The 56883-nt window shown below is 65.1% G+C and carries 53 protein-coding genes (2 of these 53 cut by a window edge); 13 read left to right on the forward strand and 40 right to left on the reverse strand.

The features are described from left to right. Positions 1-750, forward strand: the 3' end of a protein-coding gene (gene ptsP / locus ABKS89_RS23615; protein WP_348587273.1) for a phosphoenolpyruvate--protein phosphotransferase. It extends 1764 nt beyond the left edge of the window; only the last 750 of its 2514 coding nucleotides appear in the window; its start codon lies beyond the left edge, outside the window; its stop codon occupies positions 748-750. A 131-nt stretch (positions 751-881) separates the two neighbouring features. After that, positions 882-2540 (forward strand): N-acetylglucosamine-specific PTS transporter subunit IIBC, encoded by a 1659-nt coding sequence (nagE, locus tag ABKS89_RS23620; protein WP_518301057.1) that lies wholly within the window; start codon positions 882-884, stop codon positions 2538-2540. Positions 2541-2582: 42 nt separating this feature from the next. Here nagE and ABKS89_RS23625 read toward each other — a convergent pair whose 3' ends face one another. From ABKS89_RS23625 to purL, 3 genes are all read right to left on the reverse strand, one after another. Then, on the reverse strand, positions 2583-2900 hold the full coding sequence (locus tag ABKS89_RS23625; protein WP_138215413.1) for a YqfO family protein: 318 nt from the start codon (positions 2898-2900) through the stop codon (positions 2583-2585). Between the two features lie 183 nt (positions 2901-3083). Next, a complete protein-coding gene (locus ABKS89_RS23630; RefSeq protein WP_138215414.1) occupies positions 3084-3344 on the reverse strand; it encodes a CDGSH iron-sulfur domain-containing protein in 261 nt (86 codons plus the stop codon). Between the two features lie 80 nt (positions 3345-3424). After that, the gene (gene purL, locus ABKS89_RS23635; RefSeq protein ID WP_348587275.1) at positions 3425-7321 is read right to left on the reverse strand and encodes a phosphoribosylformylglycinamidine synthase; all 3897 of its coding nucleotides are present in this window, start codon (positions 7319-7321) and stop codon (positions 3425-3427) included. Positions 7322-7611: 290 nt separating this feature from the next. Between purL and mltF the strand changes: the two genes are divergently transcribed. Then, positions 7612-9090: a membrane-bound lytic murein transglycosylase MltF gene (gene mltF / locus ABKS89_RS23640; RefSeq protein WP_348587277.1), complete on the forward strand. Its 1479-nt coding sequence runs from the start codon at positions 7612-7614 to the stop codon at positions 9088-9090. Between the two features lie 570 nt (positions 9091-9660). Here the strand turns inward: mltF and tadA are convergent. The 4 genes from tadA to guaB form a co-directional block, all read right to left on the reverse strand. After that, on the reverse strand, positions 9661-10179 hold the full coding sequence (tadA, locus tag ABKS89_RS23645) for a tRNA adenosine(34) deaminase TadA (protein ID WP_518300963.1): 519 nt from the start codon (positions 10177-10179) through the stop codon (positions 9661-9663). Further along, positions 10167-11570: a multicopper oxidase family protein gene (locus ABKS89_RS23650; RefSeq protein ID WP_192224011.1), complete on the reverse strand. Its 1404-nt coding sequence runs from the start codon at positions 11568-11570 to the stop codon at positions 10167-10169. Before ABKS89_RS23650 ends, tadA begins: the two co-directional genes overlap by 13 nt. A 242-nt stretch (positions 11571-11812) precedes the next feature. Further along, positions 11813-13390 carry a glutamine-hydrolyzing GMP synthase gene (gene guaA, locus ABKS89_RS23655; RefSeq protein ID WP_348587279.1) on the reverse strand — a complete coding sequence of 526 codons (1578 nt, stop codon included), beginning with the start codon at positions 13388-13390 and terminating at the stop codon, positions 11813-11815. Between the two features lie 82 nt (positions 13391-13472). After that, a complete protein-coding gene (gene guaB, locus ABKS89_RS23660; RefSeq protein WP_138215421.1) occupies positions 13473-14942 on the reverse strand; it encodes an IMP dehydrogenase in 1470 nt (489 codons plus the stop codon). Between the two features lie 148 nt (positions 14943-15090). Here guaB and xseA point away from each other — a divergent pair, with 148 nt between their 5' ends. From xseA to ABKS89_RS23680, 4 genes are all read left to right on the forward strand, one after another. Then, entirely contained in the window at positions 15091-16470 is a 1380-nt protein-coding gene (gene xseA, locus ABKS89_RS23665) for an exodeoxyribonuclease VII large subunit (RefSeq protein ID WP_348587281.1), read from the forward strand. Between the two features lie 6 nt (positions 16471-16476). Then, entirely contained in the window at positions 16477-17232 is a 756-nt protein-coding gene (locus tag ABKS89_RS23670) for a M15 family metallopeptidase (protein ID WP_348587282.1), read from the forward strand. Positions 17233-17449: 217 nt separating this feature from the next. Continuing rightward, positions 17450-18286 (forward strand): M23 family metallopeptidase, encoded by an 837-nt coding sequence (locus ABKS89_RS23675; RefSeq protein ID WP_348587283.1) that lies wholly within the window; start codon positions 17450-17452, stop codon positions 18284-18286. Further along, positions 18286-18675 carry a ribosomal maturation YjgA family protein gene (locus ABKS89_RS23680; protein ID WP_138215425.1) on the forward strand — a complete coding sequence of 130 codons (390 nt, stop codon included), beginning with the start codon at positions 18286-18288 and terminating at the stop codon, positions 18673-18675. The genes ABKS89_RS23675 and ABKS89_RS23680 overlap by 1 nt, the downstream gene beginning before the upstream one ends. Here the strand turns inward: ABKS89_RS23680 and ABKS89_RS23685 are convergent. From ABKS89_RS23685 to ABKS89_RS23705, 5 genes are all read right to left on the reverse strand, one after another. Then, a complete protein-coding gene (locus tag ABKS89_RS23685) occupies positions 18656-19198 on the reverse strand; it encodes a GNAT family N-acetyltransferase (RefSeq protein WP_138215426.1) in 543 nt (180 codons plus the stop codon). The genes ABKS89_RS23680 and ABKS89_RS23685 overlap by 20 nt on opposite strands. Continuing rightward, positions 19198-19686 (reverse strand): copper chaperone PCu(A)C, encoded by a 489-nt coding sequence (locus ABKS89_RS23690; RefSeq protein WP_138215427.1) that lies wholly within the window; start codon positions 19684-19686, stop codon positions 19198-19200. The genes ABKS89_RS23685 and ABKS89_RS23690 overlap by 1 nt, the downstream gene beginning before the upstream one ends. 129 nt (positions 19687-19815) lie before the next feature. After that, a complete protein-coding gene (locus ABKS89_RS23695; RefSeq protein WP_348587284.1) occupies positions 19816-21186 on the reverse strand; it encodes a PepSY-associated TM helix domain-containing protein in 1371 nt (456 codons plus the stop codon). A gap of 52 nt (positions 21187-21238) precedes the next feature. Further along, on the reverse strand, positions 21239-23350 hold the full coding sequence (locus tag ABKS89_RS23700; RefSeq protein WP_348587286.1) for a TonB-dependent copper receptor: 2112 nt from the start codon (positions 23348-23350) through the stop codon (positions 21239-21241). Positions 23351-23455: 105 nt separating this feature from the next. Next, positions 23456-23920, reverse strand: coding sequence for a DUF2946 domain-containing protein (locus ABKS89_RS23705; protein WP_348587288.1), 465 nt, complete (start codon positions 23918-23920; stop codon positions 23456-23458). 400 nt (positions 23921-24320) lie between these two features. On the opposite strand from ABKS89_RS23705, the gene leuA reads away from it, so the two are divergent. From leuA to ABKS89_RS23725, 4 genes are all read left to right on the forward strand, one after another. Then, complete coding sequence (leuA, locus tag ABKS89_RS23710) at positions 24321-25991, forward strand: 2-isopropylmalate synthase (protein ID WP_348587289.1); 1671 nt, start codon at positions 24321-24323, stop codon at positions 25989-25991. Between the two features lie 83 nt (positions 25992-26074). Further along, positions 26075-26557: a hypothetical protein gene (locus tag ABKS89_RS23715; RefSeq protein ID WP_348587290.1), complete on the forward strand. Its 483-nt coding sequence runs from the start codon at positions 26075-26077 to the stop codon at positions 26555-26557. 260 nt (positions 26558-26817) lie between these two features. Next, a complete protein-coding gene (locus tag ABKS89_RS23720) occupies positions 26818-28194 on the forward strand; it encodes a spinster family MFS transporter (RefSeq protein WP_348587292.1) in 1377 nt (458 codons plus the stop codon). Positions 28195-28274: 80 nt separating this feature from the next. Next, positions 28275-29513: an OprD family porin gene (locus tag ABKS89_RS23725; protein WP_348587293.1), complete on the forward strand. Its 1239-nt coding sequence runs from the start codon at positions 28275-28277 to the stop codon at positions 29511-29513. A gap of 53 nt (positions 29514-29566) precedes the next feature. On the opposite strand, the gene ABKS89_RS23730 is transcribed toward ABKS89_RS23725, so the two are convergent. Next, complete coding sequence (locus ABKS89_RS23730) at positions 29567-29899, reverse strand: DUF5629 family protein (RefSeq protein WP_138215436.1); 333 nt, start codon at positions 29897-29899, stop codon at positions 29567-29569. Positions 29900-30032: 133 nt separating this feature from the next. Between ABKS89_RS23730 and ABKS89_RS23735 the strand changes: the two genes are divergently transcribed. Next, a complete protein-coding gene (locus ABKS89_RS23735; RefSeq protein ID WP_348587295.1) occupies positions 30033-30986 on the forward strand; it encodes an aldo/keto reductase in 954 nt (317 codons plus the stop codon). Positions 30987-31202: 216 nt separating this feature from the next. On the opposite strand, the gene ABKS89_RS23740 is transcribed toward ABKS89_RS23735, so the two are convergent. The 21 genes from ABKS89_RS23740 to trmJ form a co-directional block, all read right to left on the reverse strand. Beyond that, the gene (locus ABKS89_RS23740) at positions 31203-31997 is read right to left on the reverse strand and encodes an amidohydrolase (RefSeq protein WP_138215438.1); all 795 of its coding nucleotides are present in this window, start codon (positions 31995-31997) and stop codon (positions 31203-31205) included. Next, positions 31985-33133 carry a pyridoxal phosphate-dependent aminotransferase gene (locus tag ABKS89_RS23745; protein ID WP_348587296.1) on the reverse strand — a complete coding sequence of 383 codons (1149 nt, stop codon included), beginning with the start codon at positions 33131-33133 and terminating at the stop codon, positions 31985-31987. Before ABKS89_RS23745 ends, ABKS89_RS23740 begins: the two co-directional genes overlap by 13 nt. An 81-nt stretch (positions 33134-33214) precedes the next feature. Then, on the reverse strand, positions 33215-34702 hold the full coding sequence (gene der, locus ABKS89_RS23750) for a ribosome biogenesis GTPase Der (RefSeq protein WP_081515961.1): 1488 nt from the start codon (positions 34700-34702) through the stop codon (positions 33215-33217). Positions 34703-34785: 83 nt separating this feature from the next. Further along, complete coding sequence (gene bamB / locus ABKS89_RS23755) at positions 34786-35928, reverse strand: outer membrane protein assembly factor BamB (protein ID WP_081515963.1); 1143 nt, start codon at positions 35926-35928, stop codon at positions 34786-34788. A 1-nt stretch (position 35929) separates the two neighbouring features. Continuing rightward, entirely contained in the window at positions 35930-36574 is a 645-nt protein-coding gene (locus ABKS89_RS23760; protein ID WP_138215440.1) for a YfgM family protein, read from the reverse strand. 23 nt (positions 36575-36597) lie between these two features. Beyond that, the gene (gene hisS / locus ABKS89_RS23765) at positions 36598-37887 is read right to left on the reverse strand and encodes a histidine--tRNA ligase (RefSeq protein WP_081515967.1); all 1290 of its coding nucleotides are present in this window, start codon (positions 37885-37887) and stop codon (positions 36598-36600) included. 18 nt (positions 37888-37905) lie between these two features. Next, entirely contained in the window at positions 37906-39018 is a 1113-nt protein-coding gene (gene ispG / locus ABKS89_RS23770) for a flavodoxin-dependent (E)-4-hydroxy-3-methylbut-2-enyl-diphosphate synthase (protein ID WP_017522283.1), read from the reverse strand. Position 39019: 1 nt separating this feature from the next. After that, positions 39020-40057, reverse strand: a complete 1038-nt coding sequence (locus tag ABKS89_RS23775; RefSeq protein WP_348587297.1) for a RodZ domain-containing protein — start codon at positions 40055-40057, stop codon at positions 39020-39022. Then, positions 40054-40812, reverse strand: coding sequence for a type IV pilus biogenesis/stability protein PilW (gene pilW / locus ABKS89_RS23780; protein WP_138215442.1), 759 nt, complete (start codon positions 40810-40812; stop codon positions 40054-40056). Before pilW ends, ABKS89_RS23775 begins: the two co-directional genes overlap by 4 nt. Positions 40813-40828: 16 nt before the next feature. Then, positions 40829-41977 carry a dual-specificity RNA methyltransferase RlmN gene (gene rlmN, locus ABKS89_RS23785; RefSeq protein ID WP_138215443.1) on the reverse strand — a complete coding sequence of 383 codons (1149 nt, stop codon included), beginning with the start codon at positions 41975-41977 and terminating at the stop codon, positions 40829-40831. Between the two features lie 27 nt (positions 41978-42004). Continuing rightward, positions 42005-42436, reverse strand: coding sequence for a nucleoside-diphosphate kinase (gene ndk / locus ABKS89_RS23790; protein ID WP_024762960.1), 432 nt, complete (start codon positions 42434-42436; stop codon positions 42005-42007). 250 nt (positions 42437-42686) lie between these two features. Then, entirely contained in the window at positions 42687-42887 is a 201-nt protein-coding gene (gene iscX, locus ABKS89_RS23795; RefSeq protein WP_348587299.1) for a Fe-S cluster assembly protein IscX, read from the reverse strand. Positions 42888-42901: 14 nt separating this feature from the next. Beyond that, positions 42902-43240: an ISC system 2Fe-2S type ferredoxin gene (gene fdx, locus ABKS89_RS23800; protein WP_081515975.1), complete on the reverse strand. Its 339-nt coding sequence runs from the start codon at positions 43238-43240 to the stop codon at positions 42902-42904. 6 nt (positions 43241-43246) lie between these two features. After that, positions 43247-45106, reverse strand: coding sequence for a Fe-S protein assembly chaperone HscA (hscA, locus tag ABKS89_RS23805; protein ID WP_138215444.1), 1860 nt, complete (start codon positions 45104-45106; stop codon positions 43247-43249). A gap of 44 nt (positions 45107-45150) precedes the next feature. Continuing rightward, positions 45151-45672 carry a co-chaperone HscB gene (hscB, locus tag ABKS89_RS23810; protein WP_138215445.1) on the reverse strand — a complete coding sequence of 174 codons (522 nt, stop codon included), beginning with the start codon at positions 45670-45672 and terminating at the stop codon, positions 45151-45153. 8 nt (positions 45673-45680) lie between these two features. Next, positions 45681-46004 carry an iron-sulfur cluster assembly protein IscA gene (iscA, locus tag ABKS89_RS23815; RefSeq protein ID WP_017522292.1) on the reverse strand — a complete coding sequence of 108 codons (324 nt, stop codon included), beginning with the start codon at positions 46002-46004 and terminating at the stop codon, positions 45681-45683. 26 nt (positions 46005-46030) lie between these two features. Further along, the gene (iscU, locus tag ABKS89_RS23820) at positions 46031-46417 is read right to left on the reverse strand and encodes a Fe-S cluster assembly scaffold IscU (protein ID WP_015478505.1); all 387 of its coding nucleotides are present in this window, start codon (positions 46415-46417) and stop codon (positions 46031-46033) included. A 27-nt stretch (positions 46418-46444) separates the two neighbouring features. Then, the gene (locus ABKS89_RS23825) at positions 46445-47659 is read right to left on the reverse strand and encodes an IscS subfamily cysteine desulfurase (protein WP_045210541.1); all 1215 of its coding nucleotides are present in this window, start codon (positions 47657-47659) and stop codon (positions 46445-46447) included. Between the two features lie 28 nt (positions 47660-47687). Next, complete coding sequence (iscR, locus tag ABKS89_RS23830) at positions 47688-48182, reverse strand: Fe-S cluster assembly transcriptional regulator IscR (RefSeq protein ID WP_017522294.1); 495 nt, start codon at positions 48180-48182, stop codon at positions 47688-47690. Between the two features lie 143 nt (positions 48183-48325). Continuing rightward, positions 48326-49102 carry a serine O-acetyltransferase gene (cysE, locus tag ABKS89_RS23835; protein WP_348587301.1) on the reverse strand — a complete coding sequence of 259 codons (777 nt, stop codon included), beginning with the start codon at positions 49100-49102 and terminating at the stop codon, positions 48326-48328. Continuing rightward, entirely contained in the window at positions 49095-49874 is a 780-nt protein-coding gene (trmJ, locus tag ABKS89_RS23840) for a tRNA (cytosine(32)/uridine(32)-2'-O)-methyltransferase TrmJ (protein ID WP_017522296.1), read from the reverse strand. The genes cysE and trmJ overlap by 8 nt, the downstream gene beginning before the upstream one ends. A 146-nt stretch (positions 49875-50020) precedes the next feature. Here trmJ and suhB point away from each other — a divergent pair, with 146 nt between their 5' ends. Further along, complete coding sequence (gene suhB, locus ABKS89_RS23845) at positions 50021-50836, forward strand: type III secretion system regulator SuhB (protein ID WP_348587303.1); 816 nt, start codon at positions 50021-50023, stop codon at positions 50834-50836. A gap of 217 nt (positions 50837-51053) precedes the next feature. Here the strand turns inward: suhB and ABKS89_RS23850 are convergent, their stop codons facing one another. The 6 genes from ABKS89_RS23850 to queA form a co-directional block, all read right to left on the reverse strand. Further along, positions 51054-51590, reverse strand: a complete 537-nt coding sequence (locus ABKS89_RS23850) for a glycine zipper 2TM domain-containing protein (protein WP_138215449.1) — start codon at positions 51588-51590, stop codon at positions 51054-51056. Between the two features lie 159 nt (positions 51591-51749). Beyond that, on the reverse strand, positions 51750-52667 hold the full coding sequence (gene secF, locus ABKS89_RS23855) for a protein translocase subunit SecF (protein WP_138215450.1): 918 nt from the start codon (positions 52665-52667) through the stop codon (positions 51750-51752). Positions 52668-52677: 10 nt separating this feature from the next. Beyond that, positions 52678-54540: a protein translocase subunit SecD gene (gene secD, locus ABKS89_RS23860; protein ID WP_138215451.1), complete on the reverse strand. Its 1863-nt coding sequence runs from the start codon at positions 54538-54540 to the stop codon at positions 52678-52680. A gap of 64 nt (positions 54541-54604) precedes the next feature. Next, positions 54605-54946 (reverse strand): preprotein translocase subunit YajC, encoded by a 342-nt coding sequence (gene yajC / locus ABKS89_RS23865; RefSeq protein WP_017522301.1) that lies wholly within the window; start codon positions 54944-54946, stop codon positions 54605-54607. Between the two features lie 38 nt (positions 54947-54984). Beyond that, positions 54985-56103, reverse strand: coding sequence for a tRNA guanosine(34) transglycosylase Tgt (tgt, locus tag ABKS89_RS23870; protein ID WP_138215487.1), 1119 nt, complete (start codon positions 56101-56103; stop codon positions 54985-54987). Between the two features lie 12 nt (positions 56104-56115). Beyond that, positions 56116-56883: the 3' portion of a tRNA preQ1(34) S-adenosylmethionine ribosyltransferase-isomerase QueA gene (queA, locus tag ABKS89_RS23875; protein ID WP_348587305.1), read on the reverse strand. 276 nt of this gene lie beyond the right edge of the window; 768 of the gene's 1044 nt are visible here — the last part of the coding sequence; its start codon lies off the right edge, out of view — the gene reads right to left on this strand; its stop codon occupies positions 56116-56118.

A 56883-nucleotide genomic window follows, 5' to 3' on the forward strand; every position in this document is an offset into this window, starting at 1 on the left:
GACGTACTGGACGCCATGGGCCAGCGCCGAGTGATCATCCGCACCATCGACGTTGGCGGCGACAAACACCTCGCCTACCTGCCGCTGCCCGCCGAGGAAAACCCGGCACTGGGCCTGCGCGGCATCCGCCTCGGCCAGGCGCTGCCGCAGCTGCTCGACCAGCAATTGCGCGCACTGCTGCAGGTCTCTCCGCTACACCGCTGCCGCGTGCTGCTACCCATGGTCAGCGAAGTGAACGAGCTGATCGCCATCCGCCAGCGCCTGGACCAGTTGGCGCAGGAACTGGGCATCGAGCAACGCCCCGAACTGGGCGTGATGATCGAGGTGCCGTCCGCCGCCCTGCTGGCCGACCAACTGGCCGAGCATGCCGACTTCCTCTCCATCGGCACCAACGACCTTTCGCAATACGCCCTGGCCATGGACCGCTGCCACGCCGGGCTCGCCGCGCGCATCGACGCGCTGCACCCGGCGCTGCTGCGGCTGATCGCCCAGACCTGCGCCGGAGCCGCCCGCCATGGCCGCTGGGTCGGCGTCTGTGGCGCCCTGGCTTCCGAGGCGCTGGCCACGCCGGTACTGATCGGCCTGGGCGTGCAGGAACTCTCGGTCAGCCCTGGACTGGTCGGCGAGATCAAGGCGCGGGTCCGTGAACTCGATGCCGAGGACTGCCGCCAACGCAGCCAGGAACTGCTGGCCCTGGGCAGCGCCCGCGCCGTGCGGGAAGCCTGCTCGCGCCTGTGGCCGCAACCCTGACGCCCCAGAACAAGAATCGGAGTCCCGCCATGACCACTGAGCTGATCCAGACCGCACAAGGCCCGCGCCAACTACTCGCGCAATTGTACAGCGCCTTCATCGAAACCCTGCAGCGCCTGGGCCGCGCCCTGATGTTGCCGATCGCCATCCTGCCGATCGCCGGCCTGCTGCTGCGCCTGGGCGACAAGGACCTGCTGAACATCCTGCTGATACACGATGCCGGCAACGCGATCTTCGCCAACCTGGCGCTTATCTTCGCCATCGGCATCTCCGTCGGCTTCGCCCGCGACAACAACGGCACCGCAGGCCTGGCGGGCGCCGTGGGTTACCTGGTGATGATGTCGACGCTCAACGCCATCGACCCCGGCATCAACATGGGTGTGCTCTCGGGCATCATCAGCGGCCTGGTGGCCGGCGCGCTGTACAACCGCTTCAAGGACATCGCGCTGCCGCAGTACCTGGCGTTCTTCGGCGGTCGGCGCTTCGTGCCCATCGTCACCGGCCTCGCCGCGCTGGGCCTGGGTGTGCTGTTCGGGCTGGTCTGGCCGCCCATCCAGCATGTCATCGACGACCTGGGCAACCTGCTGGTGGGCAGCGGCAGCTTTGGCGCCTTCGCCTTCGGCGTGCTCAACCGCCTGCTGATCGTCACCGGCCTGCATCACATCCTCAACAACCTGATGTGGTTCGTCTTCGGCGCCTTCACCGATCCGGAAACCGGCCGGCAGATCACCGGCGACCTCGCCCGCTACTTCGCCGGCGACCCGAAGGGTGGCCAGTTCATGGCCGGCATGTTCCCGGTGATGATGTTCGGCCTGCCCGCCGCGTGCCTGGCGATGTACCGCAACGCCCGCCCGGAACGGCGCAAGCTGGTCGGCGGCCTGCTGCTGTCGATGGCGTTGACCGCCTTCCTCACCGGCGTGACCGAACCCATCGAGTTCGCCTTCATGTTCCTGGCGCCGCTGCTGTACCTGCTGCACGCGCTGCTGACCGGGTTGTCGATGGCCATCACCGACCTGCTGAACATCCGCCTGGGCTTCACCTTCTCCGGCGGCGCCATCGACCTGGCGCTGGGCTGGGGCAAGTCCACCAACGGCTGGATGCTCTGGCCGCTGGGCCTGTGCTACGCCGCCGCCTACTACTTCGTCTTCGATTTCTGCATCCGCCGCTTCCAGCTGAAGACGCCCGGCCGCGAGGAGATCGACGAAAGCACCGACAGCGAACCGACCGCCAGCTCCTCCGAGCAGCGCGCACCGGCCTTCATCAAGGCGCTGGGCGGCGCCGCCAACCTGGAAGTGGTGGACGCCTGCACCACCCGCCTGCGCCTGAAGCTGACCGACCGCAGCAAGGCCTCGGACACGCAGCTCAAGGCGCTGGGCGCGATGGCCGTGGTCCGCCCCGGCAAGGCCGGAAGCCTGCAGGTGGTGGTCGGCCCGGAAGCCGACAGCATCGCCGACGAGATCCGCCGCGTGCTGCCGGCGGGCATCCTGCAGGAGAGTGCAGTCCAACCCGTCAGCGAGGATTCGGAGCTACCGCCCGCGGAACTCGTCTCGTCGCAGGAAGCCGGTGAATGGCTGCAGGCGCTGGGCGGCCAGGGCAACCTGCGCAGCGTGGAGACCGTCGCGCTGACACGCTTGCGGGTGGCCGTGAAGAACGGTGAGCAGTTGCAGCGGAGCCGCCTCGCCGAACTGGGTTGCGAGGGCGTCGGCCAGGTCGCCGAAGGCGTCTATCACCTGCTCGTCGGGACGCGCGCGGGGGCGCTGGGACAAGCCTTCGGCAGCTTGCGCGGCTGACAGCGGAGCATGAAAAAGGCGCCTGCGGGCGCCTTTTTTGGGTCAGAACACCATGTCTGACAGCCGCCAGACCTCGAAGGCCGGCGTCTCGTACGGGTGGGCCTGCTTGAGGGCCTTGACCGAGTCATGGATCAACTCGTCGGCCACCACCATCTCCACCTTCCATTCGGCGACCTGCTCGACACTGCCGGCCTGGCCGATGTAGGGGTTGCTGCCCTGCAAGGGGCGGAACTGTCCCTGTCCGAGTGCCTGCCAGCAACAGCTGTCATAGGCACCGATGCGTCCTGCACCGGCGGCGAACACCGCTTTCTTGACCGGTTCCAGATGGCTTTCCGGAACGTAGAAACTCAGTTTGTACATCGGAGGCTCCGATCGAAACAGGGACACAGCCGTGACAAAGAGCGCCACGGGTGACAAATCCTGCCACAAATAGTGGCACTTTGCCTCTTATGACTTGCAGGTCATCGTGGAAGTTCGACCGTCCGGTTCCGGGCTTGTTCGCCTGCGGAGGACTTTGTACGAAATCTGTGACGGACTTCGATCTCACCGACCGGCGAAGCGACGCCACCGCTCTTTCAGACCTGGCGCCGCCGGGGCGTGGGAACCGTCGCAGAACGGCAACTTCGCCGACAGTCCGCAACGGCACAGCAGCAGATGTCGCTCGCGCCCGATCGTCAGCTCCAGCGAGTCGGTACAGCTCACCGCGGCATCCGGCAGGCTGGCGCACTGCCCGCAGCGGCACAGGCGCAGAACCTGTCCCGGCTCGACTGCGCGAACCTCCGGCAGCCTCTCGTCATCAGCCAAGGTGCCCCTCCTCGATGGCCGGACAAAGAAAAAGGGGAAAGCCGAAGCTTTCCCCTTTCCCGTGTCGCATCAGACCGGACTCAGCCGACCCAGACGCGGGCGTTGCGGAACATGCGCATCCAGCCGCCGTCCTCTTCCCACTCGTCAGGACGCCAGGAGTTCTGCACGGCGCGGAACACGCGCTCCGGGTGCGGCATCATGATGGTGACGCGGCCGTCGCGGCTGGTCAGGCCGGTGATGCCACGCGGCGAGCCGTTCGGGTTGGCCGGGTAGCTTTCGGTGACCTTGCCCAGGTTGTCGACGAAACGCAGGGCCACGGTGCCGGACAGATCGGACTCCAGCAGCGCTTCCTCGCTCTCGAACTCCGCATGGCCTTCGCCGTGGGCGATGGCGATCGGCATGCGCGAACCGGCCATGCCCTGCAGGAAGATCGACTGCGATTCCTGTACCTGGACCATCGCCACGCGCGCTTCGAACTGCTCGGAACGGTTGCGCACGAAGTGCGGCCAGAACTCGGTGCCAGGGATCAGCTCGTGCAGGTTGGACATCATCTGGCAACCGTTGCACACGCCGAGGGCGAAGCTGTCCTTGCGCTCGAAGAAGGCCTGGAAGCCATCACGGGCACGGGCGTTGAACAGGATCGACTTGGCCCAGCCTTCGCCGGCGCCCAGTACGTCGCCGTAGGAGAAGCCGCCGCAGGCCACCAGGCCCTTGAACTGCTCCAGGCTGACGCGGCCGGAGAGGATGTCGCTCATGTGCACGTCGACGGCGGCGAAGCCGGCGCGGTCGAAGGCCGCAGCCATTTCCACCTGACCGTTGACGCCCTGCTCACGCAGGATGGCGATCTGCGGGCGCACACCCTTCTTGATGTAGGGCGCGGCGATGTTGTCGTTGACGTCGAAGCTCAGTTTCACCGACAGGCCGGGGTTGTCTTCTTCCAGCAGGCCGTCGAATTCCTGGTCGGCGCAGTCGGCGTTGTCGCGCATGCGCTGGATGCGGTAGCTGGTCTCGCTCCAGATGCGCTGCAGGTTGCGACGCTGGGCACTGAAGACGCGCTCGCCATTGAAGGACAGCTCGATGTCGGCGCCACTGGCCGGCTGGCCGATGACCGCCACACAGTCTTCCAGGCCGGCGGCGCTGAACTGCGCCAGCACTTCCGGGGTAGCCGCAGAGCGAACCTGAATCACGGCGCCCAGTTCTTCGTTGAACAGGGCGGCGGTCAGCTCGTCACGGCTATCGGCCAGCGCGTCGAGGTTCAGGTCCAGGCCGCAATGACCGGCAAAGGCCATTTCCACCACGGTGGCCATCAGGCCGCCGTCGGAACGGTCGTGGTAGGCCAGCAGGTGGCCGTCGGCGTTCAGGCCCTGGATCACGGCGAAGAAGGCTTTCAGGTCTTCGGCGTCGTCGACGTCCGGAGCGGCGCGGCCGATCTGGCCGTTGACCTGGGCGAGGATCGAGCCGCCCATGCGGTTCTTGCCACGACCGAGGTCGATGACGATCAGGTCGCTCTCGCCCTTGTCCAGGCGCAGCTGCGGGGTCAGGGTCTTGCGCACATCGTTGACCGGGGCGAAGCCGGAGATGATCAGCGACATCGGCGAGGTGACGCTCTTCTCGGCGTCGCCATCCTGCCAGCGGGTCTTCATGGACATGGAGTCCTTGCCCACCGGGATGGTGATGCCCAGCGCCGGGCACAGCTCCATGCCGACAGCCTTGACGGTGTCGTACAGGCGCGCGTCCTCGCCCGGGTGGCCGGCAGCGGCCATCCAGTTGGCGGAGAGCTTGATCTCGGAGATCTTGTCGATGCTCGCAGCGGCCAGGTTGGTGATGGTCTCGCCGATCGCCATGCGGCCGGAGGCCGGGGCGTCGATCACGGCCAGCGGAGTACGCTCGCCCATGGCCATGGCTTCACCGGTGTAGACGTCGAAGCTGGTGGCGGTGACGGCGCAATCGGCCACCGGGACCTGCCACGGGCCGACCAGCTGGTCGCGGGCAACCAGGCCGGTGATGGTGCGGTCGCCGATGGTGATCAGGAAGTTCTTGCTGGCCACGGCCGGGTGACGCAGCACGCGCTCGGTGGACTCGGTGAGGTCCAGGCCGGCAGCGGCGAAGTCATCGCCCAGTTCGGCTTCGCGGGTGACCGAACGGTGCATGCGCGGCGGCTTGCCGAGCAGCACTTCGAGCGGCATGTCCACCGGCTTGTTGCCGAAGTGGCTGTCGGCGACGGTCAGCTGCATCTCTTCGGTGGCTTCGCCGACCACGGCGAACGGGCAGCGCTCGCGCTCGCAGATGGCCTTGAAGGTCTCGAAGTCGGCGGCGTCCACCGACATCACGTAGCGTTCCTGCGACTCGTTGCACCAGATTTCCAGCGGGCTCATGCCCGGCTCGTCGTTGGGCACGTTGCGCAGTTCGAAGCGACCGCCACGGCCGCCGTCGTTGATCAGTTCCGGCAGGGCGTTGGAGATGCCGCCCGCGCCCACGTCGTGGATGAACTTGATCGGGTTGTTCTCGCCCATCTGCCAGCAGCGGTCGATGACCTCCTGGCAACGGCGTTCCATTTCCGGGTTCTCGCGCTGCACCGAGGCGAAGTCCAGGTCAGCGGCGGAGGCGCCGGTGGCCATGGAGGAAGCGGCACCGCCGCCCAGGCCGATCAGCATGGCCGGGCCGCCGAGCACGATCAGCTTGGCGCCGACCGAGATCTCGCCCTTCTGCACGTGGTCTTCGCGGATGTTGCCCATGCCGCCGGCAATCATGATCGGCTTGTGGTAACCGCGGACTTCCTCACCACGCGGGGTGGCGATGGCCTGCTCGAAGGTACGGAAGTAGCCGGCCAGGTTCGGGCGGCCGAATTCGTTGTTGAACGCGGCGCCGCCCAGCGGGCCTTCGATCATGATGTCCAGCGGGGTGACGATGCGCTCGGGCTTGCCGTAGGGCACTTCCCAGGGCTGCTCGAAACCGGGGATGTTCAGGTTGGAGACGGTGAAGCCGACCAGGCCGGCCTTGGGCTTGGCACCACGACCGGTTGCGCCTTCGTCGCGGATCTCACCGCCGGAGCCGGTGGAGGCGCCGGGGAAGGGAGCGATGGCGGTCGGGTGGTTGTGGGTCTCCACCTTCATCAGGATATGCACCGGCTCTTCGCTGGCACCGTACTGGCGGGTCTCGGCGTTCGGGTAGAAGCGGCCGGCGACGTAGCCCTTCATGACCGCGGCGTTGTCCTTGTAAGCGGACAGCACACCCTCGCGGTGCATTTCATAGGTGTTCTTGATCATGCCGAACAGGCTCTTGTCCTGAGCCTGGCCGTCGATGTCCCAACTGGCGTTGAAGATCTTGTGGCGGCAGTGTTCGGAGTTGGCCTGGGCGAACATCATCAGCTCGACGTCGTGCGGGTTGCGGCCCATCTCGACGAAGCTTTTCACCAGGTAGTCGATCTCGTCTTCGGCCAGGGCCAGGCCCAGCTCGAGGTTGGCCTTCTCCAGCGCGGCGCGACCGCCGGCAAGGATGTCGACCACGGTCAGCGGCTTGGGCTGGGCGTGGCTGAACAGGGCCGAAGCTTCTTCGAGCTGGTTCAGCACCAGCTGGGTCATGCGGTCGTGCAGGCGGGCAGCAACGGCTTGCGCGTCGGCCTCGCTCAGCTCGCCGGTGACGTAGTAGGCGATGCCGCGCTCGAGGCGCTCGATCTTCGCCAGGCCACAGTTGCGGGCGATGTCAGAGGCCTTGCTCGACCAGGGCGAGATGGTGCCGAAGCGAGGGAGAACCAGGAACAGACGGCCGGCGGGCTCCTGCACGGGGACGCTCGGACCGTATTTCAGCAGGCGCGCCAGGACTTGTTCTTCCTCGGCGTTGAGGGCTCCGGTGACCTCGGCGAAGTGCGCAAACTCGGCATACAGCCCGGTGACGGCGGGTACATGCTGGGTCAGCAGGTCGAGCAGTTTGCCGTGGCGGAAAGCGGAAAGGGCGGGAGCACCGCGCAGGATCAGCATTGTCGGAACAGCCTCTGGAGACGGGGAAGTGTGTGGGGCCGGACGGGCCGGCCCACAGAGGCCGTGCATTCTACCGTAAAGCGCAGCCCGGCGGCAGCTTTCAAGTACCTTCCTTGCCACTGCTCCGGCGGAAATCGCCATTCATCTTCGAAGGCCTTCGAGCGGCCTAGGAAAAATCCCAGCCCTGCGGCCTTCAGCAGGAAAAATGCCGACGAACGGCGCCCCAGCTAGCAGAGAAGCTTCGAGCTGTCGAGATATGGCGCACAACGGCCTTTGCGTATACTGCCCTGATGCTTGCCCTGACTGTGTCCCGTGTGCGCTGCACCGCCTGGATCTTGGCGACCTGTATCTTTCTGCTGCTTTCCGGCTGTAGCGAGGCGAAAGCCCCGACGGTCCTCGAGCGCGTGCAGAAGGACGGCGTGCTGCGCGTGATCACCCGCAACAGTCCGGCCACCTACTTCCAGGACCGCAACGGCGATACCGGCTTCGAGTACGAGCTGGCCAAGCGCTTCGCCGACAGCCTGGGTGTGCAGCTGCAGATCGAAACCGCCGACAACATCGACGACCTCTATGACCGCATCGGCCGCGACGGCGGACCGAACCTGGCGGCCGCCGGCCTGACGCCGGGCGGCGAACGCGATACCCAGGTGCGCTACTCGCACTCCTACCTCGACGTCACCCCGCAGGTCGTCTACCGCAACGGCGCGCAGCGCCCTACACGCCCCGACGACCTGGTGGGCAAGCGGATCGTCGTACTCAAAGGCAGCAGCCATGCTTCACAGCTGGCCGAACTGAAGAAGCAGTACCCCAAGCTGGAATACCGCGAATCCGACGCCGACGAGATGGTCGACCTGCTGCGCATGGTGGACGTCGGCGAGATCGACCTGACGTTGGTGGATTCCAACGAACTGGCGATGAACCAGGTGTACTTCCCCAACGTGCGCGTCGCCTTCGACCTCGGCGATGCCAAGGGCCTGGCCTGGGCGCTGCCGGCCGGCGATGACAACAGCCTGATCGAGAAGGTCAACGCCTTCCTCGACAAGGCCAAGCAGGACGGCCTGCTGCAACGTCTGAAGGACCGTTACTACGGCCACGTGGACGTCCTGGGTTATGTCGGTGCCTACACCTTCGCCCAGCACCTGCAGCAGCGCCTGCCCAAGTACGAACCGCACTTCCGCCAGAGCGGCACCAAGCTCGAGGCCGACTGGCGCCTGCTGGCCGCCATCGGCTACCAGGAATCCATGTGGCAGCCCGACGCGACCTCCAAGACCGGCGTGCGCGGCCTGATGATGCTGACCAACCGCACCGCCCAGGCCATGGGCGTGGCCAACCGCCTGGACCCCAAGCAGAGCATCCAGGGCGGCAGCAAGTACTACGTACAGATCAAGGACGAGCTGCCCGACAGCATCAAGGACCCGGACCGCATGTGGTTCGCCCTGGCCGCCTACAACATCGGCGGCGCTCACCTGGACGACGCCCGCAAGATGGCCGAGCAGGAAGGCCTGAACCCGAACAAGTGGCTCGACGTAAAGAAGATGCTGCCGCGCCTGGCGCAGAAGCAGTACTACCGCAAGACGCGCTACGGCTACGCGCGCGGCGGCGAGACCGTGCACTTCGTGCAGAACGTGCGCCGTTACTACGACATCCTCACCTGGGTGACCCAGCCGCAGATGGAAGGCGGCCAGCTCGCCGAAAGCGGCCTGCACCTGCCGGGCGTGAACAAGACCAAGCCCAACGACGATGACGATGGGCGGGATCAGAAGCTCTGAGGCAGCCCTTCAGAGCACCTCCTGCGTAGCCCTTTCCCCGAACTCCCCCGCCCTTACGCCCCCCAGCCGCGTCTGCGCAAAGCACGTGCCTCACTGCGACGTGGGTTTGTTGGTGATGGATTTCGCGGACAAGGTCCGCTCCTACGGGAAGTGACGTGCCGTGCGGTTCGCGAGCAAGAACTAGGCGTCCCCCCTCGATCCTACGAAGAGCCAACGCCCCGCCCGCCCCTGGCTTTGGCTCTTGATGACTTCCAGGGAAGTATCCGCGCATGCCGAATGGCCCCTTTCAGGAGGCCTCGTTGAATTGGAATTTCAGGGGTTGAGCGACATGGATGTCGCGAGAGCCGCGATGGGCCAGGGATGGCCCTTCGCGGCGTGCCCCTGAAATTTCGATTCAACGAGGGTATTTTTCGCCTAGGCGAAAACCGGATGGGGGGCAAGACCTTTTGGTTCCTTTTGGGGCGCTTGCCAAAAGGGACTCGCCGAGAGGCGAAACCAGATACATCCGCGCACTCCCAAGCGACGCAGTACACCTAAACAAGGTTTACCGCATCGCCAAGGAAGAAGTGCTCAGCCCTTGCGCCGCGCCTTGAAGAACGCCGACAACATCGCACTGCACTCCTCCCCCAACACCCCACCTTCCACCAGCACCCGGTGGTTGAGGAAGTCCTGTTCGAAGAAGTTGCCACGGCTGACCACCACGCCGGACTTCGGCTCGGTGGCGCCGAACACCACGCGCTGGATGCGCGAGTGCACCAGCAGGCCGGCGCACATGCTGCAGGGTTCGAGGGTCACGTAGAGGGTACTGCCGGGCAGGCGGTAGTTCTGCGCGGCGGAGGCGGCTTCGCGGATGGCGACCATCTCGGCGTGGGCGCTGGGATCATGGGAGGTGATCGGCTGGTTGAAGCCACGCCCGATGACCTGCCCATCCAGCACCAGCACGGCTCCCACCGGTACTTCGCCCAGGGCCGCGCCCTGCTCGGCCAGCACCATGGCTTCGCGCATGAAGGGGATGTCCCGGCTGCGGTCGATGACCGGCGCCAGCCCCTTCACCGTCGGGTGCCCCTTGCTGTTGGTCAGCCGCACCATGCCTCGCCCACCGCGATGGTTCCCATCAGCCCGGTCTCCATGTGATCGATCACGTGGCAGTGGAACATCCACAGGCCGGGGTTATCCGCCACCAGCGCCACGCGTGCCGTCTCATTCTTGCCCAGCAGGTAGGTATCGGTGAAATACGGGATGATCTCCCGACGATCGGAATCCAGCACCTTGAACGCCATGCCGTGCAGGTGGATCGGGTGCTGGTACTGGGTCATGTTGCGCAGCACGAAGATATAGCTGTTGCCTTCCTTGAGCTTCGCCAGCGGCGGCGAGTTGTGCTTGTGCTCCTCGCCACCCTGCCAGGCCACGCCGTTGATCTGCCACAGCGAAGGCGCCGACTGGCCCTTGGAGTAGTCGGACATGGCACCGACCCACTCGAACTTGAAGTTGATGGTCTCCGCGTTCTTCAAGTCCGGTTCGGCCACCGGGTTGCGCGGCAGCGGTGCCGGCCACTTGGCAGTCGGCGCCTTGGGATTCGCGACACCACGGATGGTCGCCAGGCGCACCGGGCCGTTGCGCAGCGACAGTTCGGTGCCTTCCGCCGGACCACGGATACCCAGCTCCAGACGCATGCCTGGGCCGATCCAGTACTGGTCGTTGGGCCCCTTGCCGAAGTCGCGCGGCTCCACCGGATGGCCGTCGATGGCGTAGATCTTCGCCTCGGCGTCCGGCAGGTTGAGACGGTAGGTCACGGTATTGTCGACGTTCAGGATACGCACCCGGACGATCTCGCCGGCCGGCAACTCGATCACCGGCGTGCGCTCGCCGTTGATGGTCGACAGACGCCCGCGGGTGCCTTCGCGCGCGGCCTCGCGAGGGACGCTGAAGGCAGTGAAGTTGCCTTCCTCGTCCACGTGCCAGGTCTTCAGGTTGAGGATCTTCTCGCTGGTGAACTCGCTCGGCTCGCGCTCGTCGATGATCAGCGGCCCGACCAGGCCACGGCCCAACTGCTCGCTGCTCATCAGGTGCGGGTGATACCAGTAGCTGCCGGCGTCCGGCGTCTTGAACTGGTAGACGAAGCTCTCGCCAGGCTGCACCGGCGGCTGCGAGATGTAGGGCACGCCGTCCATTTCGATGGGCAGGCGGATGCCGTGCCAGTGGATGGTGGTCGGCTCGTCCAGCTTGTTGGTGAAGCGCACGCGCAGCCAGTCACCCTGGCGCGCGCGGATCTCCACGCCGGGAGCCTGGCCGCCATAGCCAAGGCCGGGGGTCTTGTGGCCGGGCACCAGCTCCAGGTCGAGCGGGGCGGCGATCAGTTCGTAATCGTGCTCGGCGGCAACTTCCGGGCGCGCCAGCCAGATGCGCGCGCCGCCAGCGCCCAGGCCGAGCACGGCCAGGCCGGCGATGCCGCCGAGTACTTGTCTACGGGTAAACGACATGGGTCCAGACTCCTCAAACAAGGGACTTGCGACCCCATCGGCTTTCACGGAGGTTGGCGCGTTTCGCGCCTGGCGCCAGGCTCTTGCGGCCGGCTGCACGGAGAAACAGCAGAAGGAACTGTGCATGAAGAGGCAAACGCCTCTCATGCGCCAGGTCAAGGGCGGGCATTCCCGCCCTCGCCTGCCGAAGAAAGCGGCGAGATTGCCGCCTTCTTCGTTAAGGAAACGTTAAACGTCTCCGATCATTCCCACTCGATGGTGGCTGGCGGCTTGCTCGACACGTCGTAGGTGACGCGGGAGATGCCTTCGATCTCGTTGATGATGCGGTTCGAGACCTTCTCCAGCAGCTCGTACGGCAGGTGCGCCCAGCGAGCGGTCATGAAGTCGATGGTTTCCACCGCGCGCAGGGCCACGACCCAGGCGTAGCGACGGCCATCACCGACCACGCCGACGGATTTCACCGGCTGGAACACCACGAAGGCCTGGCTGGTCTTGTGGTACCAGTCGAAGTTGCGCAGCTCTTCGATGAAGATGTGGTCCGCGCGGCGCAGCAGGTCAGCGTATTCCTTCTTCACTTCGCCAAGGATGCGCACGCCCAGGCCCGGGCCCGGGAACGGGTGGCGGTAGACCATGTCGTAGGGCAGGCCCAGCTCCAGACCGATCTTGCGGACTTCGTCCTTGAACAGCTCGCGCAGCGGCTCGACCAGCTCGAACTGCATGTCTTCGGGCAGGCCGCCGACGTTGTGGTGCGACTTGATCACGTGGGCCTTGCCGGTCTTGGCGCCGGCCGACTCGATCACGTCGGGGTAGATGGTGCCCTGGGCGAGGAATTTCACGTCCTGCAGCTTGGTGGCTTCCTCATCGAAGACTTCGATGAAGCTGCCGCCAATGATCTTGCGCTTCTGCTCCGGGTCGCTGACACCGGCCAGACGGCCGAGGAACTTCTCTTCGGCGTTGGCGCGGATCACCTTGACGCCCATGTTCTCGGCGAACATGGCCATCACCTGGTCACCTTCGTGCAGGCGCAGCAGGCCGTTGTCGACGAAGACGCAGGTCAGCTGGTCGCCGATGGCCTTGTGCAGCAGGGCCGCGACCACCGAGGAGTCGACACCGCCGGACAGGCCCAGCAGCACCTTGGAGTTGCCGACCTGGGCGCGCACGGTGGCGATGGCATCGTTGACGATGTTCGACGGAGTCCACAGGGCTTCGCAGCCGCAGATGTCCAGCACGAAGCGGGAGAGGATGCGACCGCCCTGCTTGGTGTGGGTCACTTCCGGGTGGAACTGCACGCCGTAGTAGCCGCGAGTATCGTCGGCCATGGCGGCGATCGGGCAGCTCGGGGTGCTGGCGAGGATGTGGAAGCCGGTCGGGATCTCGGTGACCTTGTCGCCGTGGCTCATCCACACGTCGAGGCCGAACACGCCGTCTTCGCTGACGCAGTCTTCGATGCCGTCCAGCAGGCGGGCCTTGGCGACCACGTCGACGCGGGCATAACCGAACTCGCGCAGGTCAGAGCCCAGTACCTTGCCGCCCATCTGCTCGGCCATGGTCTGCATGCCGTAGCAGATGCCGAACAGCGGCACCTTCAGGTCGAACACGGCCTGCGGCGCGCGTGGGCTGTTGGCTTCGTGCACCGATTCCGGGCCGCCGGCCAGGATGACGCCGCGCGGGGCGAAGGCACGAACTTCGTCGTCGCTCATGTCGAACGGATGGATTTCGCAGTACACGCCGATCTCGCGGACGCGGCGAGCGATCAGCTGGGTGTACTGGGAGCCGAAGTCGAGGATCAGGATCCGGTGAGCGTGAATGTCTTGGGCCATGGCCATCTCTCGTAGCGAAATTCTTAAACGACACGGGGCTGTATCAACCAGCCCCGTGTCCGACTCATTTACCGAAGAACCCTCAACCTACGCGGTAGTTCGGGGCTTCCTTGGTGATCTGCACATCGTGGACGTGGGACTCGGCCATGCCGGCGCCGGTGATGCGCACGAACTGCGGCTTGGTGCGCATGTCCTGGATATCACCGCTGCCGGTGTAACCCATGGCGGCGCGCAGGCCACCCATCAGCTGGTGGACGATGGCGGTCAGTTGGCCTTTATAGGGCACGCGGCCTTCGATGCCTTCGGGCACCAGCTTCTCGGCGCCAGCGGAGGCGTCCTGGAAGTAGCGGTCGGAGGAACCGGTGGAGCCAGCCATGGCGCCCAGCGAGCCCATGCCACGGTAGGACTTGTAGGAACGGCCCTGGAACAGTTCGATCTCGCCCGGAGCTTCTTCGGTACCGGCGAACATCGAACCCATCATCACGCAGTAGGCGCCAGCCACCATGGCCTTGGCCAGGTCGCCGGAGAAGCGGATGCCGCCGTCGGCGATCAGCGGAACGCCGGTGCCTTCCAGGGCAGCGGCGACGTTGGCGATGGCGGAGATCTGCGGTACACCGACGCCAGCGACGATACGGGTGGTGCAGATGGAGCCCGGGCCGATGCCGACTTTCACAGCGTCGGCGCCAGCGTCAGCCAGTGCCTTGGCGGCTTCGCCGGTGGCGATGTTGCCGCCGATGACCTGTACCTGCGGGAAGGTTTCCTTCACCCAGCGCACGCGGTCGATCACGCCTTTGGAGTGGCCGTGGGCGGTGTCGACGACAACGACGTCAACGCCGGCGGCGACCAGGGCGGAAACACGCTCGCCGGTGTCGGCACCGGTGCCGACAGCCGCGCCGACGCGCAGACGGCCTTCGTCGTCCTTGGAAGCCAGCGGGTAGGTCTTGGCCTTCTCGATGTCGCGGAAGGTCACCAGACCGGTCAGGCGGAACTTCTCGTCGACCACCAGCATCTTCTCGATGCGGTTCTCGTAGAGCGCGGCCTTGATCTCTTCCAGGGCAGTGCCTTCGCGGGCGGTGACCAGCTTGTCCTTCGGGGTCATGATCGCGGAAACGCTGTCGCCGACGTTCGGCTTCACGCGCAGGTCGCGACCGGTGACGATACCGACCAGTTCACCCTCTTCCACCACCGGAAAGCCGGAGAAGCCGTATTCGCGGGCGATCTGCAGCAGCTCGATGATCTTGGTCGAAGGGGTCACGGTGACCGGATCACGAACGATGGCGGTCTCGTGCTTCTTGACCTTGCGGACCTCGGCGGCCTGCTGCTCGATGCTCATGTTCTTGTGGATGATGCCGATGCCGCCTTCCTGCGCCATGGCGATGGCGAGGCGGGCTTCGGTCACGGTATCCATCGCGGCGGACACCAGCGGGATGTTCAGTTCGATGCCACGGGTCAGGCGAGTCTTGAGACTCACGTCCTTGGGCAGGACTTCCGAATAACCTGGAATCAGGAGGACGTCGTCGAAAGTGAGGGCTTCTTGGCTGATGCGCAGCATGGCGGGGGCTCCCGATCGGGAAAAATGGAAGCGCGGCATTATATCTCAGTCAGGGGGTCGGGCTCAACGCAACCAGACGATCTGAATGAAGCCTTTATGAACCTCGTGCGCTGGCCCCTGCCCGCAGGCCCGCTTATCATCCTTCGCCATGCAGAAAGATCCCTTCCAACGGCTGGGCCTCGACCGCGAGGTTCTGACCGTCAGCCAGCTCAACCAGCGCGCCCGCCACCTGCTGGAGGACGTGTTCCCGCAGGTCTGGGTCGAGGGCGAAATCTCCAACCTCGCCCGCCCGGCGTCCGGCCATATGTATTTCACCCTGAAGGACAGCAACGCCCAGGTGCGCTGCGCGCTGTTCCGGCAGAACGCCCTGCGCGTGCGCCAGGCCCTGCGCGACGGCCTCGCCGTGCGGGTGCGCGGCAAGGTTTCGCTGTTCGAGGGACGTGGCGACTACCAGCTGATCGCCGATACCGTCGAGCCGGCCGGTGATGGTGCGCTGCGCCTGGCCTTCGAGGCCCTGAAGGAAAAGCTCGCCGCCGAGGGGCTGTTCGCCACCGAGCGCAAGCAGGTATTGCCCGCCCATCCCCGGCGCATCGGCATCGTCAGCTCGCCTACCGGCGCGGTGATCCGCGACATCATCAGTGTGTTCCGCCGCCGCGCGCCGCAGGTCGAGTTGACCCTGATCCCCACCGCCGTGCAGGGCCGCGAGGCCATCGGGCAGATCGTCCGTGCGCTGAAGCTGGCCGACGCCCAAGGCTTCGACGCGCTGATCCTGGCCCGTGGCGGTGGCTCGCTGGAAGACCTCTGGTGCTTCAACGAGGAACCGGTGGCCCGCGCCATCGCCGCCTGCGTGACGCCCATCGTCAGCGCGGTGGGGCATGAGACCGACGTGTCCATCAGCGATTTCGTCGCCGACGTGCGCGCGCCCACGCCCTCGGCCGCCGCCGAGCTGCTGGCGCCCCACAGCGGTGACCTGCAGCAGCGCCTGGACAGCCTGCGCCGCCGGCTGATCCTGCGCATCCAGGACCGCCTGACCCGCGAGCGCCTGCGCCTGGAAGGCACCGCCCGGCGCCTGCGCCACCCCGGCGAGCGCCTTCGCCAGCAGTCCCAGCGCCTCGACGATCTGGACATGCGCATGCGTCGCGCCTTCGAGCGCCAGCTGCAGATTCGCCACGAGCGCGTAGCCCGACTGGACACGCGCCTCGCCGCACAACACCCCGGTCGCAACCTGGCCCTACTGCGCCAGCGCCTGGACAACCTCAGCGCCCGCCTGCCCCGCGCCACCAACGGCGTCCTGCGCGAACAGCGCCAACGCCTCGACAGCCTGATGCAGACGCTGCACATCGTCAGCCCGCTGGCGACCCTCGGCCGCGGCTACAGCATCCTGCTGGACGACAAGGGTCAGGCCATCCGCAGCGCCGCGCAGACGAAAAACGGCCAGCGCCTCAAGGCCAAGCTGGGCGACGGCGAACTGGAAGTGCGGGTGGAGGACAACCACCAGGCGCCCGTGACCCTTTCCCTGCTGGACTGACGGCCGATGACTGACCTGCTCGCGCCGATCCTGCCGCAACCCGATCCTGACTGGGCCGAAGCCTTCCGCGTGCCCATCGTCGAATGCGACCAGCCGCTGCAGGCCCTGAGCATCGCCACCGGCTTCGCGGTGTGGCCGGCGTATCACCGGCTCGGTGTGCCGAACGCGCAGCCCGAATGCTATGCGCGCACGGAAGTCTTCGAGCGCCTGCTGCATGCCGCGAGCCTGCTGCCTGACGGCATCCGCCTGGTGATCCTCGATGCCTGGCGGCCCTTCGCGGTGCAGCAGCACCTGTACGACACGCTCTACGACATCCTCCGCCAGCACGAGCCGGACGCCGATCCGCGTGAGCTGACCCGGCGCACCCGCGAATTCGTCGCGCCGCCCAGCACCCGTGCCGAGTCGCCCAGCCCGCACCTCACCGGCGGCGCCATCGACCTGACCCTGTGCGACAGCGAAGGCCGCTGGCTGGACATGGGCAGCCTGTTCGACGAGGCGACGCCGCGCTCCTACACCCGCCATTACGAGGAGATCGCCCAGCCCGACGGAGCCCAGCGGCGCGTGCGCGACAACCGCCGCATGCTGTTCAACGCCATGCTGTCGGCAGGCTTCAGCAACCTCTCCAGTGAGTGGTGGCACTACGACTACGGCGACCAGTTGTGGGCCGCGCACCTGGGCAAGCCTCACGCCATCTATGGTCCGGCGCAGGTGCTGTCGCTGGAGCAGCTGTGGCGCCAGCAGCTGGAAGGGCTGCGCCGCTAGCAGCTGCTTTCGTAGGATGGTGTGGAGCGCAGCGATACCCATCAATGGCGCAGCTGGGTTATCGATGGGTATCGCTGCGCTCCACCCATCCTACGTTCGTGCTCCTGGACTGGTCCGCAGCACAACTGGATTCCGCTTTCGACGAAATCGCCGCGCCCGCCGGAGCGGCCCGTGTAGACTGCCCGCTTCATCCGCCGACACGTCCACGGATAGCTCTATGCTTCGAATTTCCTGCCTGCTCGTCACCGCCCTGTTCACCCTGACCGCCCACGCCGAAGGCTTTATCAGCCGCACGCTGAACAAGCCGGTGCCCGGCGGTGTTGCCGTCGTCCAGCTGGGCCAGGACGCCGCCGTGCCGACCGCCACCTACCAGGGCAAGCAGGTGCTGGTGGTACGCGAGGAAGGCCGCGACTGGATCGCCATCGTCGGCATCCCGCTGACCACCAAGGCCGGCAGCCAGCAGATCGCCGTGAAGCAGGCAGGCGCTAGCCGCAACCTCGGCTTCAACGTGGGCAGCAAGCACTACAAGGAGCAGCGCATCACCCTGAAGAACACCCGCCAGGTGAACCCGCTGCCCGAAGACCTCAAGCGCATCAACCGCGAGCTGGCCGAGCAGACCGCCGCCTACCGCAGCTTCAGCCCCGGCACGCCGAGCAACCTGGTGCTGGACAAGCCGGTCAACGGCCCACTCTCCAGCCCCTTCGGCCTGCGCCGCTTCTTCAACGGCGAAGAGCGCAACCCGCACTCCGGGCTGGACTTCGCCGTGCCCGCCGGCACCCCGATCAAATCGCCGGCCGCCGGCAAGGTGATCCTGATCGGCAACTACTTCTTCAACGGCAACACCGTGTTCGTCGACCACGGCCAGGGCTTCATCAGCATGTTCTGCCACATGTCGAAGATCGACGTGAAAGTCGGCGACGCGGTCCCGCGCGGCGGCGTGGTCGGCCGGGTCGGCGCCACCGGCCGCGCCACCGGGCCGCACATGCACTGGAACGTCAGCCTGAACGACGCCCGCGTCGACCCGGCGATCTTCATCGGCGCGTTCAAGCCCTGATGCGCATTCGTTTCGATGGGCGCAGTGCGCTCTTCGCGCTGCTCTGGTTCGCCGTGCTGGTCTGGCTGGCCACGGCCGGGGCGCACCTCGGCTGGTTGCGCGGGTTCGGCGGCGACGTGCTGGCGGTGATCTGGCTGTACTGCCTGCTGCGCGCCGCGCTGGATGCGCCGGCGCATTGGCTGGCCGCTGCGGCATTGGGCTGCGGGCTGCTGATCGAATTCGGCCAGTACCTCGCTGCGACCTTCCACTGGCAGATCGGCAACCGAGCGCTGCGCATCGTGCTGGGCGCCACGCCAGATTGGCTGGATGTGCTGGCCTACTGCATCGGCTTCGTGCTGATCCTCGCGGCGCGGCAGACGCGCCTGGCCCTCAGGCCAGCGGGTAACTGAAGAACAGCGCCATTTCCCCGGGCAGTACCTGCGCCGGGTCGTAGAGATCGGTGGACAGCCCGCTGAGGGCGAAGCCGCGGGAGCGGTAGAAGCCCACCGCCGGCAGGTTGAGGTTCTGGGTTTCCAGCCACAGGTGGCGCGCTTCGGTGCCGCGCGCCCAGTCCACACAGCCTTCCAGCAACTGCCGGCCGACGCCCTGGCCGCGCGCATCGGCGAGGACGAACAGGTCGTCCAGCACCGCGCGGCGATTCCAGATTTCATAGCGGGCGATGGCGAAGCCCAGACGCTCGCCTTCCTCGTCGACGACCACGGCGGTCCAGTCGGCCGCCGTGACGTCGTCCTTCAGGTCGGCGAAGGGATAGCGCTTGGTCTGCGTCTCGGCCAGACGCTCCTCGCGCAGGATGAAACCATCGGCGGCGCTCTCGATCCGCAGGATCGAGTCGCTCGAGTAGCTGCCGTCGAAGCCCAGCAGCCACTCGCCGTCTTGCGCCCACACCAGCGGGCGCAGGAGCCGGTCGCTCATCAGTTCATCTGCATGCCGTGCATGTCGTGGCCCATGTCCGTACCTTTTGGCGCGTCCTTCTGCACCGCGACCTCGACCTTCACATCGCCGGCCTTCTGGAAGTGCAGGGTCAGCGGGAAGCGCTCGCCGTCGGCCAGCGGTTTCTTCAGGCCGAACAGCATCAGGTGGTACTGACCGGGCGCAAAGACGATCTTGCCGCCGGCGGGGATATCCACGCCCTCGACCTTCACCATCTTCATCATGCCGTCCTTCTCGATGTGCTGGTGCACCTCGGCGCTGTCGGCGCGGTCGGTGTCGGCGCCGAGCAGGCGGTCTGCCTCCTTGCCGTGGTTCTGCACGATGAAGTAGGCAGCGCCGTTCACCGAGTTGGCCGGCAGCAGCAGCGACCACGGGTGGTCGATGTGCAGGTTGCCGGCCTCGTATTCGTGGGCCATGGCGGCGCCGGAGAAGCCCAGCAGGACAGCGAAAGCAAGCAGGGTTTTACGCATGTTCGAGACTCCAGTTGGCTTGTGATCGGGTCCGCCGCAGCGGCGGGAATCCATCGGGCCGCGGGCGCAACGATCGCGCCGCAGCATAGCCTGCCTCGCGGCAGGCGTCAGGGTAAAACAGCGCACACATCAACCCAGGGCCGGGCTGCGCGGCTTGATCCGCGACAGCACCGCCCAGTCCAGCACCCACACCAGTAAAAGCGACGCGCCCACCAGCGGGAAGGCGACGCCGAGGATGACCATGATCGCCACCCCGCCCTTCCACACCGGTAGCGCATGGGGCATCGGTGGCACACCGAGGCGACCCTGCGGGCGGCGCTTCCACCAGATCCACAGGCCGCTGACCGCGCTGAGCAGGATCATCAGGCAGACGGCGAGCATGAGCAGCTGGTTGAACAGGCCGAACATCTTGCCTTCGTGCAGCATCACGCCGGATTCGACGCCCTTGGCCACCAGCCCGTAGTCCTTCCAGCGCACGTCGGCGAGTACCTTGCCGGTGTACTGGTCGATGTGCAGGGTGGCGTCGTTGCGCGAATCGTCAGCGAACACCGAGACGGTAAACACGCCCTGCTCGCCCTTGGGCAGGGCGATGGCGTAGCCCGGCGCCACACCGGCCTGGTCGGCGGTATCGACTACCTGCTGCAGGCTGATCTGCGGCATCGCCATGCCACCGGAGCCGTGGGCCATGTGCTCGGCGTGGGCGCCGCCGGACATCGGCATCGGGGTGTTTTCCATGGCCCAGGGGATAGTCTGGCGATGCGCGTCATTGAGCGTGCGCGCCTCCAGGTCCGACTTGGGCACCTCGTTCCACATGGGCGCCGGGAAGCGGTTCCACACGTCGGCGAAGGTCTTGCCCCAGAAGCCGGTCCAGGTCATCCCGGTGAGTAGCATGAACAGCATCAGCAGCGAACCCCAGAAGCCGACCACCACGTGCACCTCGCGCCACAGCGCACGACCGCGGCGGGACAGGTCCGGCCACAGCAGCACCCGCAGCGAGCGCTTGCGCGGCCACCACAGGTACAGGCCGGACACCACCAGCACGATGCCCCAGCCGGCAGCCAGCTCGATCAACCGGTCACCGACGGTGCCGATCATCAGTTCGCCGTGCAGCGCACGGGCCATCGCCTGCAGGTTGGACTTGCCATCCTGCAAGCCGAGCAGCTTGCCGCTGTAGGGGTCGACGAAGGCATTCACCTCGCGTCCATCCAGCTGCGCAACGAACTGCGCGCTGCGGTCGGCGGCCGGGGCAGGCAGGTACTGGCTGACCTGCAACTGCGGGTTCTGGTGATGCAGGTGCATCAGTTGCTCGTCGGCGGAAAGCCGCACCTCGCCGGGTTTCACCTGCAGCAGGTCGCTGTACATCAGCGGGTCGAGCTGCGGCTTGAACAGGTAGATGATCCCGGTGATCGACAGCAGGATCATGAACGGCGCGACGAACAGCCCGGCATAGAAGTGCCAGCGCCAGGCCAGGTTGTAGAAATCGAATGTCTTGTTCTGCATTCGTTGGTCTCCTCACGCAAGGAGGCCCCCGTCCGGCGGGGGCCGGTCGGGCTTAGAAGCTGAAGTCCACTTTGGTCCAGAACGTACGTCCCGGCTCGTGGATCGATTCGGGGTCGTTGGCCGGGTAGCCGAAGCCGGCGTTGCCCGCCAGGTTCAGGTGCTCGGCGTAGTCCTTGTCGAACAGGTTGTCGACGCCGGTGCTGACCTTGAGGTTCTTGCTCAGCTTGTATGCGCCATTGAGCGAGAACACCGCGAAGCCGGGGCTTTCGTCGAAGTCGTAACCGACCACATTGCCCTGGTTCTCGGCGATCCGGCCCTGGTGCGCAACCACGCGCCAGAGTCCGCCGGCGCTCCAGTCGCCTTCCACGTAGGTCAGGCCGAAACGCGCTTCCAGCGGCGGCATCTGCGGCAGCGCAGTGTCGTCGGTGGTGTTCTTGCCCCAGGCGTAGGCCAGGGTGCCGTCGGCGGTCCAGTTGCTGGTCAGCGCGTAGGCCGCGCCCAGTTCGCCGCCCATGATGCGGGCATCGACGTTCCGCGCCTGGGAGGTGCGGCCCATCATGCCGCCGGGCATGTAGTCGAACAGGATGTAGTCGCGGATCACCCCGACGTAACCCGACGCCCAGGCCTTGAGCTTCTCGTCCTCGTACTGCGCGCCGAAGTCCAGCTGGGTGGTCTTCTCCGGCTTGATGCTGTCGAAGGCGTTGACCGAGCCGGTCGGGCCCTTGTCCGGGGAGAACAGCTCCCAGTAGTCGGGGAAGCGCTGCACGTGGCCGAGGCCGACGTAGAGGGTGGTCGGCGTGTCGGCCAGGTCGTGCTCGTAGCGGGCGAAGCCGCTGGGCAGGGTGTCGGCGCGGGTGTCGTCGGCGGTGGGGTTGGGCATCGCCATCATCCCCGAGCCGCTGCTTTGCCGGTAATCCTTGACCGAGGCGCGGTCCAGGCGCGCACCGGTGATCACGCGGTCGCGATCGGCGGCGTACCAGGTCAGCTCACCAAAGGCGCCGTAGTTGTGGAACACGGCGTCCTTGTCCCAAGGCTGCTCGTCATAGGTGTTGATGCCCATGCCGCTGCGTTCGCGGTGTTCGTTGGTCTGTGCATCGACGCCGGTGATCAGCTTGAAATCGTCCCAGCGCCAGGTGGCGGCCAGGCGCCCGCCGAGGGTGCGGCGGTCGACGTTCGAGGCCATGGGGCCGGCCATCATGCCGGTGCCCGAGGGCGTGCGCAGGCTGTAGTTGTCCATCACGTGGTCGGCGTAGTTGTAGTAGAGCTGCGCCTCCAGCTTGTCGAGCACGCCACCGATGTTGGACTTCTCGAAGCGCAGGCCGAGGCTTTCGCGCTTGAACTGCGAGCCGTCCATGCCGCGCCCGGCGTAGCGCGCCTCGCCATCGCCCTTGCCGGCAGTGAGCTCGACCAGGGTGTCGGCGTCCGGCGTCCAGCCCACGGCCACGTCGCCGTTCCACTTGTTCCAGCGCGAGGGCACGGTGTTGCCGCTGCCATCCTCGTAGTCATCGGACTGCGACTTGTTGCCGGTGAAACGCAGGTAGCCCTCGGGGCCACCGGCGGCAGCGTCCAGCACGCGGTCGAAGCGGCCGTTGGAGCCGGCGGTGAGGCTGCCGTTGACGCGCATGCCCAACTCGCCGAAGCGCTCCGGTTCACGGTCGAAGCGGATGGTCCCGGCCGAGGCGCCGGGGCCCCAGATCACGGTTTCCGGTCCCTTGACCACGGTGAGCTTGTCGTAGGTTTCCGGCGAGATATAAGAGGTGGGCGCGTCCATCCGTGCCGGGCAGGCGCCGAGCATGGTGCTGCCGTTGGTGAGGATGTTCAGGCGCGAGCCGAACATGCCGCGCAACACCGGGTCACCATTGGTGCCGCCGTTACGGATGGCGGAGAAGCCGGGGATGGTCTTGAGGTAGTCGGCGCCGTCGCTGGCGGGGATCGGCTGGCGCGGCTGCTTGGGGTCGGTGACCACGGTCAGCGGCGAACTCTGCGCCACGGCGGTGATGACGCTGGGGGCCAGTTCGGTAACCGACGCATTGGTGGCGTGAGCCGAGTGATCTTCTTCCTCGGCCAGCACAGGGACGGCAGTGAAACCGCCAAGGGCGGTCAGCGCGCACAGGGCGCGCAGGCCGACGGCAGTTTGCCGACGGCGCAGGGACATGCGGGTCATTCCATGAATTCCATGATCAGTGATGACGCCCGCTCCACGCGTACTCGCACGGCGCGCAAGCGAATGCAGGCATCCGCGCCGGGGTCGGGGAGTCGGGATTGCGGGTCAGCCGATCAGGAACGGGGGAGCGCGGGAGCGGGCGCCGGGGAAGACCGGCGAGGCGGGAATGCGAGAAGCAACGAACAGGGCAACGGGCGCACCGACAGCGGGCAGGCCGTGGTCGAGCACGACCGGTGGCGGCGTCAGCGGCGGGCTGTGGATCAGCAGGCTGCAGTAGCCGCACTTCTCCATGAAGGCGTCGGCGGTAAGCGGCTGCTCGCCGTGGGAAACCGGAGCGGCATGATGGTCCGCAGCACGCTGGCTGTCGGAGCAGTGCATGTCCTCCATGCCGGCCATGTCGTGGGACATGGCCTTGCCATGCTCCATCGGCATGACGTGGTCCATCGGCATGGACATGGGCATGGCGTGATCCATCGGCATCGACTGGGAGACCAGCGGGCCGACATAGATCATCAGCATGGCGAACAACGCCAGCCAGGTACCTACGCCTTGTCGTGTACGACGGGTCACGAAATGTCCTTGCGGATGGAGAGTTCCCACCTGGGGCGGGTGCGCAATGATCGCACGGAGTTACAAAGCTTCGCTGCGGCACGAAGACGCAGAATCAGTTAAGCACAGCGATAAGATTCAGGATAAATTGCTGAAACGACATATTTCCGACAATTACTTCTCGATAAATAGACTTGAAAGACCATTCCTACCAAATTTTTCCAAATGCTTGCCATTGGTCTCCCAGGCCTTTAGCTTGGCACTCATGAAAACCGCACACACCCTCATTCTGCTTCGCCAACACGCCTGCCTGCGCCTGGTCAGCCCGCGACTGCGTGGCTGAGCCCCCCTCCCCCGGTTCCGCCTCATTCAGATTTTTACGCGCAGGCCCCGCAGGCCGCAGAGAACAAGGATTCCGCTCATGAGCATGTTGAAAGACCCGTCGAAGAAATACCGCGCCTTCACCCAGATCACCCTGCCCGACCGCACCTGGCCGGACAAGATCATCGACAAGGCGCCGATCTGGCTGTCCACCGACCTGCGCGACGGCAACCAGTCGCTGATCGAGCCGATGGACGCCGAGAAGAAGATGCGCTTCTTCAAGTGCCTGGTTCAGGTCGGCCTGAAGGAAATCGAAGTGGGCTTCCCGTCCGCCTCGCAGACCGACTTCGACTTCGTTCGTGAGCTGATCGAGAACGACCACATTCCCGATGACGTCACCATCCAGGTGCTGACCCAGGCCCGCGACGACCTCATCGAGCGCACCTTCGAGTCCCTCAAGGGCGCGAAGAAGGCCATCGTCCACTACTACAACGCCTGCGCACCGAGCTTCCGCAAGATCGTGTTCAACCAGGACAAGGCTGGCGTAAAAGCCATCGCCGTGGCCGCCGGCCAGACCATCAAGCGCCTGGCCGATGCCGCGCCGGAAACCCAGTGGGGCTTCGAGTACTCGCCGGAAGTGTTCAGCTCCACCGAGACCGATTTCGCCGTCGAGGTGTGCAACGCAGTGATCGACGTGTTCCAGCCGACCCCGGCCAACCGCCTGATCCTCAACCTGCCCGCCACCGTCGAGTGCGCCACCCCGAACAACTACGCCGACCAGATCGAGTGGTTCGGTCGCCAGATCAACAAGCGCGACAGCGTGCTGCTCAGCCTGCACACCCACAACGACCGTGGCACTGGCGTGGCCGCTTCGGAACTGGCCCTGATGGCCGGGGCCGACCGCGTCGAAGGCTGCCTGTTCGGCAACGGCGAGCGCACCGGCAACCTCTGCCTGGTGACCATGGCGCTGAACATGTACACCCAGGGTATCGACCCCGAGCTGGACTTCTCCGACATCGACGCCGTGCGCAAGGTGGTGGAGGAGTGCAACCAGATCCCGGTGCATCCGCGTCACCCGTACGTCGGCGACCTGGTCCACACCGCCTTCTCCGGCTCCCACCAGGACGCCATCCGCAAGGGCTTCGCCCAGCAACAGCCGGATGCCGTGTGGGAAGTGCCGTACCTGCCTATCGACCCGGCGGACATCGGCCGCAGCTACGAAGCGGTGATCCGTGTGAACAGCCAGTCCGGCAAGGGCGGCATCACCTTCCTGCTCGAGCAGGAATACGGCATCAGCCTGCCGCGCCGCATGCAGATCGAGTTCAGCCAGGTGGTGCAGAACGAGACCGACCGTCTCGGCCTGGAGATGACCGCCGAGCAGATCTACACCCTGCTGCAGACCGAGTACCTGCAGGCCGTCTCCCCGTTCGGCCTGAAGAACTACCGCCTGCAGGAAGAGAACGGCGTCTGCGCCATCGACATCGACGTGACCCACAAGGGCGAGCAGCATCGCTGGCACGGCAAGGGCAAGGGCACCCTGGAAGCCCTGGTCGCCTCGCTGCCAGTGGACGTCGAGATCATGGACTACAACGAGCACGCCATCGGCGCCGGCACCAATGCCCGCGCGGCCGCCTACATCGAACTGCGCGTCGAGGGTGGTCGTTCGCTGCACGGCATCGGCATTGATGAAAACATCACCACCGCGAGCTTCCGTGCGCTGTTCAGCGCCCTGAACCGCGCCGTGACGCTGGGCCACGCGAAAGCCGCGTAAGCCGCGATCGCACTGCTAAGCTGCAACTCTCGCTGCCCCGGCCGCCCACGCGTCCGGGGCAGTTTCTTTCAAGGAGCGAAAGCATGAGCGACATGCCGCAGGAAAACCCCTTCCAGACTCCCGCTGCCGTTCTCCAGGACGCGGCAACTACCGCCACGGGCGAGCCGCTCTACCGCCTGGCCGCCGTCGGCATCGCCACCTTCTTCGGTACGCCCCTGGCCGGCGCCTGGGTCATTGTGCAGAACCTCAAGACACTCGGCCGTAGCCACGAATCCCGCAACATCTGGCTGATGGGCATCGGCCTGACCCTCGCCATCTTCGTCATCGGCTACTTCCTGCCGGAAAACACATCCGGTACGCCCATCGCTGTCGGCAGCGTCGTCGGCATGTACTACCTCGCCAAGCAGACCTTTGGCGTCGCGGTGGAGCGCCACCTCGCTGCTGGCGGCCAGTGGCGCTCGAACTGGCGCGCGTTCGGCATCAGCCTGCTGTTCCTGCTTGCCGTCGTCGCGGTGATCCTCGTCGTCTCGTTCTTCCTGGTCTACGTCCTGGGCGTAGAGCTCTGATTCCCGCCTAAAGATTCCCCCTAGTCCCCTAGGGGGCAGTCTCCGCAATGCTGGTACTCGCCCCGATTACCCCTGCCTCGCCCCTTCCCTAGTCTTGCGTGCACTGCCGTGAAAGCGGCAGGCAAACAAAAAACCGTGTCACGCAATCAGACACATTCGGCTGCCCCTGCCTTGCGTACAGAGGCGCCTGGTTACCTACAACAACAACGAGCTCGACGTGCTTGGCCATCTGCCTTCACCCGCTTCAGGAGCCAGTAACCGTGAACCCGCAATCCTCACACCCGAAATCCATCCGTAATTCCCGCTATTCCTGGTATGTCGTCGTGCTCTGCATGGTGGCGTACATCTTCTCCTTCGTTGACCGGCAGATCCTTTCGCTGATGATCGAGCCGATCAAGGCCGACCTGCAGATCAGCGATACCCAGTTCAGCCTGCTCAGCGGGCTGGCCTTCTCGCTGTTCTATGCCTTCATGGGCCTGCCTATCGCCTATCTCGCCGACCGTTCCTCGCGGGTGAAAATCATCGCCATCGGCGTGGCCTTCTGGAGCTTCGCCACCGCCGCGTGCGGGCTGTCGAAGAACTTCCTGCAGATGTTCCTCGCGCGCATGAGCGTCGGCGTCGGCGAGGCCGCGCTGACACCGGCGACCTACTCGATGCTTGCCGACCTGTTCCCCAAGGAGAAACTCGGCCGCGCGCTGGGGCTGTACTCCATGGGCGCGTTCCTCGGCGGCGGCCTGGCCTTCCTGGTCGGCGGCTACGTGATCGAGGCGCTGCGCGACGTGCCGGCCATCGACCTGGGCTGGCTGGGCCAGGTGCGCTCCTGGCAGATCGCATTCTTCATCGTCGGCCTGCCCGGCGTGCTGGTGGCGCTGCTGATCGCGCTGACCATCCGTGACCCGGCACGCAAGGAGGCGAACCCGCAGCACAAGGCGACCATCGGCGACGGCCTACGCTTCCTGCGCCGCCACCGCGCGACCTTCACCTGCCACTACCTCGGCTTCTCCTTCTTCGCCATGTGCCAGTACGCTCTGATGGGCTGGGCGCCGGCCATGTACATCCGCCAGTACGGCCTGACGCCGCTGGAGGTGGGCTACATCCTCGGCGGCATCCTCCTGGTGCTCAATACCGCCGGGGTGTTCTGCGCCGGTTGGCTGGTGGACGTACTGCAGAAGCGCGGGCGCAGCGACGCTGCGATGATCAGCGGCATGCTCGGCGTGGCCTGCACCATTCCCTTCGTCATCGGTTCGGTGACAGCGAGCAGCCTGCAGCTGTCGGTGCTGCTGATGGGCCCGGCGATGTTCTTCTGCGCCTTCTGCATCTCGACCTCGGCGGCGGCCATGCAGGTGCTCACGCCCAACCGCCTGCGCGCGCAGGTGTCGGCGCTGTTCCTGCTGGTCTCCAACCTGATCGGCCTGGGTGTCGGCACTACCCTGGTGGCGCTGCTCACCGACCACTACTTCAAGGACCCGAAGGCTGTCGGCTCGTCCATCGGCATCATCGTCACCATCGCCGGCCTGCTCTGCCTGTGGCTGCTGGGCAACGGGCGCAAGCACTTCCGCCGCAGCCTGGGCGAGGAGCAGAAAGCTTCTCCCGAAGCCATCGCAGCGCTAGGCAGCAACACCGCCGCCGCGAACTGACCGCACCCGCCTAACAAGATGTACGCCCGTTCGCCGGCGTGGCGCCACGCGCCCCGGCGAACGGCGCCCAGGAGATGACGATGTTCCGTAATCGCACTACCGGTGCGCTGCTGTGCAGCGCGCTGATGCCCCTCTGCGCCCAGGCCGACCTGATCGACGACAGCCGCCTGGACACCACCCTGCGCAACTTCTACATGCTGCGCGACTACCGCCAGGACAATGCCCCGCAATCCCAGGCCGGCAGCTGGTCCCAGGCCGTGCTGGCGCGCTTCAGCTCCGGCTTCACCGAGGGCACCATCGGTGTCGGCGTGGACTTCACCGGTTTCTACGCCCTGAAGCTCGATGGCGGCGCCGGCACCAGCAACGACAGCAACCTGCCCTATGACCGCACGACCGGTGAGCCGGTGGATGACTTCAGCCGGGGCGGCGCCACGCTCAAGCTGCGCTATTCGAAGACCACGCTGAAGGTCGGCCTGCTGGAACCGCGCCTGCCGGTAATCTTCCAGGATGACGTGCGCGTGCTGCCGCAGACCTTCCAGGGCGTGATGCTGGAGTCGAAGGAATCGGATCGCTTCAAGTTCACCGCCGCGCAACTCTGGAACACCAGTACCCGCGCCTCCAGCGACCGCGAGTCGTTCTACCTGGCTACCCGTCCCGCCAGCCAGGACAGCAACAAGCTGAACCTGGGTGGCGTCGATGCGCAGTGGACGCCCGGCCTGTCCACCAGCTACTACTTCGCCCAGCTCGAGGACATCTACGACCAGCACTACGTCGGCGCCAACTTCAAGCAGTCGGTGGGTGAAAACACCGCGCTGCTCGGCACCCTGAGCTACTTCCACAACGAGGAATCCGGGCAGGCGCTGGCCGGGCGCATCGACAACCGCGCCTATGGCGCGCGTCTCGGCGTGAAGCACGGCGGCCACATGCTTTCGGCCACCTACCAGCGCATGCTCGGCGAAGATATGTTCCCCATGCTGCTGGGCAACACGCCGCAGCCGTACCTGGTCAACTGGGTCACCAATGGCGGCTTCTTCTGGGCGCAGGAGCGCTCCTACCAGCTGCGCTACGACTATGACTTCGCCAGCCTCGGCCTGCCGGGCCTGACCCTGATGACGCGCTACACCAAGGGCACCGACATCTCGCGGCCGGGCCAGAGCGACGGCCACGAATACGAGCGCGATACCGATGTGGGCTACACCATTCAGAGCGGCCCGCTGAAGACGCTGTCGTTCCTCATGCGCACCTCCACGGTCCGCAGCAGCTACGCCAGCGATTACGACGAGGTGCGCTTCATCACCAGCTATCCACTGGCGTTCTGAAACCTGAAATGAAAAAGGCCCCTCGCGGGGCCTTCTTCTTTTTCAGGAGACGCTTACTCGTCGTCGCCGCTGGCGGCGACTGCGCCAAGGCAGCAGAGTCGGTGCTGCTGGTCGCCGGCCTGCAGCAGCCAGGTCTCGTCTTCGGCCTGGTAGCTGGCCTCCATCACCTGGTTGTAACTGAAGCGCCATTCGCGGCGGTCGCGGCCGTCGATGGACTCGATCTGCAGCACCACGTCTTCGCTGGCGAAGGGTTGCTCGGCGTGGGCGGCTGCGTCGGCCTGGTCCAGCAATGCCTCGTTGAGCTCGAACTGCCAGGCGTGCAGACCGTCGATCAACAGCATGTCGGCGGTTTCCAGCTGGTCCAGCAGGTAGGGAGTCGTGGTCATGACGGGCACTCGGCAATTGGGCAGGTCGCCATGATAGACCAGCTGGCGTACCGCTGCCGGCCAATCCGCCCCGCGGCAGGCGGCAGCGCGTCTACACTGAGGGTTCCCGCATACCCCTGAGGAGTCAAAGCCGATGCGTACACGCGAACTCGGACAATCAGGCCTGAAGATTCCTGCGCTGGTCTTCGGCGGCAATGTGTTCGGCTGGTCCTCCGACGAGGCGACGTCGTTTCGCTTGCTGGACGCGCTGCTCGACGCCGGGATCAACTGCATCGACACCGCCGACGTGTACTCGCGCTGGGTGCCGGGCCACGAGGGCGGTGAGTCGGAAACCCTGATCGGCAAATGGCTGAAGAAGACCGGCAAGCGCAACCAGGTGATCATCGCGACCAAGGTCGGCATGGACATGGGCAACGGCCACAAGGGGCTGTCGGCGGTGTACATCGAGCAGGCACTGGAGCGCTCGCTCAAGCGCCTGCAGACCGACTACATCGATCTCTACCAGTCCCACTGCGACGACCTGCACACCTCGATGGAAGAAACCATGGGTGCCTTTGCCGAAGCGGTGGAACGCGGCAAGGTGCGGGTGATCGGCGCCTCCAACTTCGACGCCAAGCGCCTGCGCGAAGCCCATGAGCTCTGCACGCGGCTGAAGCTGCCGCAGTACCAGAGCCTGCAGCCCAACTACAACCTGTACGACCGCGCCAACTACGAGACGCAGCTGGAGCCCACGGTGCAGCAGCTGGGCCTGGGCGTGATCAACTTCTACTCCCTGGCCGCCGGCTTCCTCACCGGCAAGTACCGCCGCGAGGACGACCTGGGCAAGAGCAGCGTGCGCGGCTACAAGGTGAAGAACTTCATGAACGAGCGCGGCTTCGCGATCCTCGATGCGCTGGAGGAAGTGGCCGGCGAACTGAACGCCACGCCGACCCAGGTCGCACTCGCCTGGCTGATGGCCCGCCCGAGCATCACCGCGCCGATTGCCAGTGCGTCGAAACTGGAGCAGTTGCCCGACCTGATCGCGGCGGTGGAGCTGAAGCTCAGTGACGAGGCGATCCAGCGGTTGAACACTGCCAGCGCCTACTGAGGAGTTTCCAGGCCAACTCTGACCGTAGGATGGGTGGAGCGGAGCGATACCCATGCTGCCAGCGCTGCAATTGATGGGTATCGCTTCGCTCCACACCATCCTACTGCGAGGCTCCCGGCTGAATCTCGAGTGGAGCGAAGACATCGCGGACGGAGTCCGCTCCTACGCGACATCAGGCTTTCGTAGGAACAGACTCCGTCCGCGATCGGCCACTGGTTAAAACCGGATATCGAACTGGTCCGCGTCGAGATTCGCCGGGAAGCGCTCGCGGTAGGCCGCCAGTTCCGCACCGCTCAGGGCGATCTGGAAAACCCCGTCGGCATTGCCGGCGGCCAGCAGGTTGTCACCCTGGAAGTCCAGCACCTGGCTGTCACCGGAGTAGGCGTGCCCCTTGCCGTCTTCACCGACGCGATTGACCGCTGCGACGTAGCAGAGGTTTTCAATGGCCCGTGCCGGCAGCAGGCGGTTCCAGTGCTGGCGGCGCGCAGCCGGCCAGTTGGCGGTGTAGAGCAGCAGATCGGTGTCCTGGGCGTCGCGGCTCCACACAGGGAAGCGCAGGTCATAGCAGACCAGCGGGCGAATCCGCCAACCCTTCCATTCCAGCAGCACCTGTTGCTCGCCCGGCGTGTAGTGCTTGTGCTCACCGGCCATGCGGAACAGGTGGCGCTTGTCGTAATGCTGCATCTCGCCGTCCGGGCGCGCCCAGAGCAAACGGTTGCGATGGCTGCCATCGGCGGCGCGGATGATCACGCTGCCGCAGACCACGGCATCGAGCCTCGAAGCCTGCTCGCGCAGCCAGGCGTAGGTCGCACCCTCCTCCGCCTCGGCCAGCGTCTCGGAATCCATGGAAAAACCGGTGGTGAACATCTCCGGGAGGATCACCACGTCTGCGCCACGGGCGCTTTCCAGCAGCACCTCGAAGCGCTCGCGGTTGGCCTTGGCGTCGTGCCAGACCAGGGTGGTCTGCACGAGGGCGAGTTTCAGGTCCGGCAGCTGGCTCAGATCGCGCATAGTCGTTCCGCTGCCTGGCGCAGCGTCTCCTCTTTCTTGGCGAAGCAGAAGCGCACCAGGCGCATGTCCGCCGGCGGTTGCTGGTAGAACACCGAGACTGGAATGGCGGCCACGCCGTGCTCGCGGGTCAGCCATTCGGACATAGCGACGTCATCGAGGTCCGGGCGGATCGCCGAGAAATCGACCACCTGGAAGTAGGTGCCGGCGGCGCGCTGGAAGGTGAAGCGCGAGCCTTCGAGCAGGTCGCAGAACAGGTCGCGCTTGGCCTGGTAGAAGCCCGGCAGCTCGCGCAGGTGCTCGGGGTGCGCGGCCATGAAATCGGCCAGCGCCCATTGCAGCGGGGTCACGCCGCAGAAGTTCACGTACTGGTGGATCTTGCGCATCTCCGCCGATAGCGCCGGCGGCGCCACCACGTAGCCGGTCTTCCAGCCGGTGACGTGGTAGGTCTTGCCGAAGGAGCTGATGACGAAAGCGCGCGGATACAGCTCGTCATGGGCCAGCACGCTGGCGTGCTGCACGCCGTCGTAGATCAGGTGCTCGTAGACCTCGTCGCTGATCACGTAGATCTCGCGATCGCGGATCAGCTCGGCGAGGCGATCCAGGTCGGCACGGTCGATCAGTGCGCCGCTGGGGTTGTGCGGACTGTTGAGGAAGATCAGGCGCGTGCGCGGGGTGATGGCATCGGCCAGGCGCTGCCAGTCGATACGGAAGTCCGGCTGCGTCAGCGCAACATGCACGCAACGGCCGCTGGCCAGTTCGACGGAAGGCTCGTAGCTGTCGTAGCAGGGGTCGAGGACGATGGCTTCGTCGCCGGCGCGAATCAGCGCCTGTACCGCACAGAAGATCCCTTCGGTCGCACCGGGGACGATGGTCACTTCGGCGTCGGCGCTGACATTGCGGCCATAGAGGCTCGCGACCTTGATCGCGACCTGTTCGCGTAGCGCCGGCAGGCCGGTCATCGGGCTGTACTGGTTGTGCCCGGCCATGACGTGGCGGGCAACCGCTTCGAGCAGCGGCGCGGGGCCGGGGAAGTCCGGGAAACCCTGGGAGAGATTCAGCGCTCCGCTTTGCGCGGCGAGCTGGGACATGCGGGTGAAGATGGTGGTGCCGACATTCGGCAGTTTGCTGGTAAGCATGGCGTGACTACAGGCTGCAGGCGATGAGTGGGAAGTCCCTACTCTATCGCCTGCGGCTTGCGGTCTAAAGCCTGACAGACGTTATTTACGTTTGTCCTTCTTCTTCTTCTCCGCCTTCTTGTGGTGCGACATCAGGCGGCGCTTCTTGTTGACCTGGCGATCGGTGAGCTGGGTCTTCTTGCCCTCGAACGGGTTGTCACCGCCCTTGTACTCGATGCGGATCGGCGTACCGACCAGCTTCAGCACGCGGCGGAAGGTCTTCTCCAGGTAGCGGGTATAGGCCTTGGGCACCGCGTCCACCTGGTTGCCGTGGATCACGATCAGCGGTGGGTTGGCGCCCCCCAGGTGCGCGTAGCGCAGCTTGATGCGGCGGCCGTTGACCATCGGCGGCTGGTGGACCTGGATGGCGTCCTCGAGGATCTGCGTGAGCTTGCTGGTGGGCCAGCGGGTCACGGCGGAACGGAAGGAGTCCTGCACCGACTTGTACAGGTGGCCGACGCCGGTGCCGTGCAGCGCGGAAATGAAGTGGATGTCGGCGAAGTCGGCGAACATCAGCCGGCGCTCGAGCTCGGTCTTCACGTAGTCGCGCTCGGCCGATTCCATGCCATCCCACTTGTTCAGCGCGATGACCAGCGCACGGCCGGTCTCCAGCACGAAGCCGAGCAGGTTGAGGTCGTGTTCGACCACGCCTTCGCGGGCGTCCATGACGAAGATGACCACGTTGGCATCCTGGATCGCCTGCAGGGTCTTCACCACGGAGAATTTTTCCACCGCTTCGAAGATCTTGCCGCGGCGACGCACGCCGGCGGTGTCGATCAGGGTGTACTTCTCTTCGTTGCGCTCGAAGGGGATGTAGATGCTGTCGCGGGTGGTGCCGGCCTGGTCGTAGACGATCACTCGCTCTTCACCGAGCATGCGGTTCACCAGCGTGGACTTGCCGACGTTGGGGCGACCGATGATGGCGATCTTGATGCCATCCTTCTCGCTCGGGCCGGGGATGCGCTTGGCTTCCTCGCCTTCGGCGACTTCTTCCATCTCGCCGGGCAGGTCGTTGTCTTCCGGCGCTTCCGGCTCGGGAGCGAACATCTCGCCCAGGGCTTCCTGGAGCATCTGGGTGATGCCGCGGCCGTGGGCGGCGGCGATCGGGATCGCATGCCCCAGGGCCAGCGGGCTGAACTCGGCGCGGGCGATGTCCGGATCGACGGTGTCGACCTTGTTGGCCACCAGGTAGGTGCGCTTGTTCTTCTTGCGCAGGTGCTCGCCGATCATCTCGTCGGCAGCGGTGAGGCCGGCGCGGGAGTCGACCATGAACAGGACAGCATCGGCCTCTTCGATGGCCTGCAGCGACTGCTCGGCCATCTTGGCGTCGATACCCTCTTCGTCACCGGAAATACCACCGGTATCGATGACGATGAACTTCTTGCCCTGCCACTTGGCCTCGCCGTACTGGCGGTCTCGGGTCAGACCTGCGTACTCGGCGACGATGGCGTCACGGGTGCGGGTCAGGCGGTTGAACAGGGTGGACTTGCCGACGTTCGGGCGGCCCACCAGGGCTATTACGGGAACCATGCGGCTCTCCAGGAAATTTGATTTTCAGAAAACACGACGGCCGCTGCCGTTTTTCACGGCAGCGGCCGGCAGTAACACTCAGCTTAGCGAATCGTGTAGGCGGCCAGCTTACCGCTGTTGCCGAACACGTACATCCAGCTGCCGACTACCAGCGGGCGAACCCGCACGCCGTCACCGTCGACCTTCTCGCGGCCAACGAAACGACCGTCCACCTGGCTCAGCAGGTGCACGTAACCTTCCAGGTCACCGACGACCACGTTGCTCGACAGCACGGCCGGAGCGGACAGCTGGCGGCGAGCCAGGGCGTCGTTGCTCCACAGCGAGGAGGAACCACGGGAATCGAGGCTTTCCACGGTGCCGCTGGACTGGCTGATGAACACGCTGCCGGTACCTTCGGCGACGCCGACGTAGCTGGAAGCTTCACGCTGCCAGAGTACGCGGCCGGTGCCTACGTCCAGCGCCGCGGCGCGGCCCTGGTAGCTGGCGACATAGAGAACGTTGTCGACCAGCAGCAGGCCGCCGTCGATATCGACGACGCGGTCCAGCTCGGAACGGCCTTGCGGAATCGCAACGCGCGCTTCCCAGACCGGCAGGCCACGCTCCACGTCCACCGCAACGACCTTGCCGCTGGCGAGACCCGCCAGGGCCAGACGGCCCGCGATCAGCGGAGCGCCAGTGCCGCGCAGGGTCAGTACCGGTACGGTGCCTTCGTAGATCCAGCGCTGGTTGCCGGTGGAGGCGTCGAAGCCGATCAGCTTGTCGTCCTGGGTCTGCACCACCACCACGTCACCGTTGGTGGCCGGGGCAGCCAGCACTTCGCTGGTGACCTTGGCGCGCCACTTCTGCTCGCCCGAACCGGAATCCAGCGCGATCACGTCGCCACGCAGGGTGCCCAGCAGGACCATGCCGCTGCCCACACCGACGGCGCCGGAGATCGGCAGATCGAGGTCTTTCTTCCACAGCACTTCGCCGGTTTCGCGCTGCATGGCCATGACGCGGCCTTCGGCAGACGCGGCGTAGATGGTCTGGCCATCCACGGCGGGCTCGAGCAGGTTGTACAGGTCGCCCTGGCCGTCACCGACCGAACGGCTCCACTGTTTCTCCAGGCGGACCTCTTCCTTGAAATCGGTCAGCTCGGCCGGCGGCAGTTCTTTCTTGCTATTGCTGCTGCAACCCACAGCCATCAGGGTGAGTGCCAGCAGTGCAACGTGTTTCCAACGCAACATCTCAGGCGTCTCCCTTGGCCAGGTCGTCGAGTTTCATCTGCAGGGCGCCGACGGCGGCGTCTTCCGGCAGGGCAGCCTTGGCCTTTTCGTAGGCGACACGGGCGTCGTCGTTGCGCTTGAGCTGCAGCAGCAGGTCGCCGCGCAGTTCTTCGCGAGTGGCGACGTAGGCCTTGTCGACGTTGCCGTCGAGCAGCTTCAGACCGTCTTCGGCCTTGCCCTGGGCAGCCAGGACACGGGCCAGACGCTGGCGGGCCAGCTCGCCGAGGGTGGCGTCAACCGGCTTGTCGACCACGGCCTTGAGCTCGAGGACGGCGTCATCCAGCTTGCCGCTGTCCACCGCAACCTTGGCGACGAACAGGCGGCCGTACTGGGCGTACGGAGTGCCGGCGAAGTCGGTGTTCAGCTTGCCAGCGAGCTCGGCAACCTTGGCGGTGTCGGGCTTGCCGGTCGGGTTCAGCGCGGTTTCCAGCAGGGCCTGGTAAATGATGGAGGCGCCCTGGGACTGGTTGTTCTGGTACTTCTTCCAGGCCTGCCAGCCGAACACCACGATCAGCGCCAGAGCGGCGCCGGTCAGCAGGGGCATGCCGTTGCGCTGCCACCAGTCCTTGATGTCAGCGATCTGTTCTTCTTCGGTACGGTTACTCACCCCAATACTCCTATCCGCTCGATTCAGGCCTGCTTGAGGCAGGCAGCCAGGTGCTCGGGCAGAGCATCCCAGGCGATATTCTGTTGTTCGCCCTCGCCACGCAGGGGCTTGAAACCTACCACGCGGTTGGCCAGTTCGTCGTCACCCAGAATCATTGCGAACTGAGCGCCGCTCTTGTCGGCCTTCTTGAACTGGCTCTTGAAGCTGCCGGCGCCGGCATTGACCAGCAGGCGCAGGCCCGGAATGGCCTCGCGCAGCTGTTCGGCCAGGGTCAGCGCAGCCAGCTCCGCCGGCTCGCCGAAGGCGCAGACGTAGAGGTCGGCCGGGCGATTCAGCTCGGCAGGCACCACGCCCAGGGTTTCCAGCAGCAGCACCAGGCGTTCCACGCCCATGGCGAAGCCCACACCCGGAGTCGGCTTGCCGCCGAACTGGCTGACCAGGCCGTCGTAGCGGCCCCCGCCGCAGACAGTGCCCTGGGCGCCGAGCTTGTCGGTGACCCACTCGAAAGCGGTACGGCAGTAGTAATCCAGGCCGCGCACCAGCTTCTGGTTGATCTCGTAGCGCAGGCCGACCGCGTCCAGGCGAGCCTTCAGGCCCTCGAAGTGGGCGATCGACTCTTCGTCCAGGTAGTCGTGCAGGCTAGGCGCGCCGACCAGCAGGGCCTGGGTGCTCTCGACCTTGCTGTCGAGGATGCGCAGCGGGTTGGTGGTCATGCGGCGCTGGCTGTCTTCGTCCAGCTGCTCGAAGCGTTCCTGCAGGTAGGCCACCAGATCATCGCGATAGCGCGCGCGGGCTTCGCTGGAGCCCAGGGTGTTCAGTTGCAGGGTCACGGCGTCAGCCATGCCCAGTTTCTGCCACAGGCGCCAGGTAAGGATGATCAGCTCGGCATCGATGTCCGGGCCGGGCAGGTTGAAGACTTCCACGCCGATCTGGTGGAACTGGCGGTAGCGGCCTTTCTGCGGCTTCTCGTAGCGGAACATCGGACCGGTGTACCACAGCTTCTGTACCTGGCCACCGCCCGACAGGCCATGCTCCAGCACGGCGCGCACGCAGCCCGCAGTACCTTCCGGACGCATGGTCAGGGATTCGCCGTTGCGGTCGAGGAAGGTGTACATCTCCTTGTCGACCACGTCGGTGCCTTCGCCGATGCCGCGGGCGAAGAGTTCGGTGAACTCGAGGATCGGCAGGCGGATCTCGCTGTAGCCGTAGCGGTCCAGCAGGCCAGCGAAGGTGCGTTCCAGATAGCGCCAGGCCGGGGTCTGGTCCGGCAGGATGTCGTTCATGCCACGGATGGCTTGCAGGGACTTGCTCACTTAGGATCCTTGTTGCGGTCAGCCGCGCACGATCAGTGCGGCGTCGGCCTCGGCCTTCTCGGCCGCTTTTTCGCGGATCAGCCGTTCCAGCTCATCCACCAGGTTATCGTTCTGCAGCTTCTGCGCCGGCTTGCCGTCGATGTAGATCAGGTTGCTGGGCGTACCGCCGGTGAGGCCGATATGAGCCTCCTTGGCTTCGCCCGGACCGTTGACCACGCAGCCGATCACGGCGACGTCCAGCGGCACCAGCAGGTCCTCCAGGCGGCCTTCCAGCTCGTTCATGGTCTTGACCACATCGAAGTTCTGCCGCGAGCAGCTCGGGCAGGCGATGAAGTTGATGCCACGGGAGCGCAGGCGCAGCGACTTGAGGATGTCGAAGCCGACCTTGATCTCTTCCACCGGATCGGCGGCCAGCGAGATGCGGATGGTGTCGCCGATACCCTCGGCGAGCAGCATGCCCAGGCCGACGGCCGACTTCACGGTGCCCGAACGCAGGCCACCGGCTTCGGTGATGCCCAGGTGCAGGGGTTGTTCGATCTGCTTGGCCAGCAGGCGGTAGGCGGCGACGGCCATGAACACGTCGGAGGCCTTCACGCTGACCTTGAAGTTCTGGAAGTCCAGGCGGTCGAGGTGATCGACGTGGCGCATGGCCGACTCCAGCAGCGCCTCGGGGGTCGGCTCGCCGTACTTCTTCTGCAGGTCCTTCTCCAGCGAACCGGCGTTGACGCCGATGCGGATCGGGATATTGCGTTCGCGAGCGGCATCCACCACGGCCTTCACGCGGTCTTCGCGACCGATGTTGCCCGGGTTGATGCGCAGACAGTCGACGCCCAGCTCGGCCACGCGCAGGGCGATCTTGTAGTCGAAGTGGATGTCGGCAACCAGCGGCACCTTGACCTGCTGCTTGATCTTGCCGAACGCCTCGGCGGCGTCCATGTCCGGCACGGAGACGCGGACAATGTCGGCACCTGCGTCTTCCAGACGACGGATCTGCGCCACGGTAGCGGCCACATCCAGGGTGTCGGTGTTGGTCATGCTCTGCACGGCGATGGGAGCATCCCCACCCACCGGCACGTTACCTACCCAGATCTTGCGGGACAGGCGACGTTTGATCGGAGACTCGCAATGCATCTTACTGTCCACCCAACTTCAGGCGAGCGGTGCCACCGCGCGCCGGCGTGACTTCGACCGGCTGGCCGTTGTAGCTGACCTGGGCGCCCTGGGCAAAGCCCAGGCGCAGCTGGACCGGCGCCTTGGCAGCGACTTCCAGCGAATCACCCTTGCGCTTGAGGCCCTCGACGACGACCTTGCCGTCGGCATCGGTCACCTGGGTCCAGCAATCGGCGATGAATTGAACCTTGACCACGCCCTGGCCGGCGGAAGCGACCACCGGAGCGGCAGGTGCCTCGGTCGCAGCAGCAGGGGCGACCGGAGCGGCCGGGCTGACCGGAGCGACGGGCTGCTGGGCAGCCGGTTGCTGAGCGGGAACTGCCGGGGTCTGGGCCGGGGCGGTTTCGGCAGCGGCCGGGGTGCCCGGTACTGCCGGGTTGGCCGCGACCGGCGGAGTGCCTTCGGCCGGAGCCTCGGCGCTGCCGTTGTCGCCGACCGGCTCGCTCGGAACCGCAGGAGTATTGGCCTGGTCCTCGGCGACAGCCTGGTCTTCCGGCTCATCGAGGGTGTGGATTTCGGTGGTGCCGTCGGCGCTCTCGACCTCGACGTGCTCCATGTTCAGGCTGCCGGTCTCGGCGGGGCGCGCAGTACGCTCCTGCCACCAGAAGTAGCCGAAGCCGATGAGCACGGCCAGCAGCGCCAGGCTGAACAGGCGCAGCAGGTTACGCGACAGGCGCACCGGCTCGACCACCCGACCGAGGGCCTGGACGTTGCTGCCGGTGGCGTCGGTGCCGGTGTACTGGTCGAAGGCGGTGACCATCTGGGCCTGGTCCATGCCCAGCAGCTTGGCGTAGGCGCGGATGTAACCACGGGCGAAGGTGTGGCCCGGCAACTGCTCGAACGAGCCCTGCTCCAGCGAACGCAGGGCGTTCTCGGTCAGATTCAGCTGGCCGGCGACCTGAGCGGTGCTCCAGCCCTTGTTCTCGCGCGCCTGGCGCAGGGTTTCGCCAGGGTTGGAGCGGGTCGTGCCGATGACATCGGACTGCGACGTATTCATCATTTATCCGCCTGGTATGCCTGGTATTCAGGAGAAGCGGGATACAGGCGCTTGAGTTGCAGCCCGTAGCTGGCAGCGGTATCCCGGTCGTCGTAGATCTTTGCCAGTCGAATCCCCAGCAGCAGGCTGCGCGCGGTCTGCGGGCCCCGCTTGAGGTATTCCTCGTAGTAGGCGCGGGCCGGCACGTACTCGCGGTCCTGGTAGGTCAGGTCAGCCAGTTCGAGCAGTGCACCCGTCGAATTGCGGTTCAGGCGAATGGCCTTCTCGAAGTATTCCTTGGCCTGAGCGCGGTTGTTGAGCTTCATGCTCACCAGACCGAGGTTCTCGAAGATGCGCGAACGTTCGGAATAGAGGCCGTCTTCGGTGGCCTTCATGTAGGTGTCGTAGGCCTCCTGGTAACGCTTCTGCTCGAACAGGAAGCCCGCGTAGTTGTTCAGGATGCGCGCATCGCCCGAGCGAGCGGACAAGGCCTTGCGGAACTCGCTCTCGGCGAGCTTGGGCTCTTTCTCCACCTGATAGACCACGGCCAGGGCGGCGTGGGCATCGGCACTGGAGGAATCGAGATCCAGGGCCTGGCGCAGCGGCACCTTGGCCTGCTCGGTGTTGCCCATCTGCAGGTAACCGATGCCGAGCTGGATATAGGCGTCACGCGCCTCGTCCCGGCCCTTCTCGGTTTTCAGAGGATCCTGTTTACCAGTCGTCACGCAACCCGTCAGCACGGTTGCCAACAGTAAGCACAGCGCGGCGCGCAGGGTCATCGGAATCCTCCCTAGTTCAGTTTCGGTTGGTAGCTGGCGCGGTCTGGTCGGCATCGGCCGCCAGCTGACGTACGGCAATATAGCGTTCGCTGCGGCGGGTGCGGTCCATTACCTGGCCTACCAGCTGACCACAAGCGGCATCGATATCGTCGCCACGAGTGGTACGAACGGTCACGTTGAAGCCGCTCTTGTGCAGCATGTCCTGGAAACGGCGAATGGCATTGTTGCTTGGACGCTCGTAACCGGAATGCGGGAACGGATTAAACGGAATCAGGTTGATCTTGCAAGGGAAATCCTTGAGCAGTGCGATCAGCTGCTCAGCATGCTCGGGCTGGTCGTTGACGCCGGCCAGCAGGGTGTACTCGATCGTCAGCACGCGCTCCTTGCCCAGGCGCGTGATGTAGCGGTAGCAGGAATCGAGCAGCATCTCGAGCGGGTACTTCTTGTTGATCGGTACCAGCTTGTTGCGCAGTTCATCGTTGGGTGCGTGCAGCGACAGGGCCAGGGACACGTCGGTCACCTCGGCGAGCTTGTCGATCATCGGCACCACGCCGGAGGTGGACAGGGTCACCTTGCGCTTGGAAATACCGTAGCCGAGGTCTTCCATCATGATGCTCATGGCGGTCACGACGTTGTCGAAGTTCAGCAGCGGCTCGCCCATGCCCATCATCACCACGTTGGTAATGGCACGGTCGATCTTGCCCGGGATGGTCCCGAACGACTGGTTGGCGATCCACACCTGGCCGATGATCTCGGCGGAGGTCAGGTCGCTGTTGAAGCCTTGCTTGCCGGTGGAGCAGAAGCTGCAGTCCAGCGCGCAACCGGCCTGCGACGACACGCACAGGGTGCCGCGGCCGCCTTGCGGGATGTACACGGTCTCGACGCAACTGCCCGAGGCCACACGCACCACCCACTTGCGGGTACCGTCAGCGGAAATGTCCTGGCTGACGATCTCCGGTGGACGAATTTCGGCAACGGCCTCGAGCTTTTCGCGCAAGGCCTTGCCGACGTTCGTCATGGCGCCGAAGTCGACGGCGCCAAAGTGGTGAATCCATTGCATCACCTGGCCGGCGCGGAAGCGCTTTTCACCGATGGACTCGAAGAATTCCTCGAGCTGGGGCTTGGTCATGCCCAGCAGGTTGGCCTTTACAGCGGTATCAGTCATGGATTCACCCTCGCTCATTCGCTGAAATCAGCGAATGCGCTCGCACACCTCGGTGCTGGAGAAGAAGTAAGCGATTTCGCGGGCAGCCGAAGCTTCCGAGTCGGAACCGTGTACGGCGTTCTCGTCGATGGAAACAGCGAAGTCGGCGCGGATGGTGCCGGCGTCGGCTTTCTTCGGATCGGTGGCGCCCATCAGTTCACGGTTACGCAGGATGGCGTCTTCGCCTTCCAGAACCTGAACAACGACCGGGCCGGAAGTCATGAAGGAAACCAGGTCCTTGAAGAAGGGGCGCTCTTTGTGCTCGGCGTAGAAACCGCCAGCTTCGCGCTCGGACAGCTGAACCATCTTGGAAGCGACGACGCGCAGGCCGGCTTTCTCGAAGCGGGTCAGGATTTCGCCGATGACGTTCTTGGAAACGGCGTCGGGCTTGATGATGGAGAAGGTACGTTGCAGGGCCATGGAAATAACTCCGAAAAGCAAGGTTGGTAATGCCAAGAAGCCCCTGGCGTGGCCAGGAGCTCCTGCGATTCTAGGGTTTGCCGCGCGCTGCGCCCGTGGGGCGGAAGCCGCGAAACCGGCCCGACTGCGACAGGGCCAGCGACTGGAAAATTCCCTCGGGGAAATTTTCGACAGCTCACCTAAAGATAAAACCCGCGAATTATACGCGGGTTCATGACAAATGGGTACGCGGCTCTAGTGAGCCGCACCCTCAGTCGGCTTCTTCGATCCAGGCGGCCTGGATGGCCTCCAGGACCTTTTCCCCACCGCGGGAAGGATCGTCGCTGAACTCCGGCAATGCCAGCACCCAACGGTGCAGATCGACGAAATTCACGTAGCGCGGATCGACATCCGGCTTGGATTCGGCCAGCTGGATGGCGATTTCGAGCACATCAACCCAGTTCAGACTCATGCGAGCGCTCCGCCTCAGTGACCTTCGGACACCTGGTTGATGGTGTATTTCGGGATTTCCACCACCAGATCGGTCTCGCCGACCACGGCCTGGCAAGACAGGCGCGAATCTGGCTCCAGCCCCCAGGCCTTGTCCAGCATGTCGTCTTCCAGCTCGTCGGAGGCTTCCATGGAGTTGAAGCCTTCACGCACGACCACGTGGCAGGTGGTGCAGGCGCAGGACATCTCGCAAGCGTGCTCGATCTCGATGCCGTTGCGCAGCGCCGCCTTCATGATGGTTTCGCCCGGCTGGGCTTCGATCACCGCGCCTTCGGGGCAGTGTTCGGCGTGGGGCAGAAAGACAATCTGCGGCATCTTCGCTTATTCCTCGAGTTCATTGAGCCGGCGACCGGCCAGTGCGGCTTTGACGGTGGCGTCCATACGGCGCGCGGCAAAGGCGTCGGTCAGCTGGGACAGACGCTTGATCTGTAGTTCGATGGCAGTGGCATCGCTGCCAGTAGCCAGATCGCGCAGCGAGTCCATGCCGGCATCGATGACCAGGCGCTCATCAGCGTCGAGCAGGCGCTCGCCATCGGCGTCCAGCGCGGACTGCACGGCTTCCAGCAGGCGCTGGGCCTCGACCTGCTGCTCGCGCAGCGTGCGGGCGGCCATGTCGTCGCCGGCGTACTGGAAGGAATCCTGCAGCATGCGGGCGATTTCGCCGTCGGTCAGGCCGTAGGACGGCTTGACCTGGATGCTCGCCTCGACGCCCGAGGACAGCTCGCGGGCGGAAACGCCCAGCAGGCCATCGGCGTCGACCTGGAAGCTGACGCGGATCTTCGCCGCGCCCGCCACCATCGGCGGAATGCCGCGCAGCTCGAAGCGCGCCAGGGACCGACAGTCCTTGACCAGCTCACGCTCGCCTTGCAGCACATGAATCATCATGGCCGTCTGGCCATCCTTGTAGGTGGTGAACTCCTGGGCACGGGCCACCGGGATGGTAGTGTTGCGCGGAATCACCTTCTCCATCAGCCCGCCCATGGTTTCCAGGCCGAGCGACAGAGGGATCACATCCAGCAGCAGCAGCTCTTCGCCGCGCTTGTTGCCAGCCAGGGCATCAGCCTGGATGGCGGCACCGATGGCAACCACCTGATCCGGGTCGATGTCGGTCAGCGGCTCGCGACCGAACAGCTCACCCACCAGCTCGCGAACGCGCGGCACGCGGGTGGAACCACCGACCATGACCACGGCACTGACCTCTTCCAGCTCGATGCCGGAATCACGCACGGCACGGCGGCAGGATTTGAGGCTGCGCTGGATCATCGGGTCGATCAGGGAATCCATCTGGGCGCGGGTCAGCTCACCGGCCCAGCTGTCGTAGGCGACGGCAACGCTGGCGCTATCGGTCAGGGCCTCCTTCGCGGCACAGGCGGTCTGCAGCAGACGGCGCTGGGCACCCGGATCGAGGTCAGCCGAGATACCGGCCTGCTCGATGATCCAGCCGGCAATGGCATGGTCGAAGTCGTCGCCGCCCAGGGCGGTGTCGCCGCCGGTGGCCAGGACTTCGAAGACGCCACGAGTCAGGCGCAGGATCGAGATATCGAAGGTACCGCCGCCCAGGTCATAGATGGCGACCAGGCCTTCGGCGTTCTTGTCCAGGCCGTAGGCAACGGCGGCTGCGGTCGGCTCGTTGAGCAGGCGCAGCACGTGCAGGCCAGCCAGGCGCGCAGCGTCCTTGGTGGCCTGACGCTGGGCGTCGTCGAAATAGGCAGGAACAGTGATCACCGCGCCCACCAGTTCGCCACCCAGGGTGGATTCGGCGCGCTGACGCAGGACACGGAGGATTTCGGCCGAGACTTCCACCGGACTCTTGGCGCCCTGGACGGTCTCGATGAAGGGCATGTGCGATTCGCCCTGGGTGAAGCGGTACGGCAATTGGCCGCCCAGCTGCTTCACATCTTCCAGGCCGCGGCCCATCAGGCGCTTGACCGAGATGATGGAGTTCAGCGGGTCTTGCGAGGCGTTAGCGCGAACGCTCTCCCCCACCTCGACGCGATCGGCGAGGTAACGCACCGCCGAAGGCAGGATCACTTCGCCGCGGTCGTCCGGCAACGGAGCCGCGACGCCGCTGCGCACGGCAGCGACCAGGGAATTCGTGGTGCCCAGGTCGATCCCCACGGCCAGGCGACGCTGGTGTGGCTGGGGAGTTTGTCCGGGCTCGGCGATCTGCAGTAGGGCCATGCGGTTTCTAATCAGGCTATCGGGCGCGGCGCGGGCCGCGCGGATTAATCGTCGAGTCGCTCTTCCAGCTGTCGCACTTCCTGCGCCAGCTTGTCGAGGAACTGCATGCGACGCACCAGGCGTTCGGCCAGGTCGCGACGGGCGGCATCATCCCAGCAATCGGCGAAATCCTCTTCCAGCCGTAGCTGGGCGGACTTCAGCTGACGCTTGAACTGCGCCACGCCGTCGAGATCGGCACTTTCCTGCAGGTCTTCCAGGTCCTCGCGCAGCTGCATCTGCTGCAGGAGGAACTCCGGGTCCTGCACCGTGGCTTCCAGCGGCAGCGAATCGCCACGCAGGGCCAGCAGGTACAGGGCACGACGCGGAACGCTCTTCAGCGTCTGGTAGGCATCGTTGAGTTCAGCGGCCTTGGCCTGCGCCAGTCGCTGCTCGCGCTCGGAAGCATCGGCGAAACGGTCCGGGTGGACGGTTCGCACCAGCTCACGGTAGCGATTTCCGAGGGCTTCCAGATCGATCCGGAAGCCCGGCTGCAGGTCGAACAGCGCGAAGTGACAGGGACTACCCACACCCAGCCTCAGACGTTGAAGCTTTCGCCGCAGCCACACTCACCGCGCACGTTCGGGTTGTTGAACTTGAAGCCCTCGTTGAGGCCTTCCTTAGTGAAGTCCAACTCGGTGCCATCGAGGTAGACCAGGCTTTTCGGGTCGATGATGACCTTCACGCCGTGGCTCTCGAAGACCTGATCCTCGGCTGCCAGCTCGTCGACGAACTCCAGCACGTAGGCCAGACCGGAACACCCGGTGGTGCGCACGCCAAGACGAATGCCCTCGCCCTTGCCGCGCCCTTCGAGGGAGCGGCGAACGTGATTGGCGGCGGATTCGGTCATGCTGATGGCCATGGGAACTCCTTACTCAACGAATCGCTTCAGAGCAGACCTTTCTTCTGCTTGTAATCGCGCACGGCCGCCTTGATGGCGTCCTCGGCGAGTACCGAGCAGTGGATCTTCACCGGCGGCAGGGCCAGTTCTTCGGCGATGGTGGTGTTCTTGATGGATTCGGCTTCGTCCAGGGTCTTGCCCTTCATCCACTCGGTGGCGAGGGAGCTGGAGGCGATGGCCGAACCGCAGCCGTAGGTCTTGAACTTGGCGTCCTCGATGACGCCCTGCTCGTTGACCTTGATCTGCAGGCGCATCACGTCGCCGCAGGCCGGCGCACCGACCATGCCGGTGCCGACGTCCGGGTCTTCGGCATTGAGCTTGCCGACGTTGCGCGGGTTTTCGTAGTGGTCGATGACCTTGTCACTGTAAGCCATGGCTAATCCTCACTTCTATGGGGCGGGTCAGTGGGCCTGCCATTCGACCTTGGACAGGTCGACACCCTCTTTGAACATATCCCACAGCGGCGAGAGTTCACGCAGCTTGGAAACGGCTTCCACCACCTTCTTGGCGGCGTAATCGACCTCTTCTTCAGTGGTGAAGCGGCCGAAGCTGAAACGGATGGAGCTGTGCGCCAGTTCGTCGTTGCGACCCAGGGCGCGGAGCACGTAGGACGGCTCCAGCGAGGCCGAGGTGCAGGCGGAACCGGACGAGACGGCCAGATCCTTGAGCGACATCATCAGCGACTCGCCTTCGACGTAGTTGAAGCTGACGTTGAGGATGTTCGGCGCGTAGGAAGTCGGGCTGCCGTTGAGGTACAGCTCTTCCAGGTCCTGCACCTGATCGAAGAAGCGCTTGCGCAGGCCTTCGATGCGGGCCATTTCCTGGTGCATTTCTTCCTTGGCGATGCGGAAGGCTTCGCCCATGCCGACGATCTGGTGGGTCGCCAGGGTGCCCGAACGCATGCCGCGCTCGTGACCGCCACCGTGCATCTGGGCTTCCAGACGTACGCGCGGCTTGCGGCGCACGTAAAGAGCGCCCATGCCTTTGGGGCCGTAGACCTTGTGGGCGGAGAAGGACATCAGGTCGACCTTGAGTTTCTCCAGGTCGATGTCCACCTTGCCGGCCGACTGAGCAGCGTCGACGTGCAGCAGGATGCCGCGGGCGCGGGTCAGCTCGCCGATGGCGGCGATGTCGTTGATGCTGCCGACTTCGTTGTTCACGTGCATGACCGAGACCAGGATGGTGTCGTCACGCAGGGCGGCCTCGACCATCGCCGGGGTGATGATGCCCTCGGGAGTCGGTTCCAGGTAGGTCACTTCGAAGCCTTCGCGCTCCAGCTGGCGGCAGGTATCCAGGACCGCCTTGTGCTCGATCTTCGAGGTGATGATGTGCTTGCCCTTGGTCGCGTAGAAGTGCGCGACGCCCTTGACGGCAAGGTTGTCGGACTCGGTGGCACCGGAAGTCCAGACGATCTCGCGGGGGTCGGCATTGACCAGCTCGGCGACCTGGCGACGGGCGTTCTCAGCCGCTTCCTCGGCCTTCCAGCCGAAGAGGTGGGAGCGCGAAGCCGGGTTGCCGAAGTTGCCGTCAACCAGCAGGCAGTCGGCCATTTTCTGAGCGACACGCGGATCCACCGGGGTGGTGGCGGAGTAGTCGAGGTAAATCGGCAATCTCATCAGGTAACTCCTACAGGCGGGCGTTCGCTCAATCGATGGCGGACGCTTCAATCTTGTCGAGGCGCAGCGGCTTGGTGCCCGAGCAGCGACGCTCGTCCTGGCGCTGGGCGACCTCTTGAACTTCGCGGCGCTCGACCAGGTCGGCCAGGCTGATGCCGCTGAGGAACTCGTGAATCTGCTGACTGAGGTCGCACCACAGGTGGTGGGTCAGGCAGGTATCGCCGGAGTGGCAGTCGCCCTGACCCTGGCAGCGGGTGGCATCGACCGACTCGTTGACCGCATCGATCACCTGGGCGACGTGGATGCCGGTCATGTCACGGGACAGCTGGTAGCCGCCGCCCGGACCACGCACGCTGACCACCAGGTTGCCACGGCGCAACTTGGCGAACAGCTGTTCCAGGTAGGACAGGGAGATACCCTGGCGCTCGGAGATATCGGCGAGAGAAACCGGGCCACGCTGGGCGTGCAACGCCAGATCGAGCATGGCGGTGACGGCATAGCGGCCTTTGGTGGTCAATCGCATGGGGAAATCCGGAAGAATCGCTGGTATGGCGGGAGTATGCTCTTTTCCGACTATTTAAGTCAACTATAAGACCTATTACTTTAGTCGGAATTAGCCAGCGAACGGCGGCATATTGTAGCAGCAATGCAAGGGCCGGCGCATCACTACGCCGACTTGCTGCTCTCCTCGTCCTTGACTCCGGCGAAGTCCTCTTCCCGCAGAACCGGAAGATCTTTCGCACAGTAGTCGCTACCCAGAGCTGTCAGAGCCTTGCACATGCCTTCCAGCCGGCCGTCGACCGCCTGCAGATGGTCGAGCAGCTGGCCGATGGCGCGGGCCACCGGGTCGGGCATGTCCTGGCTGACGCCGTAGGCATCGAAGCCGAGCTTTTCTGCCATGGCCTGGCGCTTGGCGGCCTGATCCGCGTCATCCTTGACGATGATGCGGCCGGGAATACCCACAACGGTAGCGCCCGGCGGCACCTCTTTGGTCACCACGGCATTGGAACCGACCTTGGCGCCGGCACCGACGGTGAACGGACCAAGCACCTTGGCGCCCGCCCCCACCACCACGCCGTCGGCCAGGGTCGGGTGGCGCTTGCCCTTGTTCCAGCTGGTGCCACCCAGGGTCACACCCTGGTAGATGGTCACGTCGTCGCCGATCTCGGCGGTTTCACCGATGACGATGCCCAGGCCGTGATCGATGAAGAAGCGGCGACCGATCTTCGCGCCCGGATGGATCTCGATGCCGGTCATCCAGCGACCGAAGTTCGAGACCATGCGCGCCAGCCACTTCCAGCCGGACGTCCACAGAGCATGGGCCAGGCGATGCAGCCAGACGGCATGCAGACCCGGATAGCAGGTGAGCACCTCGAAGGCGTTGCGCGCCGCCGGGTCACGATGGAATACGCTCTGGATATCTTCGCGTACACGCTCAAACATCTTCATCACTCCGCTTGGAAAGCTCCCCGCGGGCAGCCTTCTGTGTCTCGGTGAGAATACCCCGCAGGATATTCATCTCCAGCTTGCTGACACCGGCACGGCCATACAGGCGGCGCAGGCGCGACATCAGGTGGCGCGGCTTCTGCGGGTCGAGGAACTGGATGTCCACCAAGGTCGACTCCAGGTGCGCATAGAAGCGCTCCAGCTCATCCGACGTCACCGGGACGCTGTTGAGCATGGCAGTGGACTCGACCTTCTCCTGCTTGGTCGGCTGCCCCTGAACGGCCAGCCAGGCCATGCGCACCTCGTAGACCAGCACCTGCACCGCCGTCGCCAGGTTCAGCGAGCTGAACTCGGGATTGGCCGGGATGTGCACATGGAACTGACATCGCTGCAGTTCCTCGTTGGTCAGGCCGGCGTATTCGCGGCCGAATACCAGCGCAACCTCACCACCTTGCTGGACGTGTTCCAGGCTGGTGGTGGCGCACTCGCGAGGATCAAGCAGCGGCCAGGGGATGCGACGATCCCGCGCGCTGGTGCCGAGCACCAGACTGCAGCCCGCCAGGGCATCTTCCAGGGTGGGAACGACCACGGCCGCATCAAGAATGTCATCGGCGCCGGACGCGCGGGCACGGGCCTCGCCGCTGGGGAAATCCATCGGATCGACCAGGACCAGGCGCGACAGGCCCATATTCTTCATCGCACGGGCCGTACCGCCGATATTGCCGGGATGGCTGGTGTTGACCAGCACCACGCGAATTTTGTCGAGCAACGCGCGACTCCACACAAAAGCGAAAAAGGGAGGGAATCCTACCGCAGCAGTGGGGCTTGCGCCACGCAGGCGACAGGTCGCTCTATTAACTCCATGGCTTTCTGCTAGAATGTCCGGCTTTCTTTAACGACCCAGGTGACCTCTCCATGCAGCCTATGCTGAATATCGCCCTGCGCGCCGCTCGCAGCGCCAGTGAACTGATCTTCCGCTCCATCGAACGCCTGGACACCCTGTCGGTCAACGAGAAAGAAGCCAACGACTACGTCACCGAAGTCGATCGCGCGGCCGAGCTCTCCATCGTCACCGCCCTGCGCAAGGCCTACCCGAACCACGGGATCATGGGCGAAGAAGGCGGCGTACTCGAAGGCAGCGGCGAAGGCGCCGATTACCTGTGGATCATCGACCCGCTGGATGGCACCACCAACTTCATCCATGGCGTTCCGCACTACGCCGTCAGCATCGCCTGCAAATACCGCGGTCGCCTTGAGCACGCCGTGGTCCTCGACCCGATCCGCCAGGAAGAATTCACCGCCAGCCGTGGCCGTGGCGCCGCACTGAATGGCCGTCGCCTGCGCGTCAGCAACCGCAAGAGCCTGGAAGGCGCCCTGCTCGGCACCGGCTTCCCGTTCCGCGACAGCCAGATGGACAACCTGGACGCCTACCTGGGCATGTTCCGCAGCCTGGTCGGCCAGACCGCCGGCATTCGCCGCGCCGGCGCCGCCAGCCTGGACCTGGCCTACGTCGCCGCCGGTCGCTACGACGCCTTCTGGGAGTTCGGCCTGTCCGAGTGGGACATGGCTGCTGGCGCCCTGCTGATCCAGGAAGCGGGCGGCCTGGTGAGCGATTTCACCGGCGGTCACGAGTTCCTCGAGAAGGGCCAGATCGTTGCCGGCAACACCAAGTGCTTCAAGGCACTGCTGACCAGCATCCAGCCGCACCTGCCGCCGTCGCTCAAGCGCTGAGCCTGAGCCGCGACGCAAAAAGCCCGGCAATGCCGGGCTTTTTTGTGCCTGCCAGAAAGCCAGCAGCCCCTTGCAGGAGCGAGCTTGCTCGCGAAGCTCTTCATCCTGAAACCACACGCCCAGACGGTTCGCGAGCAAGCTCGCTCCTACGAAGAGCTTCAGCGCAAAAGAAAAAGGCGCCCACTGGGCGCCTTTTCCGTTCACTCCTGGCGACTGCTTATTGCTGACCCAGGATCAGTCGGCCGCTCTTGTCGACCGGAATCTGCGAGCCCGGATCGCGGTCCATGCGGACCTGGCCGGCCTTGCCATCGATCAGGTACTTCACGTCGTAGCCGACGACCTTCTCGCTGGTGTCATTGACAGTGCTGCAGCGGGTTTCGGTGGTGGTGTAGGTGTCACGCTCCTGCATGCCTTCCTGCACCTTGTTGCCCGCGTAGCCGCCGCCGATGGCACCCGCCACGGTGGCGATCTTCTTGCCGTTGCCGCCGCCGATCTGGTTGCCCAGCAGGCCGCCAGCGATGGCGCCGATCGCCGTACCGGCGATCTGGTGGGTGTCCTTGACCGGACGCTGGTGGGTCACCGCCACGTCCTTGCAGACCTGGCGCGGATTCTTGATGGTTTCCTTGACCGGTTGAACGGCGAGCACCTCGGCGTATTGCGGCGCACGGTCCACCAGACTGTAGGTAGCCACGGCGCCACCGGCAGTCACGCCTACAGCGCCCAGCACGGTACCGATTAGCAACGACTTGTTCATAGGGTTCTCCTGGACTTTCTTCTCATTCGGGCCTCGCCCTTTACCTTGCCTTGGAGCAATCGATTTGTAAGAAAGTTCCGGCCGTTTCGTGACACAGCACCTACAAATGAAAACTCCCGCCGAAGCGGGAGTTTTCTCTGGTAGGCCGGAAACGCTCTATTACGGGCGCTCGTCGACTTCCTTGCTCGGCGGAGGAATCAGGTCCTCGCTGGACAGGTTCAGCCAGATCAGCACCACGTTGGCGATGTAGATGGACGAGTAGGTACCCGCCATCACGCCGACGAACAGGGCGATGGAGAAGCCGAACAGGTTGTCACCACCGAAGAACAGCAGAGCGGCGATCGCCAGCAGGGTCGACACCGAGGTAGCGATGGTCCGCAGCAGGGTCTGGCTGGTCGAGATGTTGATGTTCTCGATCAGGCTGGCCTTGCGCAGTACACGGAAGTTCTCGCGCACCCGGTCGAAGATCACGATGGTGTCGTTCAGCGAGTAGCCCACCACCGCCAGTACCGCGGCGAGCACGGTCAGGTCGAAGGTGATCTGGAAGAACGACAGCACGCCCATCACGATGATGGCGTCGTGGATCAGCGAGAGGATCGCACCCAGGGCGAACTTCCACTGGAAGCGGAAGCCCACGTACAGGAGGATGCCGCCCAGCGCCAGGAGCATGCCGAGGCCGCCCTGGTCGCGCAGCTCTTCACCCACCTGCGGGCCGACGTACTCGACGCCGTTGACCTTGGCCGGGTTGGAAGCATCGGCCTTCTGCAGCGCAGTGGCGACCTTCTTGCCCAGCTCCGGGTCTTCGCTGGGCATACGCACCAGCACGTCCTTGGTGTCACCGAAGCTCTGCACCACGGCTTCGCTGTAACCAGCGGCGACCAGTTGCTCACGCACCTTGGAGAGGTCGGCAGGCTGCTCGTAGGTCAGCTTGATCGACGTACCGCCGGTGAAGTCCAGGCCGAAGTTGATGCCTTTGAAGACCCAGCTGCCAAGGGCGATCAGGGTCAGGATCAGGGTCGCGGCGAACGCAATGTTGCGCACGCCCATGAAGTTGATAGTACCGATCTTGATATTCATCTCTGGCCCCTTAGATCCACAGCTTCTTAACGTCGCGGCCGCCGTAGATCAGGTTCACCATTGCGCGGGTGACCATGATGGCAGTGAACATCGAGGTGAGAATACCCAGGGACATGGTCACGGCGAAGCCCTTCACCGGGCCGGTGCCCATGGCGTAGAGGATGCCGCCGACCAGCAGCGAGGTCAGGTTGGCGTCGATGATCGCGGTGAAGGCACGGTTGAAGCCTTCGTGGATCGCCCGCTGCGTCGACATGCCCGCCGCCAGTTCTTCCCTTATTCGAGAGAAGATCAGCACGTTGGCGTCCACCGCCATACCCATGGTCAGCACGATACCCGCGATACCCGGCAGGGTCAGGGTCGCGCCGAGGATCGACATCAGCGCCACCAGCATGACCATGTTGAAGGCCAGGGCGACGGTGGCGATCACGCCGAAGAAGCGGTAGATGACGATGATGAACAGGGAAACGAAGACCATGCCCCACAGGGAGGCGTCGATGCCCTTGGCGATGTTGTCAGCCCCCAGGCTCGGGCCGATGGTGCGTTCTTCAGCGAAGTACATCGGCGCAGCCAGGCCACCGGCACGCAGCAGCAGGGCCAGTTCCGAGGACTCGCCCGGAGCGTCCAGGCCGGTGATGCGGAACTGGTTGCCCAGCGGCGACTGGATGGTCGCCAGGCTGATGATCTGCTTCTCTTCCTTGAACGCCGGAACAGCGACTTCCTGCTCGACGCCGTCGACGACCTGCTTGGTGTAGCGGGTGATCGGCTTCTGTTCGATGAACACCACGGCCATGCTCCGGCCGACGTTGTTGCGGGTCGCGCGGTTCATCAGTTCGCCGCCGTGGCCATCCAGACGGATGTTCACCTGCGGACGGCCGTTTTCGTCGAAGCTGGCGCTGGCGTCGGTGACCTGGTCACCGGTGATGATCACGCCACGCTCCAGGGTCGCCGGCGGACGACGCGGCTCGCGGAAATCGAAGGTCTCGGTGGAGGACTTGATCGCATCCGGCTCGGCGGCCAGGCGGAACTCCAGGTTGGCGGTCTTGCCGAGAATACGCTTGGCTTCGGCGGTGTCCTGCACGCCCGGCAGCTCGACGACGATGCGGTTGGCGCCCTGGCGCTGTACCAGCGGCTCGGACACGCCCAGCTCGTTCACGCGGTTGCGGACGGTGGTCAGGTTCTGCTTGATCGAGTATTCGCGGATTTCGGCCAGCTTGGTGGCGGTCATGGCCAGGCGCAGGACCTGCATGCCATTACGCTCGCTCTGAGCGGTTTCGAAATCGCGGAAATCCTTGGCGATGATCGACTTGGCCTTGTCCAGGTCGGCTTCTTCGGTGAAGCCCAGCTGGATACCGCCGTCCTGGACGGGCAGGCTGCGGTAGCGCACGCGCTCTTTACGCAGGGCGCTCTTGACCTCGTTCTCGTACACCTTCATACGAGCGTCGACTGCCTTTTCCATGTCCACTTCCAACAGGAAGTGCACACCACCGGACAGGTCGAGACCCAGTTTCATCGGGTGGGCGGCAATGTTGCGCAGCCAGTTCGGTGTGGTCTGGGCCAGGTTCAGGGCGACTACGTAGTCATCACCCAGCGCGCGGCGGACGATGTCCTTGGCCGGCAGCTGGTCTTCCTGCTTGACGAGGCGGATCAGGCCGCTGTTCTTGCCCAGCGAGCCAGCCTTGACGGCGATGCCAGCGTCGGCGAGCGCCTTGCTGGCCTTGTCCACGTCGGCCTGGGAAATCTGCAGCGCGGTGCTCGCGCCGCTGATCTGGACGGCCGGATCGTCAGGATAGAGGTTGGGTGCGGAATAGATGAAACCGACGGCCAGGACCGCCAGGATCAGCAGATACTTCCACAGGGGATACTTGTTGAGCATGACACCGCCCGTTATGACGCGGGGCGCATCTTGCGCCCCGTCGGTTGGGTTTCTAGGTGGAGGATCAGATCGCCTTCAGGGTGCCTTTCGGCAGGGTCGCGGCGATCGCGGCCTTCTGGAACTTCAGCTCGACGTTGTCGGAAACCTCGACGACGACGAAGTCCTCGGCGACCTTGGTCACCTTGCCGGCGATACCGGCGGAAGTGACGACTTCATCGCCCTTCTGCAGGCCGGACAGCAGGTTCTTGTGCTCTTTCGAGCGCTTGGCCTGGGGACGCCAGATCATCAGGTAGAAGATGACCAGGAAACCGACCAGGAAAATCCACTCGAAGCCGGTGCCAGCCGGGCCTGCAGCAGCGGCGGGAGCTGCGGCGTCAGCGTAGGCAGCGGGAATCAGAAAACTCATTGGAAACTCCTGTCTCAAAGCTTTTTCGATGAATAAGGTCAGTCCGCCAGCGGCGGCACGGGAAGGCCGCGCTTGGCGTAGAAGGCGTCGACAAAGTTCGCCAATGTACCCTGTTGGATTGCCTCGCGCAAACCAGCCATAAGCCGCTGATAATGCCGCAAGTTGTGGATGGTATTGAGCATGCTGCCGAGCATTTCGCCGCACTTGTCCAGGTGGTAGAGGTAGGCGCGGGAGAAGTGCTTGCAGGTGTAGCAATCGCAGGTCGGGTCCAGCGGAGACTCATCGTGCTTGTGCACCGCGTTGCGGATCTTGATCACCCCGGTGTCAACGAAAAGGTGGCCATTGCGCGCATTGCGGGTGGGCATGACACAGTCGAACATGTCGACGCCGCGGCGCACACCTTCCACGAGGTCTTCGGGTTTGCCCACACCCATCAGGTAACGAGGTTTGTCAGCCGGCATGTGCCGCGGCAGGAAGTCCAGTACGCGGATCATCTCTTCCTTGGGCTCGCCCACCGACAGGCCGCCGATGGCCAGGCCGTCGAAGCCAATTTCCTGCAGGCCTTCGAGCGAGCGCATGCGCAGCTCTTCGTGCATGCCGCCCTGGACGATGCCGAACAGTGCCGACGGGCTGTCGCCGTGGGCGGTCTTCGAGCGTTTGGCCCAGCGCAGTGACAGCTCCATGGAGCGTTTGGCGACGTCGAACTCGGCCGGATACGGGGTGCACTCGTCAAAGATCATCACGATGTCCGAGCCCAGCGCGCGCTGTACGGCCATGGACTCTTCCGGGCCCATGAAGACCTTGGCGCCGTCCACCGGCGAGGCGAAGTACACGCCCTCCTCCTTGATCTTGCGCAGCGCGCCCAGGCTGAATACCTGGAAGCCGCCCGAGTCGGTGAGGATCGGCCCCTTCCACTGCATGAAGTCATGCAGGTCGCCGTGCTTCTGGATCACTTCGGTGCCTGGGCGCAGCCACAGGTGGAAGGTGTTGCCGAGGATGATCTGCGCGCCGATGCCCTCGATGTCGTGCGGGAGCATGCCCTTCACGGTGCCGTAGGTGCCCACCGGCATGAACGCCGGGGTTTCCACCACGCCACGGGGGAAGGTCAGGCGGCCGCGACGGGCCTTGCCCTCGGTGGCCAGCAGTTCGAATTTCATGAAGCTCATGGATCAGTCCTCGGGGCCGCGCGGTGCCGGGTTGCGGGTGATGAACATGGCATCGCCGTAGCTGAAGAAGCGATAGCCCTGCTCCACTGCCGCCCCGTAGGCGGCCATGGTCTCGGGGTAGCCGGCGAAGGCGGAGACCAGCATCAGCAGGGTGGATTCGGGCAGGTGGAAGTTGGTGACCAGGGCGTCGACCACATGGAACGGCCGCCCGGGGAAGATGAAGATATCGGTGTCGCCGCTGAACGGCTTGAGCACGCCGTCACGGGCGGCGCTTTCCAGCGAACGCACGCTGGTGGTGCCGACGGCGACCACGCGACCGCCGCGCGCCTTGCAGGCGGCAACGGCGTCGACCACATCCTGGCTGACTTCCAGCCATTCATTGTGCATGTGGTGGTCTTCGATGCGCTCCACACGTACCGGCTGGAAAGTGCCGGCGCCCACGTGCAGGGTGACGAACGCAGTGTCCACGCCCTTGGCGCGGATCGATTCCAGCAGCGCCTCGTCGAAGTGCAGACCGGCGGTCGGTGCCGCCACGGCGCCCGCGCGCTCGGCATAGACGGTCTGGTAGCGCTCGCGGTCGGCATCTTCATCCGGACGGTCTATATAAGGCGGCAGCGGCATGTGGCCGACGCGTTCCATCAGCGGCAACACGTCCTCACTGAAGCCCAGCTCGAAAAGCGCGTCGTGGCGCTGCAGCATCTCGGCCTCGCCACCGCCGTCGATGAGGATCTTCGATCCCGGCTTGGGCGATTTGCTGGAGCGCACGTGGGC

The organism is Pseudomonas sp. LABIM340 (assembly GCF_040017195.2).
Classification (GTDB): domain Bacteria; phylum Pseudomonadota; class Gammaproteobacteria; order Pseudomonadales; family Pseudomonadaceae; genus Pseudomonas.

Bases quoted from the DNA above. Each gene is read 5' to 3' on its own strand.
- nagE (WP_518301057.1), top strand. From the start codon at position 882: ATGTTGCCGATCGCCATCCTGCCGATCGCCGGCCTGCTGCTGCGCCTG.
- ABKS89_RS23625 (WP_138215413.1), bottom strand. From the start codon at position 2,900: ATGTACAAACTGAGTTTCTACGTTCCGGAAAGCCATCTGGAACCGGTC.
- purL (WP_348587275.1), bottom strand. From the start codon at position 7,321: ATGCTGATCCTGCGCGGTGCTCCCGCCCTTTCCGCTTTCCGCCACGGC.
- mltF (WP_348587277.1), top strand. From the start codon at position 7,612: ATGCTTGCCCTGACTGTGTCCCGTGTGCGCTGCACCGCCTGGATCTTG.
- tadA (WP_518300963.1), bottom strand. From the start codon at position 10,179: ATGGTGCGGCTGACCAACAGCAAGGGGCACCCGACGGTGAAGGGGCTG.
- ABKS89_RS23650 (WP_192224011.1), bottom strand. From the start codon at position 11,570: ATGTCGTTTACCCGTAGACAAGTACTCGGCGGCATCGCCGGCCTGGCC.
- guaA (WP_348587279.1), bottom strand. From the start codon at position 13,390: ATGGCCCAAGACATTCACGCTCACCGGATCCTGATCCTCGACTTCGGC.
- guaB (WP_138215421.1), bottom strand. From the start codon at position 14,942: ATGCTGCGCATCAGCCAAGAAGCCCTCACTTTCGACGACGTCCTCCTG.
- xseA (WP_348587281.1), top strand. From the start codon at position 15,091: ATGCAGAAAGATCCCTTCCAACGGCTGGGCCTCGACCGCGAGGTTCTG.
- ABKS89_RS23670 (WP_348587282.1), top strand. From the start codon at position 16,477: ATGACTGACCTGCTCGCGCCGATCCTGCCGCAACCCGATCCTGACTGG.
- ABKS89_RS23675 (WP_348587283.1), top strand. From the start codon at position 17,450: ATGCTTCGAATTTCCTGCCTGCTCGTCACCGCCCTGTTCACCCTGACC.
- ABKS89_RS23680 (WP_138215425.1), top strand. From the start codon at position 18,286: ATGCGCATTCGTTTCGATGGGCGCAGTGCGCTCTTCGCGCTGCTCTGG.
- ABKS89_RS23685 (WP_138215426.1), bottom strand. From the start codon at position 19,198: ATGAGCGACCGGCTCCTGCGCCCGCTGGTGTGGGCGCAAGACGGCGAG.
- ABKS89_RS23690 (WP_138215427.1), bottom strand. From the start codon at position 19,686: ATGCGTAAAACCCTGCTTGCTTTCGCTGTCCTGCTGGGCTTCTCCGGC.
- ABKS89_RS23695 (WP_348587284.1), bottom strand. From the start codon at position 21,186: ATGCAGAACAAGACATTCGATTTCTACAACCTGGCCTGGCGCTGGCAC.
- ABKS89_RS23700 (WP_348587286.1), bottom strand. From the start codon at position 23,350: ATGACCCGCATGTCCCTGCGCCGTCGGCAAACTGCCGTCGGCCTGCGC.
- leuA (WP_348587289.1), top strand. From the start codon at position 24,321: ATGAGCATGTTGAAAGACCCGTCGAAGAAATACCGCGCCTTCACCCAG.
- ABKS89_RS23715 (WP_348587290.1), top strand. From the start codon at position 26,075: ATGAGCGACATGCCGCAGGAAAACCCCTTCCAGACTCCCGCTGCCGTT.
- ABKS89_RS23725 (WP_348587293.1), top strand. From the start codon at position 28,275: ATGTTCCGTAATCGCACTACCGGTGCGCTGCTGTGCAGCGCGCTGATG.
- ABKS89_RS23730 (WP_138215436.1), bottom strand. From the start codon at position 29,899: ATGACCACGACTCCCTACCTGCTGGACCAGCTGGAAACCGCCGACATG.
- ABKS89_RS23735 (WP_348587295.1), top strand. From the start codon at position 30,033: ATGCGTACACGCGAACTCGGACAATCAGGCCTGAAGATTCCTGCGCTG.
- ABKS89_RS23740 (WP_138215438.1), bottom strand. From the start codon at position 31,997: ATGCGCGATCTGAGCCAGCTGCCGGACCTGAAACTCGCCCTCGTGCAG.
- ABKS89_RS23745 (WP_348587296.1), bottom strand. From the start codon at position 33,133: ATGCTTACCAGCAAACTGCCGAATGTCGGCACCACCATCTTCACCCGC.
- der (WP_081515961.1), bottom strand. From the start codon at position 34,702: ATGGTTCCCGTAATAGCCCTGGTGGGCCGCCCGAACGTCGGCAAGTCC.
- bamB (WP_081515963.1), bottom strand. From the start codon at position 35,928: ATGTTGCGTTGGAAACACGTTGCACTGCTGGCACTCACCCTGATGGCT.
- ispG (WP_017522283.1), bottom strand. From the start codon at position 39,018: ATGCATTGCGAGTCTCCGATCAAACGTCGCCTGTCCCGCAAGATCTGG.
- ABKS89_RS23775 (WP_348587297.1), bottom strand. From the start codon at position 40,057: ATGATGAATACGTCGCAGTCCGATGTCATCGGCACGACCCGCTCCAAC.
- pilW (WP_138215442.1), bottom strand. From the start codon at position 40,812: ATGACCCTGCGCGCCGCGCTGTGCTTACTGTTGGCAACCGTGCTGACG.
- rlmN (WP_138215443.1), bottom strand. From the start codon at position 41,977: ATGACTGATACCGCTGTAAAGGCCAACCTGCTGGGCATGACCAAGCCC.
- ndk (WP_024762960.1), bottom strand. From the start codon at position 42,436: ATGGCCCTGCAACGTACCTTCTCCATCATCAAGCCCGACGCCGTTTCC.
- iscX (WP_348587299.1), bottom strand. From the start codon at position 42,887: ATGAGTCTGAACTGGGTTGATGTGCTCGAAATCGCCATCCAGCTGGCC.
- fdx (WP_081515975.1), bottom strand. From the start codon at position 43,240: ATGCCGCAGATTGTCTTTCTGCCCCACGCCGAACACTGCCCCGAAGGC.
- hscA (WP_138215444.1), bottom strand. From the start codon at position 45,106: ATGGCCCTACTGCAGATCGCCGAGCCCGGACAAACTCCCCAGCCACAC.
- iscA (WP_017522292.1), bottom strand. From the start codon at position 46,004: ATGGCCATCAGCATGACCGAATCCGCCGCCAATCACGTTCGCCGCTCC.
- iscU (WP_015478505.1), bottom strand. From the start codon at position 46,417: ATGGCTTACAGTGACAAGGTCATCGACCACTACGAAAACCCGCGCAAC.
- ABKS89_RS23825 (WP_045210541.1), bottom strand. From the start codon at position 47,659: ATGAGATTGCCGATTTACCTCGACTACTCCGCCACCACCCCGGTGGAT.
- iscR (WP_017522294.1), bottom strand. From the start codon at position 48,182: ATGCGATTGACCACCAAAGGCCGCTATGCCGTCACCGCCATGCTCGAT.
- cysE (WP_348587301.1), bottom strand. From the start codon at position 49,102: ATGTTTGAGCGTGTACGCGAAGATATCCAGAGCGTATTCCATCGTGAC.
- suhB (WP_348587303.1), top strand. From the start codon at position 50,021: ATGCAGCCTATGCTGAATATCGCCCTGCGCGCCGCTCGCAGCGCCAGT.
- ABKS89_RS23850 (WP_138215449.1), bottom strand. From the start codon at position 51,590: ATGAACAAGTCGTTGCTAATCGGTACCGTGCTGGGCGCTGTAGGCGTG.
- secF (WP_138215450.1), bottom strand. From the start codon at position 52,667: ATGAATATCAAGATCGGTACTATCAACTTCATGGGCGTGCGCAACATT.
- secD (WP_138215451.1), bottom strand. From the start codon at position 54,540: ATGCTCAACAAGTATCCCCTGTGGAAGTATCTGCTGATCCTGGCGGTC.
- yajC (WP_017522301.1), bottom strand. From the start codon at position 54,946: ATGAGTTTTCTGATTCCCGCTGCCTACGCTGACGCCGCAGCTCCCGCC.
- tgt (WP_138215487.1), bottom strand. From the start codon at position 56,103: ATGAAATTCGAACTGCTGGCCACCGAGGGCAAGGCCCGTCGCGGCCGC.